The following is a 57,671-nucleotide window of genomic DNA, read 5'->3' on the forward strand; positions in this document are numbered from 1 at the left end:
GTGCTCCGGGCGGGCGGGCCGCCACGCTCGGTTGCCCAGGCGTCGTGGGCGCAGCGCGCGGCCGGGCTGGTCCGGCAGCGGTTCGCGGCCGCGTCCGCCGCGGCGCTGCCACCCGACCCGGCGGGCCTGCTGCCCGGTCTGGTGGTCGGGGACACCTCGGCGCTTCCGACGGGCATACGCGACGACTTCACCGTCGCCGGGCTGACCCACCTGACCGCCGTCTCCGGGGCCAACATCTCGATTCTGATCGGCGCGGTGCTGCTGGTCCTGCGGGCGCTCGCGCTGGGACCGCGGACCTGCGTGGCGGTCGCGGCGATTGCGTTGGTGGCCTTCGTGATCGTGGCCCGGCCGTCGCCGAGCGTGCTCCGGGCCGCGGTGATGGGGGCGGTGGGTCTGCTGGCCCTGGTCACCGGCAGGCGCAAGCAGGCGATGCCCGCGCTCGGCGCCGCGGTGATCGTGTTGCTCGCCGTGGCGCCGGCGCTGGCGGTGGACTTCGGGTTCGCGTTGTCGGTGGCGGCGACCGCGGCGCTGGTGCTGCTCGCGCCCGGCTGGGCGCAGGGGCTGCGGTCGCGCGGCTGGCCCCGCGCGGTCGCCGAGGCGGTGGCGGTGGCGTCCGCCGCGCACGTGGTCACCGCCCCGATCGTCGCCGCGATGTCCGGCACGGTGAGCACGGTCGCGGTCCTGGCGAACCTCGCGGCGGCGCCGGTGGTCGCGTTCGTGACGGTGGTCGGCGCGCTCGCCGCCCTCGGCGCGGCGGCCTGGCCGCCGCTCGGCGAACTGGTGGCGCACGCCGCCGGCCCCCCGCTGTGGTGGCTGCTGTGGGTGGCCCGCCGCGCCGCCGCCGTCCCGGGCGCGACGGTGTCGGTGCCCTCGGGACCGGTGGGCGCCGCCGTCGCGGCCGCGGCGATGCTCGCCCTGTGGGCGGCGGTGCGGGCGCGCCGGGTCCGGTGGCTGGTGGCCGCGGCGGTGCTGGGTCTGGCGGCCGTGTGGGTGCCGGTCCGGGTGGTGTGGCCGGGCTGGCCGGTCGGCGACTGGGTGCTGGTGGCGTGCGACGTCGGGCAGGGAGACGCCCTGGTGCTGGCGGCCGGCGGCGGCGCCGCGGTGGTGGTCGACGCCGGCCCCGACCCCGGCCCCGTCGCCGGGTGCCTGGACCGGCTCGGGGTGCGGGAGGTGGCGGCGGTGGTCCTCACCCACCTGCACGCCGATCATGTGGCCGGACTGCCCGGCGTGCTGCGGGGCCGCCGGGTGCAGGAGCTGGTGCTCGGACCGATGCGGTTGCCGGAGTACCGGTTCCGTCAGGTCCGCGACCAGGCCGCGTCGGCCGGGGTGCCGGTGCGGACGGCCCGGGCGGGGGAGCAGCTGCGGGTGGGACGGCTGACAATGTGGGTGCTCGGGCCGACCCTGCCCGCGCCGCGGGACCCGGCGGACGGCGCCGACGCGGCGAACGACCAGTCCCTGGTGCTGTCGGTGGACACCGACGTGGGCCTGGTCCTGCTCACCGGGGACGTCGAGGCGGACGGCCAGCGGGACCTGCTGCGGGACGGCGCGCCGGTGCGCGCGGACGTCCTCAAGCTGCCGCACCACGGTTCGCGCACCACCACGCCGGAGTTCCTGCGCGCCGTCGGGGCGCGTCTGGTGCTGGTCTCGGTGGGCGCCGGCAACACCTTCGGGCACCCCAATCCCGGGGTGCTCGAGGAGATCCGGCGCTCGGGCGCGACGGTGGCGCGGACCGACCTCAGCGGCGACCTCGCGGTGAGCCGCTCGGGCGGCGGGGCCACTGCCGTCAGCCACCGTCGGCGTGGGACCATCGTCCGGTGAGTCAGAGCACCCCGCCCGCGCAGCTGCACCTGGTCCTCGGAGACGAGGAACTGCTGGTCGAACGAGCCGTCGCCGCCATCGTCGCGGGGGTGCGGGCCGGCTCCGCCAACGGTGACGACCTGCCGGTGACCCGGCTGCGCGCCGGCGACACCAGCGGCCCCGAGCTGGCCGAGCTGCTCAGCCCGTCCCTGTTCGCCGAGGACCGGGTGATCGTGCTCGAGTCCGCGGCCGAGGCGGGCAAGGACGCGGTCGCCCTGGTGCTCGACGCGGCCGCCGCGCCGCCCGAGGGATTCGTGCTGGTCATCCTGCACTCCGGCGGCGGCCGGGCCAAGGCCATGGTCGGCGCGCTGCAGAAGTCCGGGGCGGTGACGCACGAGTGCGCGAAGCTCAAGGCCGGTGAGCGCACCGACTTCGTCCGTGGCGAGTTCCGCGCCGCGGGGGTGCGGGCGTCACCGGAGGTGATCGAGGTGGTGCTCGACGCCGTCGGCTCCGACCTCCGGGAGCTGGCCGCCGCGTGCTCGCAGCTCGCGTCGGACACCGGCGGCGTGATCGACGCCGCCGCGGTGCAGCGGTACTACTCCGGCAAGGCCGAGGTCTCGGGTTTCGACGTCGCCGAGCTGGCCGTCACCGGGGACCGGGCGGCGGCGATGGAGTCGCTGCGCTGGGCGATGCTGCGCGGCGTCCCGCACGTCCTGCTCGCCGACGCCCTCGCGGACGCGGTGCACACGGTCGCCCGGGTGGCCTCCGCCGGGCGCGGCGATCCGTTCCGGATGGCGTCCGAGCTCGGCATGCCGCCGTGGAAGATCAAGAAGGCGCAGGCCCAGGCCCGCGGCTGGCGACCCGAGACCATCGGGGCGGCGCTCGGCGTGGTCGCGCAGCTCAACGCGGACGTCAAGGGTGCGGCCGCGGACGCCGACTACGCGGTCGAGTACGCGGTGGCACGAATCGTGGAGTTGCACAACTAGATCCGGATCACCGTCGGCGGCGAAGGAAGCGAGACGACATGACGGAGAGCGCCCCTGACCCTGCGCTCGACCGAGCCCTGGCGCTGGTCCGGCCGGCCGACCTCGCCGCGGGTGCGCGCACGGACGAGGGCTTCCTGGACCTGATCGGCGACCGAAAGGCGCCGCGCCCGACGGCCGCGCAACACGCCATGAACAACGGCTTCGTCGCCGCAATCTACGAAAACCTCTGGCGTCCGGTGGGTGCGGCCGCGATGGGCGTGGGTGGCCTGTCCGGGGAGTCGGAGCGGGAGCGGGCCGCAGCCGACCTCGCGCTCGGCGGCGAGCAGCGCGTCCTCGACGTGGCGTGCGGGCCGGGGAACTTCACCCACTTCTTCGGGACGCAGCTCACCGGCGACGGGATCGCGGTGGGCCTCGACATCTCCCGGCCGATGCTCGCGCAGGCGGTCCGTCGTAACCGCGGAGAGCGGGTCGCCTACGTGCGCGGTGACGCCCGGCACCTGCCCTTCGACGACGGCACCTTCGACGCGGTGTGCTGCTACGCCGCGCTGTACCTGGTTCCGGAACCGCTGACGATCGTCAACGAACTGATCCGGGTGCTTGCGCCGGGAGGCCGGATCGCGGTGATGACGAGCTACGGGCGCGGACGCGAACCGGTGCGCTCGGCGCTGTCACTGGTCGCCGGGACCCTCGGCGTCCGGATGTTCGACCGTGACACGCTGCCGGCGATCTTCCACGCCGCCGGTCTAACCGGCGTGCGTCAGCAGTTCCACGGCCTCGCGCAGTTCCTCGGTGCAGCCAAGCCGTAGACCCTGCGCGGCGGCACCTGACTGTGAGCGGCCATACCACCGTGAGCTGTCACACCCGACGAAGAAGAGACGCGAAAAGCCGCCCGGTCGAGTGACCGGGCGGCTTTTCGAGCCGTAACGCGAGTTACGTCAGAGCTTGTTGGCGGCCAGCGCGAGGGCCGACTTCTTGTTGGCAGCCTGGTTGGCGTGGATGACGCCCTTGCTGGCAGCCTTGTCGAGCTTGCGGCTCACGCTGAGGAGGAGGGCGCCAGCCTTTTCCTTGTCACCGGCGGCCGCGGCCTCGCGGAAGGAACGGATCGCGGTACGCAGCGAAGACTTCACCGACTGGTTGCGCAGTCGCTGACGCTCGTTGGTACGGATCCGCTTCACCTGGGACTTGATGTTGGCCACGCGTAAAATCCTGTCGTCTTTGCTGGTTTCTGTCAAAGAAGCTTCGGGCGCACACGGGCGCCGAACTTCGAGATTACCAGGCATGGTTGTCTGATCCCAAACCGGCGCGCGAACGCTGGCCGCGCAGCTGCGGTCCGGGTCATGGTTACGGGTCTGGGTGTGTCGCACGGTGTTCGGTACCGGCGACGCAATGACACAGTACCCGCTCGACCGGACCGGGCCCGCATTGCGTGTTGCCTGGGTGTGTGCCGACACGCTAGTTGATCTTGTTGTTCCGGTCACATGCCTCGCGTAACGTCCGCCGAGAAGTCTTCTGGCACATCCCGACCTCACACTCGAAGCAAAGGTGGCACATGTCTCCTACAGCGCAGGAGTTCGTCGAGAAGGAACCGATCTCCGATGCGAAGAAGTACATCGCAGAAGGCATCGGCACATTTGTCCTGGTATTCGCCTCGGTCGGAACCGCGGTGGTGGCCGGCCCCAAGGTCGGCAACCTCGGCGTGGCGCTGGCTTTCGGTCTCACCCTGCTCTTCCTGGTCTACGCGATCGGCCCGATCTCCGGTTGCCACGTCAACCCGGCCGTCACCTTCGGGCACTTCCTGCTGGGACGCCTGAGCGCGGCGAAGGCCGGCCTCTACGTGGTCGCCCAGGTGCTCGGCGGTCTGGTTGCCGGCGTGGTGCTGTACTCGGTGGCCCAGAGCCTGCCGTCCTACGACCGTGAGTCGATGGGGCTCGGCGCCAACGGCTGGGGCGCGCACAGCCCGTCCGCCATCAAGGGCCCGCTCGGCGGGGTGCTCGAGAACGGCTACGGCATGGCCGCGATGATCATCGTCGAGGTCCTGCTCACCGCGTTGCTGGTGTTCGTGGTGCTGGCGTCCACCGACCAGATCTCGGACGTGCCGCTGGCCGGCATCTCCATCGGCTTCACCCTGGCGGTGATCCACCTGATGTCGATCCCGATCGACAACACCTCCGTCAACCCGGCGCGGAGCATCGCGGTCGCGCCGTACCAGGTCGGTGCGGTCCCGCAGTTGTGGGCGTTCATCGTCTTCCCGCTGGTCGGCGGCGCACTCGGGGCGCTGGCCTACCGTGGACTGTTCGGTCGCTACGACCGGCTGCAGTCCTGATCTGCTGATGTCCTGATCTGAGGACACTCTCCGGTCGGAGGGCATCGTGGCGCGGTCCGACCGCGCGGCGGTGCCCTCCGGCCGTTTCGGGACCAGGTTGTTCGAGACGGGTGGCCTTCAGCTCCAGCTGTAGTCGGAGCGCAGTCGCGCGGCGACCTTGTCGAAGCGCTTGCGGTCGAGGACGGCCCCCTCGCGGCGGATGCCGGACTCCGGGACGTCGAGCACCCGGTCCAGGCGAACCCAGCTGGGCCGCCCGTCCTCGTCCCACGGCCCGGCGCCCAGGCCCAGCCAGTTCCGCTCGTCGCCGCGGCCGGCGTTCGAGGACAGCATCAACCCCAGCAGGGTGCCGCCGTCGCGCCCGACCACCAGCACCGGGCGGTCCTTGCCCTGGCTGGCGTCCTCCTCGTAGGCGACCCACGTCCACACCACCTCGCCCGGGTCGGCGCGGCCGTCGAGATCGGGGGAGTACTCGACGCGTCGGGCGCGGTGCGCGGTCGGCACCGTCGTCGACGCCACCGGCCGCCCGGGTGTCACCGTCCGGGTCGGGTTGGTGCCCTTGGGTTTCCCGGCCTCGCCGCGTCCGCCCAGCAGACCCGACTTCTGCAGCTCGGCCAGCAGTCGGGGGCCGTGCTGTCGCGCCAGGTTGCCGAGTTGTGTGCCGATCGCCTTCCAGCTCTGTGCCATGGGGTTCAACCTAACCGTGCGCACGGACGCCCCTCGGTGCGGCCATGACGTGCCGGCGCCTGCCGCTGATTCGTGAGGAGTCCGCGGGTTTCGCGGGAGATTGTCCGTTCAGAAAGGAGATGTGGGTTTCCCACCAGGTCGGTTCGGAATCAGTGGGTCCGGGGGTTCCTCGGCAGGTGGCGGCGGGGCCGCGGACCGCCGCCATCCATCCCCAGCTTTCGAGCATGGGCACTGGGTAACGCCGGAAAGTCCAGCAGGTCACCATCCTTCGATGGTCGATCGAAGCCGGCTTTCGTTGCTGTGGAGTAGGAAGTTCTCGCGGTAGAGGCGAAGCCGGGCGCCGTCGTCGGCCGCTCCGGTAACGTCCGGCGGCAACCGCGGGGAGGATTCCGGCATGGATGACGGGACTGTCAGTCCGACGCTGCCACTGGCCTACGACATCGCCTTCACCGCCGTCGCAGTCGTGTGGATCGCGTTGACGACCGCGGCACTGGTCTCGGTGTCCCGCTCCGAACCTGATCGCGCCGGGTCGAGATACTGGTGGTGTGCGGTTGTCGTTGTGCTGCCCTTTCTCGGCGCCCTGGCCTGGTTCCTGTTCGGTGCTCCGCGACGCCAGGGCGCTCGGCGGTAGGACGCCCTGGGCACAGCACTTCCGGCCGCCAGTTCGGCGCGCACCACCTCGGCCGCGTCGACCGTGCTGCGCAGCGACGCCTCCACCTCCCCGCGGATCTTCAAGCCGCGGTCGGGGTTGACCCGGGGTCGTTGCACCGGCCTTCGGTGCCGCGCGCGGCGAGGCCGCAGTCGTCGAGCACCTCACCGAACTCGTCCCGGATTCTCGCCGGGTTCCCTCTCGCGCCCGCCTGCCGGGTCGGTGAGGCACGTGCCTCGCTTTGGGGGGTGTCCCTATGTTCTGTGTCAAGCGGTTGCGACAGCGGGCTTCGTTGGGAGAAGAGGGCTGAAGTCGGCGTTGCGGCTTGACGAGGAGTGCACCAGTCACCCCGACCATCACGAACAACACGGCGACGGCCATCGCCCATTGGTCGACGACTGAGGTTCCAAACAAGATGGAGGCGAGGGTGCCAATGGCGGCGAGAGAACGCGTTCGTGACCGCCAAGAACGAGAGAAAGCCCGGATGCATCGCGCGTCTGTCGAAGAACTCTAACGATCGAGCGGTGCTTCGAGCGCGACGTGGGGTTCCCAGCGATAGCACCACGTGGACAGCGGTCGGCCAGATTCGTTGAGCTCGGGGCCCACCCTGGCATAGACCTCGTTCGCGGAGGTGGTGATTGTTGGCGGCAGGGGGATCGAAACGTCCTTGGAGTCGCCATGTTGCGGTCCGCCGTAGAGCCACACCGTGACGACAGTTCGAGCGGAACGTGACTGATCACTCACAGGCTTGATTGTATTGGGGGTCCTGGATCTGCCCGGACAAACCCGGAAATGCTCGCCGGATAGACGCTACTTGCTGCGATAGGCGGGCTACTTCGCGCACTCGCTGAACGCCTACGGCCGCACGGGGGTGTCCCCATGTTCGTTGTCAGGCGGCTGCGGCGACCGGCGTCTGGTAGAAGGTCTTGTTCAGCTCGGCGACACCACCCCCCGGATCATTCGAGAGACAGGGGAGCGAAGTCATACCGGGCCTGGCGACCGTGGCCCCGCGGTGCGGGACTAGGAAGAAGGTAACGGGGGCTTCGGGGCTCCTCATGGTCCCGCCGGCGGACCGGTTGCATCGCGAGGACAGCCCTTCTGTACGCCCCATGAATTGGCTGTCACCGCAGTTCACGGGCGGTGCCGTGGATCGGTGAGGTCGCGCCCGGTACCGTACATGACCGATACAGGTGGCCTGTTATGCGGGAGATTCCCGAATTCTGGGACGCTGTCCGGTGAACCCCGCAAACGCAAGGGTAATTTTCAGCGATGTTCTCAAAAGTCTTGGTTGCCAATCGCGGCGAGATCGCGATCCGCGCCTTCCGCGCCAGCTACGAGCTCGGCGCCGGAACTGTCGCAGTTTTCCCGTACGAGGACCGCAACTCGGTCCACCGTCTGAAGGCCGACGAGAGCTATCAGATCGGTGAGCAGGGGCACCCCGTCCGGGCGTACCTCTCGATCGACGAGATCGTCGCCGCGGCGAAGAAGTCGGGGGCCGACGCGATCTACCCCGGCTACGGCTTCCTGTCCGAGAACCCGGACCTCGCCGCCGCCTGCGCCGCGGAGGGCATCACCTTCGTGGGTCCCTCGGCCGAGGTCCTCGAACTGACCGGCAACAAGGCGCGCGCGATCGCGGCGGCCAAGGCCGCGGGTCTGCCGGTGCTCAACTCGTCCGAGCCCTCCGCCGATGTGGAGGAGCTGCTGGCCGCAGCCGAGAGCATGCAGTTCCCGCTGTTCGTCAAGGCCGTCGCCGGCGGCGGTGGCCGCGGCATGCGGCGGGTGGCCGAGCCGGCCCAGCTGCGTGAGTCGATCGAGGCCGCGGCCCGTGAGGCCGAGTCGGCCTTCGGCGACGCCACCGTCTTCCTCGAGCAGGCCGTCGTCGACCCGAGGCACATCGAGGTACAGATCCTCGCGGACGGCCAGGGCAACGTCATCCACCTCTTCGAGCGCGACTGCTCGGTGCAGCGGCGTCACCAGAAGGTGATCGAGCTCGCGCCCGCCCCGAACCTGTCCGCCGAGCTGCGCGCGAAGATCTGCGCCGACGCGGTGGCGTTCGCCAAGGAGATCAACTACTCCTGCGCCGGCACCGTCGAGTTCCTGCTCGACACCCGCGGCAACCACGTCTTCATCGAGATGAACCCGCGAATCCAGGTGGAGCACACCGTCACCGAGGAGGTGACGGACGTGGACCTGGTGCAGGCGCAGCTGCGGATCGCCTCCGGCGAGACCCTGGAAGACCTTGGGCTGAGCCAGGATTCGATCAAGCTTCGCGGTGCCGCGCTGCAGCTGCGGATCACCACTGAGGACCCGGCCAACGGATTCCGCCCCGACACCGGCCGGATCACCGCGTACCGCACCCCCGGCGGCGCGGGTGTCCGGCTCGACGGCGGCGCGAACCTGGGTGCCGAGGTCGGCGCGTACTTCGACTCGATGCTCGTCAAGCTGACCTGTCGCGGCCGCGACCTGCCCGCGGCGGTGGCCCGGGCGCGGCGCGCGGTCACCGAATTCCGGATCCGTGGCGTCGCCACCAACATCCCGTTCCTGCAGGCCGTCCTCGACGACCCGGACTTCAGGGCCGGCAAGGTCACCACCTCGTTCATCGAGGAGCGGCCGCAACTGCTCACCTCACGGGCGTCGGCGGACCGCGGAACCAAGATCCTCAGCTACCTCGCCGACGTGACGGTGAACAAGCCGCACGGCGAGCGTCCGACGACGGTGTACGCACGAGACAAGCTGCCCGCGATCGACCTCTCGACGCCGCCGCCCGCCGGCTCCAAGCAGCGCCTGATGCAGCTCGGCCCCGCGGGCTTCGCGGCGGCGCTGCGGGCGCAGGACGCGCTGGCCGTCACCGACACCACCTTCCGGGACGCGCACCAGTCGCTGCTGGCCACCCGGGTGCGCACCGGTGGCCTGCTCGACGTCGCCGGGCACGTCGCCCGGATGACCCCCGAACTGCTCTCCGTCGAGGCCTGGGGCGGCGCGACCTACGACGTCGCGCTGCGGTTCCTGCACGAGGATCCCTGGGAGCGGCTCGCGGCCCTGCGTGAGGCGATGCCGAACATCTGCCTGCAGATGCTGCTGCGCGGGCGCAACACCGTCGGCTACACGCCGTACCCGGAGACCGTCACCCGCGCCTTCGTCCGGGAGGCCACCGACACCGGCGTCGACATCTTCCGGATCTTCGACGCGCTCAACAACGTCGACCAGATGCGCCCGGCGATCGAGGCGGTCCGCGAGACCGGCACCGCGGTCGCCGAGGTCGCGCTGAGCTACACCGGCGACCTGTCGAACCCGAACGAGAACCTCTACACCCTCGACTACTACCTGAAGCTGGCCGAGCAGATCGTCGACGCCGGCGCCCACGTGCTGGCGATCAAGGACATGGCCGGACTGCTGCGCGCGCCCGCCGCGGCAACCCTGGTCACGGCGCTGCGAAGCAACTTCGACCTCCCGGTGCACGTGCACACCCACGACACCCCGGGCGGCCAGCTGGCCACCTACCTCGCGGCCTGGCAGGCCGGGGCGGACGCCGTCGACGGTGCGAGTGCGGCGATGGCGGGCACCACCAGCCAGCCGTCCCTGTCCGCGATCGTCGCGGCCACGGCCCACTCGTCGCGCGACACCGGTCTGGACCTGCAGGCCGTCTGCGATCTCGAGCCGTACTGGGAGGCCCTGCGAAAGGTGTACGCGCCGTTCGAGTCCGGGCTGCCGTCCCCGACCGGACGGGTGTACACCCACGAGATCCCCGGCGGTCAGCTCTCGAACCTGCGCCAGCAGGCGATCGCGCTCGGCCTCGGCAACCAGTTCGAGGAGGTGGAGGCGAAGTACGCCGCCGCGGACCGGATGCTCGGCCGGCTGGTGAAGGTCACCCCGTCCTCGAAGGTGGTCGGCGACCTCGCCCTGCACCTCGTCGGGTCGGGCGTCTCGACCGAGGACTTCGCGGAGAACCCCGCCGCCTACGACATCCCGGACTCGGTGATCGGCTTCCTGCGGGGCGAGCTCGGCCAGCCCGCCGGCGGATGGCCGGAGCCGTTCCGCACCAAGGCCCTCGCCGGCCGCGGCAGCGCCAAGCCGGAGACCGAACTGACCGAGGTGGACAAGGCCGGCCTCGACGGCACCTCGGACGAGCGCCGCAGCACCCTCAACCGGTTGCTGTTCCCCGGCCCGGCGCGGGAGTTCATCGCCCACCGGGAGAAGTACGGCGACACCTCGCAGCTGTCGGCCAACCAGTTCTTCTACGGCCTGCGCCGCGGCGAGGAGCACCGAGTCCAGCTCACCCCGGGTGTGGAACTGCTGATCGGGCTGGAGGCGATCTCCGAGCCGGACGAGCGCGGCATGCGCACGGTGATGTGCATCCTCAACGGCCAGTTGCGTCCGGTGTCGGTGCGCGACCGGTCGATCGCCAGCGAGGTGCCGGTCGCCGAGAAGGCGGACCGCGGCAACCCGGGCCACGTGGCCGCGCCGTTCGCGGGCGCCGTCACCCTCGTCGTCGCGGAGGGCCAGCACGTGGCCGCGGGCGACACCATCGCCACCATCGAGGCGATGAAGATGGAGGCCGCCATCACCGCGCCCCGGGGCGGATCCGTCACCCGGCTCGCCGTGGCGCCGGTGGCGCAGGTGGAGGGCGGCGACCTGCTGGCCGTCATCACGATCGGTGGGGAGGACAGCCCGCAGTGACTCGGATTGTCGCCGGCACCGCCGGCGGGCGTCGGCTGAAGGTGCCCACCCAGGGCACCCGGCCGACGTCGGAACGGGTACGCGAGGCCCTGTTCAGCGCGCTGGCGGCGCGGATCGACCTCGACGGCGCCAGCGTGCTCGACCTGTACGCCGGCTCGGGGGCGCTCGGACTCGAGGCGCTCTCGCGCGGCGCCGGGCACGTGCTGCTGGTCGAGACCAACGCCAAGGCCGCCGCCGTGGTGCGCGAGAACATCACCGCGCTGGGCCTGCCCGGCGCGGTGGTGCGCACCGCGCCGGCGTCCGCCGTGGTCGCGGGCCCACCCGACCGCGAGTACGACGTGGTGTTCCTCGACCCGCCGTACGCGGTGGGGGAGGACGAGGTGGCCGCGGTCCTCGCCGGGCTGGCGTCCGGCGGCTGGGTCGGCGAGGGCTCGCTGGTGGTGTTCGAGCGCGGCGTCCGGGCCCCGGAGACGGTGTGGCCGTCCGGATTCGAGACGGAGCGGGTCCGCAAGTACGGCGACACCCGGGTCGAGATCGCCTGTTACGGTCTGCAGTCATGAGCAGTGCGGTCTGCCCCGGTTCCTTCGACCCCGTCACCAACGGTCACCTCGACGTGATCGGCCGTGTCGCGGCGCAATTCGACGAGGTCATCGTCACGGTGATGATCAACAAGAACAAGCAGGGCATGTTCAGCATCGACGAACGGCTCGAGATGATGCGGGAGGCCACCGCCTACCTGCCCAACGTGCGGGTGGACTCGTGGCACGGGCTGCTGGTGGACTACGCGAAGGCCAACGGCGCCGGGACGATCGTCAAGGGCCTGCGGGGCGCCAACGACTTCGACTACGAGCTGCAGATGGCGCAGATGAACCACAAGCTGACCGGCGTCGACACGCTGTTCATCGCGACCAACCCGGTCTACAGCTACCTGTCCAGCTCGTTGGTCAAGGAGGTCGCGGCCTTCGGCGGCGACGTCGCCGACATGCTGCCGGAGAAGGTGCACGAGCGGCTGCTGGCGCGGCTGGCGGAGCGTGCCGCGCAGCGGTAGGTCTTCGACACACCGGGCGTGGCGTCGCGTCTGGGGGCGCGGCTACGGCAGACTGGTAGCCGTCACTGTCGCCGTCGGGAATTGGGGTTAGGCGTGTACCGGGTATTCGAGGCGCTCGACGAGCTCGTCGCGATCGTGGAAGAGGCGCGTGGGGTGCCGATGACGGCGGGCTGCGTCGTCCCGCGCGGCGACATGCTCGAACTCCTCGACGACGTGCGCGACGCCATCCCCGGGGAGCTCGACGACGCGCAGGACGTGCTCGACCACCGCGACAAGCTGGTCGGCGACGCCCGGACCAATGCGGAACAGACGGTCTCGTCCGCCAACGAGGAGGCCCACACCACGCTGGCCGACGCCCGCGCCGACGCGGACCGGATCCTCGCCGACGCCAAGGCCAAGGCGGACCGGATGGTCGCCGAGGCGCAGGCGCACGCCGAGCAGCTCGTCGGCGACGCCCGCGAGGAGGCGGACCGGACCGTCGCCGACGGCCAGCACGAGTACGACACCCTGACCTCGCGGGCCGCCGCGGAGGCGGAACGGATGATCGAGTCCGGCCGGTCCTCGCAGGAGCGGTCCGTCGCGGACGGTCGCGCGGAGCAGGAGCGCCTGGTCTCGGACACCGAGGTGGTCAAGGCGGCGCACGCCGAGTCCGCCCGGGTGATCGACGCGGCGCACGCCGAGTCCGACCGGCTCCGCGGGGACTGCGACCTGTACGTCGACACCAAGCTGGCGGAGTTCGAGGAGTTCCTCACCGGCACCGTCCGCTCGGTGGGCCGGGGCCGTCAGCAGCTGCGGACCGGGACCGGCATCCCGACCTACGACGAGCCCGACGAGCGCCCTTCCGAGCGTCGCCGGTAGCCGCCCGGCCGGACACGATTTCCCCTGCAGGCGCCCCATCGCGTACCGTTGAGTGGTTGCCCATTCCGGTTGGTTAGACGACGAAAGAGTGTTGCGTGTCCTCCCACAGTTCCGGCTCGCCCCGTCTGCACGACGGCGGTTTCGTGTTGGACGTCCGCTCTCTCGGCCGTCGGCCGGGGTCGACGCGGACGTTGACCAGGTCGGTGCCCGCCAAGTCCCGGATCGGCCTCGACCTCGTCGCGGTCCCGGTCGGTGCCGAGGTGGAACTGGACGTGCGCCTCGAGGCCGTCTCCGAGGGCGTGCTGGTCACCGGCACCGTCCGGGCGGACACCGAAGGCGAGTGCTCGCGGTGCCTCGAGCCGTTCACCGGTGAGCTCGACATCTACCTCACGGAGCTGTTCGCCTACCCGAACAGCGCCACCGAGGAGACGACGGAAGAGGACGAGGTGTACCGGATCGTCGACGACCTCGTCGACTTGGAGCCGGCCATCGTCAACGCCGCCGGACTAGAACTTCCGCTGCAGCCATTGTGCAGCGAAGACTGCCAGGGTTTGTGCCCCGAATGTGGGGTCCGCCTGGCGATTGCAGAATCAGGGCATGGGCATGAGATACTGGATCCTCGCTGGGCTGCCCTCGCGGGGAAAGTCGACGCTGATGCAGCATCCCAGTCCAGCAAGAGTCGAGTGAACACCGAAGCCGAGGAGAAGTAGAAGTGGCTGTCCCCAAGCGCAGAATGTCGCGGTCCAACACCCGGTCGCGTCGCAGCCAGTGGAAGGCCACCGCGCCGACCCTCATCACGTGCGCAAACCGCAGCTGCGGTGAGAAGACCCTGCCGCACATCGCGTGCCCGGCCTGTGGAACCTACAAGGGTCGTCAGGTCACCGCTGCGGTCTAGTCGCGCAGTGACGAGCAGTACGAGCAAGAGTGCTCCCGCCGGCGGCGAGGAGGGGAAACATGCATCCCTCCTCGCCGCTCTTGGCGTTGTCCTGGAAGAACCGCTGCTGACGCTGTCGTTGACGCATCGCTCGTACGCGTACGAGAACGGTGGGTTGCCGACCAACGAACGGCTCGAGTTCCTCGGTGACTCGGTGTTGGGCCTGACCATCACCGAGAACCTCTACGTCTCCCACCCGGACAAGTCCGAGGGAGAGCTGGCGAAGATTCGCGCCAGCATTGTGAACATGCACGCACTCGCGGAGGTCGCGCGGGAGTTGGGCGACGGTGGCCTCGGCGCGCACCTGCTGCTCGGCAAGGGCGAGGAGATGACCGGTGGGCGGGACAAGCCCAGCATCCTCGCCGACGGAATGGAGTCGCTGCTCGGTGCGGTGCACCTGCAGCACGGCATCGACGTTGCGCGCAGCGTGGTGCTGAACCTGTTCGCCGGACTGCTCGAGCGGGCGCCGAAGCTCGGTGCCGGTCTCGACTGGAAGACCAGCCTGCAGGAGATCACGGCGGAGCGGGGACACGGAGTGCCCGCCTACGAGATCACCGCGACCGGACCCGATCACGACAAGGAGTTCACCGCCACCGTGATGATCGCGGGTGCGGCACTGGGCGTCGGGGTCGGCCGGTCCAAGAAGGAAGCCGAACAGAAGGCTGCCGCGCTCGCCTGGCAGGCCCTCTCTGACAGCGACCCCAAGCCCGGCGACGCGGGCACCGGCGACTAGCTCGTGCCCGAACTGCCCGAGGTCGAGGTGGTCCGGCGCGGGCTCGACACACACGTCGTCGGTTCCCGCATCGACGCCGTCGAGGTGCTGCACCCCCGCGCGGTCCGACGGCACCTGCTCGGCGGCGCCGACCTGTCCGCCCAACTCGCGGGCCTGTCGGTCGCCGCGGCGCGGCGTCGAGGCAAGTACCTCTGGCTCGAACTCGCGCCCGGCGACCTCGCCGTGGTGGTGCACCTCGGGATGAGCGGGCAGATGCTGGTGCAGCCGCCGGCCGCGCCCCGCGAGAAGCACCTGCGCATCCTGGCGGACCTGGACAGCGGGTCGCAGTTGCGGTTCGTGGACCAGCGCACCTTCGGCGGCTGGGCGTTGGCGCCGATCGTCGAGGTGGACGGGACGGCCCTGCCCGAACCGGTGGCCCACATCGCCCGCGACCCGCTGGACCCGTTGTTCGACGCGGAGTCGGTCGTTGCCGCGATCCGGGCGAAGGGATCCGAGATCAAACGGGTGATCCTGGACCAGACGTTGCTCTCCGGGGTGGGCAACATCTATGCCGACGAAGCGTTGTGGCGCAGCAGGATCCACGGCAATCGCCCCGCGGACCGGTTGACCCGTCCACAGTTGCGGCTGCTGCTGGACTCGGTCACCGAGGTGATGAGTGAGGCGCTGGCCCAGGGCGGCACCTCGTTCGACGCGTTGTACGTCAACGTCAACGGTGAGTCCGGCTACTTCGACCGGTCGCTGTCCGCCTACGGCCGCGAGGACCGGCCCTGCCCGCGGTGCGGTGCCCCGATCCGGCGCGAGAAGTTCATGAATCGGTCGTCGTACAGCTGCCCGAAGTGTCAGCCGCGACCGCGAGGGCGATAGCGGTCCTCGTCGAGTCTCCCGGAGGCGGTCCCGGCGTACCGTGAGGATCGGGGGCCGTGAGATGAGGGTGGCGATTGGATGCCGGCCGCCGTTCGGAGCCAAGTCGGGAACCTGCCGCTCGAGCTGACCAGTTTCGTCGGTCGTCGCCGCGAGGTGTCCGAGGTGAAGCGACTGTTCTCCCGCTCGCGTCTGGTGACGTTGACCGGGATCGGTGGCGTCGGAAAGACCCGGCTTGCCCTGCGTGTGGCCGAGGATTCCCGCCGTGCGTTCGAGGACGGGGTGTGGTTCGTCGAGCTCGGCGAACTGCAGGATCCGGAGCTGCTGGCGGACACCGTGGTGGCCGCGCTCGGGCTGCGGGAGCAGTCCGCCAACCCGCCGCGAGCCCTCTTGGAGGACTACCTCGTCGGCCGTCGTCTGCTGATGGTGCTGGACAACTGCGAGCACCTGGTCGGGGCGGTCGCGGTGCTGGCGGCAGCGCTGCTGACGACCTGCCCGGAGTTGTCCATTCTGACGACCAGCCGGGAGCCGCTCGGCGTCGGCGGTGAGGCCACCTTGCGGGTTCGGCCGCTGACGGTCCCGGACCCGGAACAGCCGTCGTCGTTGGAGGGCCTGCCTCGCTACGACGCGGTGACCCTGTTCGTCGAACGGGCGGGCACCGCGGTGCCCGGATTCGGCCTCACCGAGGAGAACCAGCTCACCGTGACCCGGATCTGTCAACGGCTCGACGGCCTGCCGTTGCCGATCGAACTCGCGGCGGCGCGGTTGCGGGCGATGTCCGTGCATCAGCTCCTGCAGCGGCTGACGGATCGGTTGCGGCTGCTGACCACGGGCAGTCGGGGTGCGCCACTGCGGCAGCAGACGCTGCGGCTGTCCATCGACTGGAGCCACGAACTGTGCACGCCGCGGGAGCGGGAGCTGTGGAGCCGCCTCGCGGTGTTCGCCGGCAGCTTCGAACTCGATGCGGCCGAAGGCATCTGCGCCGGGGACCAGGTGCCGGACGACCTCGTGGACGTCGTGGCTTCACTGGTCGACAAGTCGATCCTGATCCGTGAAGAGGCCGGGACCGTGGTGCGCTACCGCCTGCTGGAGACACTCCGCGACTACGGTCGCGAAAAGCTGCAGGAGACCGGCGACTACGCGGTCCGGCGCCGTCGGCACCGGGACTGGTACGAGCAGCTGGTGCGGCGCGCGAAGGACGAGTGGATCGGGCCCCGGCAGCTGGACTGGATCGCACGCCTCAAGCGGGAGCAACCGAACATGCGGGACGCGTTGATGTTCTGCCTCACCGAGCCCGGCGAAGGGGACAGCGGCCTGCGTATTGCCGTCGCGCTGTACCCCTTCTGGCTCTCCCGCGGTCTGCTCAGCGAGGGCAGGCACTGGTTGGACCGGGCGCTTGCCGATCGGGGCGGGCAACCGACCGCGACACGGGTGGAGGCGTTGTGCGACGACACCGTGCTGGCCGTGATGCAGGGCGACATCAGGGCGGGGCGCGCACTGACGGATCAGGGGCGTGCCATCGCCGAGCGGGTCGGGGACGAAACGACGACGGCGCTCGTCGACTCTGCCAGTGGGTATCTGGCCATCTTTGCCGGCGACCTGCCTCGTGCGGTGCTGTCCCTCGAGGCCGCGCTCGAGGTGTTCAGCGCCAGGGACGACCCGCTGCGACGTGTCGCGAGCCTGCTCGGTGTCGCGCTCGCCTCCGGGCTGCGCGGGGACACCCGGCGGGCGGTGGTCTGCCAGGAGGAGATCCTCGCGCTCACCGACTCTCGCGGTGAATCGATGTTCCGGGCCTACGCGCTGTGCTCACTCGGCCTGGCGGTGTGGCAGCAGGGTGATCCGGTCCGGGGGACCGAGCTGCTCGAGGAGGGGCTGCGGCTCACTCGCCTCATGGACGATTCGCTCACCGCCGCGACGTGTCTCGAGTCCCTGGCCTGGATCGCCGCCGAGCATCACGAGTCCGAGCGAGCCGCCGTGCTGATGGGTGCGGCCGAGTCGGTGGGGAGGGCGTCGGGAATCAAGACCGTCGTCATCCCCGGTCTGGTCGGCTACCAGAAGCGGCGCCGGACGCAGGCCCGTGCCGCGCTCGGGCCGCGGGGGTTCGCGGCCGCGCTGCGCCGCGGCCGCGAGCTCACATTCGACGACGCCGTGGCCTACGCCCTGGACGAGCACCCGCCGGCCGTGCCTCCGCCTGCGGCGGCAGTTCGACTCACGAAGCGAGAACAGCAGGTCTCCGAGCTGGTCGCACAGGGGCTGACCAACAAGGCGATCGCCGAGGCGCTGGTGATCTCGCAGCGCACGGCGCAGGGCCACGTGGAGCACGTTCTCGCCAAGCTCGGGTTCACCTCCCGCGCGCAGATCGCCGCCTGGTTCGTCGAGCAGGCCGGAGGGCCACGGACCTGACCGACCCGCCCGCGTAAAGATCGCATCAACGCGCCAGGTCACGGCGTCAGTGAGCCGTAAGGAAGTCCCCGACGGGTCGGTATCGGGAGCACTGTGCACTGTGGCCCGCCGATGGACGGCGGCAGTGAACTGTGTCGAAGAGGATGCGTGATGGCTGATCTGGCCTACGTGGTACTGATCGTCGGTGGCTTCAGCGCGTGCGCGCTGGTGCTGCGCGGACTGCAGGGCAGCGCCCTGAAGAGCGCCGGCCCGAAGAGCCGTGGTCTCGGGAGCAGGGGGAACCGTTGACCGCCGCCGGGACCCTCAGCGTGGTGCTGGTCGTTCTCGCGGCCGCGCTCGTGGTCTACCTGCTCGTCGCACTTCTCGATCCCGAGAGGTTCTGACACATGAATCCCGCACTCGCGGCGGGGCTGCAGATCGCGCTGGTACTCGCCGTACTCGCGATCTTGTACGTCCCCGTCGGTGACTACATGGCGAAGGTCTACACGACCGACACCGACCTGCGTTCCGGGGACCTTCGGGTGGAGAAGGTGCTCTACCGACTCTGCCGCATCAACGCGCGCACCGAACAGACCTGGTACGGCTACGCGGCCAGCCTGCTCGGCTTCTCCGCCGCCGGGGTCCTGTTCCTCTATCTGCTGCAACGCATCCAGGGGGTGCTGCCGCTCGGCGGCGAACTGTCCGGGGTGAGCCCGGCGGTCGCGTTCAACACCGCGGTCTCGTTCGTCACCAACACCAACTGGCAGTCGTACACGCCCGAGACCACGATGAGCCACCTCACCCAGGCACTCGGCCTGGCCGTGCAGAACTTCGTATCCGCGGCCGTGGGCATGGCCGTCGCGGTGGCGCTGATCCGCGGCTTCGTGCGGGTCTCCCGTGGCGGTGAGGTCGGCAACTTCTGGGTGGACCTGACCCGCGGCACGCTCCGGATCCTGCTGCCGTTCGCGTTCGTCATCGCGCTGATCCTGTTGAGCCAGGGCGTGATCCAGTCGTTCCACAGCGGGTTCTCATCCACCGGCCTCGACGGCAGCTCGGTCACCAACGCCCTCGCACCGGTGGCCTCCCAGGAGGCGATCAAGGAACTCGGCACCAACGGCGGCGGCATCCTCGCGGCCAACTCGGCGCACCCGTTCGAGAACCCGACACCGCTGTCCAACGTCGTGGAGATCATCGCGATCCTGCTGATCCCGGTCAGCCTGACCCGCACCTTCGGCACCATGGTCGGAAACCGGAAGCAGGGCCTGACCGTGCTCGCGGTGATGGGGGTCCTGTGGGGTTCGCTGCTCGCCGTCACCCTCGCCGCGGAGTCCGGTCAGCGCGGCGTCGCCGCCACAGCGGCCGGCGCCATGATGGAGGGCAAGGAGGTCCGATTCGGGATCCCCGGGTCCGTGCTGTTCGCGGTGAGCACCACCGGCACCTCGACGGGCGCCGTGAACGCGGCACACGACAGCTTCTCGCCGCTCGGTGGCGGAGCCCTGATCCTCAACATGCTGCTCGGCGAGATCGCGCCCGGCGGCGTCGGGACCGGCCTCTACGGCATCCTGGTCCTCGCGGTGGTCGCGGTGTTCGTGGGCGGGCTGCTCGTCGGACGGACTCCCGAGTTCCTCGGCAAGAAGCTCGGCAAACGGGAGATCACGCTGGCCGCACTGTCGGTGCTGGTGATGCCGGCGCTGGTGCTGATCGGCACCGGAATCACCGTGATCCTGTCCGCCACCACCGGATTCCTCGGCAACAGCGGCCCGACGGGCAGCCCCGGGTCCATCCACGGCTTCAGCGAGGTGCTCTACGCCTACGCCTCGGCCTCGAACAACAACGGCAGCGCCTTCGGCGGGCTGACCGTCACCAGCGACTGGTTCCAGGCCTCACTCGGCCTCTGCATGCTCTTCGGTCGGTTCCTGCCGATCGTCTTCGTGCTCGCCCTCGCCGGATCGCTGGCGTCGCAGAAGAAGTCGACACCCGGCGCCGGCACCCTGCCGACCGCCGGCCCGATGTTCGCCGGACTGCTCACCGGCACCGCGGTTCTCGTCGCGGCGCTGACCTTCTTCCCGGCCCTCGCGCTGGGCCCGATCGCGGAGGCACTGCAATGAGTGCGCACACCACCCTCGCCGACCCGCGCGACGCGGTCGCGGCACCCGACCCGGTCGACGACCACGGGCACGGCCCGCGGCCGGTCAAGGCCGGAATCTTCAGTCCCAGACAGTTGTGGACCGCCCTGCCGGGCGCCTGCCGCAAGCTCACCCCACGGCACCAGGCTCGCAACCCGGTGATGTTCGTCGTGTTCGTCGGATCGGTGGTCACCACGGTGATGGCGGCGGTGGATCCGTCGCTGTTCGCGTGGCTGGTCGCGGCATGGCTCTGGTTCACCGTGCTGTTCGCGAACCTCGCCGAGTCGGTGGCCGAGGGCCGCGGCAAGGCGCAGGCCGCCAGCCTGCGGAAGGTGAAGCAGGACACCGTCGCCCATCGGATCACCGACAGCGGGTCGGTCGAGTCGGTGCCCGGGACCGAACTGGTCGTCGGTGACCGCGTCGTGGTGGTGGCCGGCGAGGTGATCCCCGGCGACGGCGACGTCGTCGAGGGCATCGCGACCGTGGACGAGTCGGCCATCACCGGCGAGTCCGCGCCGGTCGTCCGGGAGTCCGGCGGCGACCGGTGTGCCGTCACCGGCGGCACCATCGTGCTCTCCGACCGGATCGTCGTCCAGGTCACCGCCGCACCCGGGCAGTCGTTCGTGGACCGGATGATCGCCCTCGTCGAGGGCGCCTCCCGGCAGAAGACGCCCAACGAGATCGCCCTGAACATCCTGCTCGCGTCGTTGACCGTGATCTTCCTGCTTGCCGTGGTCGCGGTGGGTCCGATGGGGCTCTACGCCGGCCAGGAACAGGACCCGGTCAAGCTGATCGCGCTGCTGGTCTGCCTGATCCCGACCACGATCGGCGCGCTGCTCTCCGCAATCGGCATCGCCGGCATGGACCGGCTGGTGCAGCGCAACGTCCTCGCCATGTCCGGCCGGGCGGTCGAGGCCGCAGGTGACATCGACACCCTGCTGATGGACAAGACCGGCACCATCACGTTCGGCAACCGGCAGGCGACCGCGCTGCACCCGGCGCCGGGAGTGAGTGCGACCGAGCTCGCCGCCGCGGCGCGGCTCTCCAGCCTGGCCGACGGCACCCCCGAGGGCCGCAGCATCGTCGAACTCGTTGCCCGCGACTTCGGTCTCGCCACCGAGCCGAGCGAGGCGGAGAAGGCCGCCGAGTTCGTGCCCTTCACCGCGCAGACACGGATGAGCGGCCTGGACATGGCGGGCGAGCGGATCCGCAAGGGCGCCACCGACTCGGTGCTCAACTGGGTCCGGGTCGCCGGCGGCGTGGCGGATCCGGCGGTCGGTGCCGCGGTCGACGAGATCGCGCACGGCGGCGGCACCCCGCTGGTGGTGGCGGTCGACGGTCGGGACGGCGCGCGGGTACTGGGCGTCATCGCGCTCTCCGACGTGGTCAAGCCGGGCATCGCCGAGCGGTTCGCCGAGCTGCGGGCCATGGGCATCCGCACCGTGATGATCACCGGCGACAACCCGTTGACCGCCAAGGCGATCGCGGCCGAGGCCGGCGTCGACGACTTCATGGCCGAGGCCACCCCGGAGGACAAGCTCGAGCTGATCCGGAAGGAACAGGAGGGTGGCCGGCTGGTCGCTATGACCGGGGACGGCACCAACGACGCCCCCGCGCTGGCGCAGGCGGACGTCGGCGTCGCGATGAACACCGGGACGTCGGCGGCCAAGGAGGCCGGCAACATGGTGGACCTGGACTCCGACCCCACCAAGCTGATCGAGGTGGTGGAGATCGGCAAGCAGTTGCTGATCACCCGCGGGGCGCTGACCACCTTCTCGCTGGCCAACGACCTGGCCAAGTACTTCGCGATCCTGCCCGCGCTGTTCAGCGGGATCTACCCGCAGCTCGACGCCCTGAACATCATGCGGCTGGCGACGCCGCAGTCCGCGATCGTGTCCGCGGTGATCTTCAACGCACTGGTGATCGTCGCGCTGATCCCGTTGGCGCTCAAGGGCGTCCGGTACCGGCCGTCCACGGCGTCGGCGCTGCTGGGACGGAACCTGCTGATCTACGGACTGGGCGGGATCGTCACGCCCTTCGTCGGCATCTGGCTGATCGACCTCGTTGTTCGACTTGTCCCCGGGATTGGGTGAGCTGTAATGCGATTCACTATCGGAATGCTCCGGCAGGTGTGGGCGGGACTGCTGGTGCTGCTGGCGCTGACCGCGTTCGTCGGGGTGCTGTACCCCGCGGCGGTGTGGGGCATCGGCCGGCTCGGCGCGGGGTCCGCAGAGGGCTCGGCGCTGCGCGACGCCAACGGCTGCGTCGTCGGCAGCTCACTGGTGGGCGTGGACCCGCAGGTGCCGGCCGGCGCCCCGGACCCGTTCTTCCACAACCGGGTGACCGGTTCGGTGGCCGACGAGGACGCCTTCGCGCCCGGCGACCCGGCGGCGGCCCTGCCGACCAACCAGGGCCCGAGCTCGGAGCTGCTGGCGTCGTTCGTCGACCAGCGTCGCGCGGAGATCGCCGCCCGCGAGTCGGTGCCGCCGTCGTCCGTCCCGGTCGACGCGGTGACGGGCTCCGGCTCCGGGATCGACCCGGACATCAGCCCCGAGTACGCGCAGCTGCAGGTACGCCGCGTGGCGGTGGTCAACGCGATGTCCGAGGACGCGGTTCGCCGGCTCGTCGACGAGCACACCGAGGGCCGCCAGTTCGGGGTGCTGGGGTCGCCGCGGGTCAACGTGCTCGAGCTGAACCTCGCGCTCGGTCTCACGGCACCTTCGTGCGGCGGGTCGCCGGCGGGTGGATGATGTCCGGGTGAGTGGCACGGAGCGCGGGGGCGAACGCGGGCGCGGGGAACTGCGTATCTACCTGGGCGCGGCGCCCGGCGTCGGCAAGACCTTTGCGATGCTGGGCGAGGCGCACCGGCGCCGGGAACGGGGCACCGATGTGGTCGCGGCCGTGGTGGAGACCCACGGCGTCGCAACGAGAAGCGTTGGCAGGATGTCGAACAGCTCCTCGCCGCCGGCATCGACGTGCTGACCACGCTGAACGTCCAGCACCTCGAGAGCCTGAACGACGTGGTCGAGCAGATCACCGGGGTCGTCCAGCAGGAGACGGTGCCGGACGAGGTGGTGCGCGCGGCCACCCAGGTCGAGCTCGTGGACATCACGCCGGAGGCGCTGCGCCGCAGGCTTTCCCACGGCAACATCTACGCCGCCGAGAAGGTCGACGCCGCGCTGAGCAACTACTTCCGGCGCGGCAACCTCACCGCACTGCGGGAGATTGCGCTGCTGTGGGTGGCCGACCAGGTCGACGCGGCGCTGGCGAAGTACCGGGCGGAGAACGAGATCACCGACACCTGGGAGGCCAGGGAGCGGGTGGTCGTGGCGGTGACCGGCGGACCCGAATCGGAGACGCTGGTGCGGCGCGCCAGCCGGATCGCGTCGCGGTCGAGTGCGGAGCTGATCGTCGTGCACGTGGTGCGCGGCGACGGCCTCGCCGGCGTGTCCGCGCCGGAGATGGGGAAGGTGCGCAAGCTCGCCGCGAGCATCGGCGCGAGCCTGCACAGCGTGGTCGGGGACGACGTCCCGTCGACGCTGCTCGAGTTCGCCCGGGCATCCAACGCCACCCAGCTGGTCCTGGGGACGTCGAGACGCTCGCGGTGGGCGCGGATCTTCGACGAGGGCATCGGCGCCGCCGTCGTGCAGCAGTCGGGTTCGATCGACGTGCACATGGTCACCCACGGCGAGTCGAGCAGGCCCCGCCGGTGGCTGCCGACCGGTTCGCCGCCGCGCCGGCTGCTCGCCTGGATCGCGGCGGTGCTGGTCCCGTCCGTGGCGGCGCTGATCATGTGGCTGGTCAACAACAGGTTCGACGTCGGCGGGGAGAGCGCGCTCTTCTTCATCGTGGTGCTGCTCGTCGCGTTGCTCGGCGGCGTGGCGCCGGCCGCGCTGTCCGCGCTGATCTCGGGCCTGCTGCTCAACTACTTCTTCACCCCGCCGGTGCGGAGCTTCACCATCGCCGAGCCGGACAACTTCATCACCACGGTCGTTCTCCTGGTGATCGCCGTCGCGGTGGCGGTGCTCGTCGACGCGGCGGCGGAACGGGCGCGGGAGGCGCGCCGTGCCTCGCAGGAAGCGGAGCTGCTGGCCCTGTTCGCCGGCTCGGTGCTCCGCGGTGCGGACCTGCAGGCCCTGCTGGAGAAGGTGAGCGAGACGTACGGACAGCGGTCCGTGAGCATGATCCGCCGCGGGTTCGGCGTGGTGAGCTCGGTGGGTGCGGAGGCGCCGTCGTCGGTTGAGGACGCGGACACCGTCTGCGAGGTGAACGACGGGGAATACGCACTGGCGCTGCGCGGCGACGAGCTGCACGCCCGCGATCGACGGGTGCTGCTCGCGGTCGCCAACCAGGCGGTCGGGTTGATCCGGCAGCGCGAGCTGGCCGAGGAGGCCAGTCAGGCGCAGGCGCTGGCCGAGGCCGACCGGCTGCGGCGCTCGCTGCTCTCCGCGGTCAGCCACGACCTGCGGACCCCGCTGGCCGCGGTCAAGGCCGCGGTGTCGAGCCTGCGCAGCGACGACGTGGAGTTCTCGCCCGAGGACACGGCCGAACTGCTGGCCACGGTGGAGGAGTCGACGGACCAGCTGACCAACCTGGTCGGCAACCTGCTCGACTCGTCGCGACTGGCGGCGGGGGTGATCCGGCCGACGCTGCGGCCGGTCTACCTCGAGGAGGTGGTGCACCGGGCGCTGGTCGGCGTCGGCGTCGGGACCCCCGGGTTCGGACGGGCCGGTCGCGACCGGGTGCAGGTCGACGTCGGCGGGAACGCGGTGCTTGCCGACAGCGGCCTGCTCGAACGAGTGCTGGCCAATCTGGTGGACAACGCGCTGCGGTACGCGCCCGACGGTGCGGTCCGGATCGCCGCGGCACCGGTCAAGGACCGGGTCCTCATCACGGTCGCGGACACCGGACCGGGCATCGCCAGGGGAGCGGAGGACCAGATCTTCGACTCCTTCCAGCGCCTCGGCGACCGGGACATGTCCACCGGCGTGGGGTTGGGGCTCGCGGTGGTTCGCGGCTTCGTCGAGGCGATGGGCGGCACGGTCAGCGCAACCGACACCCCGGGCGGCGGGTTGACGATGGTGGTGGACTTGGCAGGGATCGGGAAGGTGGCTGTGTGACAAGGGTGCTGGTGATCGACGACGAACCGCAGATCCTGCGGGCGTTGCGGATCAATCTGACCGTGCGCGGATACGAGGTGACGACCGCCGCGAACGGGGCCGCGGCGCTGCGGGCCGCGGCGGAGCGTCATCCCGAGGTGATCGTGCTGGACCTGGGGCTGCCGGACATGGACGGGATCGAGGTGCTGGCGGGCCTGCGCGGCTGGTCCACGGCACCGGTCATCGTGCTCTCCGCGCGGACCGACTCCGCGGACAAGGTCGCCGCCCTGGACGCGGGGGCGGACGACTACGTCACCAAGCCCTTCGGGATGGACGAGTTCCTGGCCCGGTTGCGCGCCGCGGTGCGACGGAACTCCGCCGCCGCCGACCCGGGCGAGCCCGTGGTGGCAACCGACTCCTTCACCGTCGACCTGGCGGCGAAGAAGGTGACGAAGGCCGGCGCGGAGGTGCATCTGACGCCCACCGAGTGGGGGATGCTCGAGATGCTGGTGCGTAACAGGGGAAAGCTGGTGGGGCAGAAGGAGTTGCTCCGCGAGGTCTGGGGGCCGTCGTACGCGACCGAGACCCACTACCTCCGGGTCTACCTCGCGCAGTTGCGGCGCAAGCTCGAGGACGACCCGTCCCGTCCGCGACACCTGATCACCGAGGCCGGGATGGGCTACCGGTTCCAGGAATGAGGTCCGACGGGGCCCGGCGATCCCCGGATCCGGTGAGCCGGCCCACAGGTTTCCGACTGGGGTGATTGTGGCCACCGCGCCGTTAGCGGTTCATTTGCGGCGACGCCGCCCGGTACGTCATGATCCTCGCTTGCACGGACCGTGCTGCCGCGACCCGAGAAGGATCACCATGGACAGGGCCACCGAGCTCGTCACCGACGTCAACGGCAGGTTCTGGTACCTGATCATCGCGCTGCTGGTCGGCCTGGGACTGTACTTCTCGTTCCGGACGCGGTTCGTCCAGGTCCGACTGCTGCGCGAGATGTTCCGCGTCATCACCGACAAGCCGGACGACCTCGCGGACGGCAAGCCCGGCATCTCGGCCTTCCGCGCGTTCTCCATCTCGGCGGCCTCCCGGGTCGGCACCGGGAACATCGCGGGCGTGGCCATCGCGATCAGCATCGGCGGGCCGGGCGCGGTCTTCTGGATGTGGGTGATGGCGATCGTCGGCGGCGCGACGTCGTTCGTCGAGTCCACGCTCGGGCAGCTGTACAAGGTGCCGGACAAGGACAGCTACCGCGGCGGGCCGGCCTACTACATGCAGTACGGCCTGGGCAAGCGGTGGATGGGCGTCATCTTCGCGGTGGTGATCACGGTGACCTACGGCTTCGTGTTCGTCGCCGTGCAGTCCAACTCGATCGCCGACGCCGTCTCCACCTCGGTCGGCACGGGCGGGGACTCGGTCAACGTGATCGTCGGGGTGGTCGTCGCGCTGCTCACCGCCGCGGTGATCTTCGGTGGGGTGCGCCGCATCTCGTCGGTCTCGCAGGTCGTCGTCCCGATCGTGGCCGGCGCCTACCTGCTGCTCGGCCTGACCGTGGTCCTGCTGAACATCGACCGGGTGCCGGAGATGCTGAACGTGATCGTGCAGAACGCCTTCGGACTCCAGGAAGCGGTCGGCGGCGGCATCGGCGTTGCGATCATGCAGGGGATCCGGCGCGGGCTCTTCTCCAACGAGGCCGGCATGGGCTCGGCGCCGAACGCCGGTGCGACGGCATCGGTCTCGCATCCGGTCAAGCAGGGCCTGGTGCAGAGCCTCGGGGTGTACTTCGACACCCTGCTGGTCTGCACCACCACCGCCTTCGTCATCCTGCTCGCCGACCCCGACTACGGCAGCGCGTCGGGTGCCTCGCTCACGCAGATCGCGCTCGCGGAACACCTGGGCACGTGGACGATCCACTTCCTGACGGTCGCGATCTTCTTCCTCGCCTTCACCTCGGTGATCGGCAACTACTACTACGGCGAGTCCAACATCGGATTCCTCACCCCGTCGACGAAGGCGCTGAACGGTTTCCGTGCGCTGGTGGTGCTCTGTGCCTTCGGCGGCGCCATCGGGTCGCTGCCGCTGGTCTGGAGCATCGCGGACCTGTCGATGGGCGTCATGGCGACGATCAACCTGATCGCGATCGCGCCGCTGTCGGTCATCGCGTTCCGGCTGATGAAGCACTACACGGACCAGCGCAGGCAGGGCCTCGATCCGGTCTTCCACCGTGGGGACATGCCCGACCTGGTCGGCGTCCAGGCCTGGACGGACACCCCGTCGTGGCCGGAGCACAGGGACGGGATGGCAGGATTGCGGCATGGCTGAACAGAATTCCCAGACCACGTCGGCCGGCACGGAGCTGTGGGTGGAGCGGACCGGAACCCGTCGCTACACCGGGCGCAGCTCTCGGGGCGCGGAGGTGCTGATCGGTTCGGAGAGCGTCGACGGCGTGTTCACGCCCGGCGAGCTCCTCAAGATCGCGCTGGCAGCGTGCACCGGGATGAGCTCGGACATGCCGCTCTCCCGGCGGCTCGGCGACAACTACGACGCCACCGTGCGGGTCTCGGGCGCCGCGGACCGCGAGAACGAGGTGTACCCGCGTCTGGACGAGGTGCTCGAGGTGGATCTGAGCGAACTCGACGCCGAGGCGCAGGAGCGTCTGCTCACCGTGGTGCTCAAGTCGGTGGACAAGGTTTGCACCGTTGGCCGCACCCTGAAAACCGGAACGGTGGTCAACCTAACGGTGGAAACCGATTCGTGATCAAATAGGCGCCATGATTCTGACCCGCGTTGCGATGGTCGGCGCCGTGGTCGCCGGCGCGCTCGTCGGTGCCCCGCTCGCCGGGGCCCAGCCGGTGCCCGTCCCGCCCGCCCCCGCCGTTCCCGCCCCCGTGCCTCCCGCCGCCGATCCCGCTGCGGCGCAGCCGTCTTCGGTTGCGCCCACACCCACGACCGAGCCGGCTCCCGCGCCCGTCGGCGCACCGGCTCCCGCGCCGGCCGCCACGGTCGTGCCCGCGACGACGACGGCTGCGCCCACGACGACGGCTGCGCCCACGACGACGGCTGCGCCCGCCGCCACGACGCAACCCGCGCCCGCTCCCACGGCGTGCGTGCCGTGGACGGTGAGCACCGTGGCCTCCGGATTCGGGATGCTCGAGAACCTGGCCTTCGACGGCCGCGGCAACATCCTGCTCTCGGAGGGCGCGCCCAGCGGCGGGGGAGCCCTGCGCACCCTGACGGCGAAGGGCGAGAAGGGCGACCTGGTCGAGGACGTGAACAGCCCCGGCGGCATCGTCGTCGACGGGTCGAGGGCGCTCTTCACCACCGGCAACAACGCGATGTCGGGCCTGATGGGTGCGACCAACGGAACCGTCGAGTCGGTGAACCTGGACACGGGCGAACGGACCACTCTCGCCAAGGGACTGACCATGCCCAACGGCCTGGCCCAGCTCGCCGACGGTGACCTGCTCACCACCACCGCGCTCGGCGACAGCGTCGGCATCACCCGGATCCCCGTGGGCGGCGGCGAGTCGAAGCGACTGTCCGTCGACCTCGGCAGCGTCAACGGCATCGCGGCCACCACCGACGGCAAGGTCGTCGTCGACACCTCCTTCGACGCCACCAGCGCCGTGCACGTCCTCGACGCCGCCGACCTGACTGCCGCGCCGCAGACCGTGAAGCTGCCCGGCGACGGCCGCACCAACATCGCCGACGACCTGGCCGTCGGCGAGGACGGCAGCGTGTACGTCGCGCTCAACGGCGCGGGCAAGGTTGTCCGCGTCGACCCGGTCAGCGGGAACCAGTGCGACATCGCCACGGGCATCACGATGCCGTCCTCGGTGCGCTTCGGCGCCGGCGACGGATGGGACCCGACGGCGTTGTACGCCACCAGTTTTGACGGCAAGGTGCGCAAGCTCGTGCCGCCGACCCGCTGACCGCCGGACACACCGCGATGCCCTCGACACCGCCCGCGCGCCTGACCGCTTGGGTTCACGGGTCGGTGCAGGGCGTCGGTTTCCGGTGGTGGACCAGGTCCCGGGCGCTCGAGTTCGGGCTGGTCGGCCACGCGACGAACCGTCCCGACGGGCGTGTCCTGGTGATCGCCGAGGGGCCGCGTGCGGACTGCGAGCGACTGCTCGGGCTGCTGCGGTCCGGCGCGACGCCGGGCCGGGTGGACCTGGTGGTCGAGAGCTGGTCGGACGCAGCGGGTGGGCTCGTCGGATTCGTCGAACGCTAGGGTCGGGTCGATGACGTCACACGGTGGGGAGGGCTCAGTGGGACCCGAGCGGGGAGAACCGGGGAATTCGGGACCGGAGGAGCAGCGGCCGGAAACCCAGGGCGCGACACCGGCCCGTCCGGGTGGACGGATCCGTCGGCAGGAACCCGGCGCGACGCAGCCGCGTCCGCCCACGGTCGGCGAGGCCCGAGCCCGGGAGAAGGCCCGCAAGGAGCGCGAGGAACTCGAACGCCAGGCCGCGGAGGCCGCGGCCTGGGACGAGCAGCGCCGCCGCACCCGCCGCAAGGCGATGATCGGCGGGGTGGCAGTGGTCGGCGTCGTCGGGCTGGTGGCGCTCGGCTACACCGCGCTGTCGTCGGACACGGTCACCGCGACCTGCGTCAACCCGGACACCGAGGTCGAGGTCCCGGAGGAGTACTGCACGAACGGCTCCCCGGGTGTGGGTGGCCTGTTCATCTTCGCCGGGTCCTCCTACCGCTACAACTACGGCGGCAAGGGCGGCGGCGTCGGCACCGTCGTCACCGGGGGGAGCACCGCCAAACCACAGGGAGCCACCGTCAAGACCAAGTCCGGCACCACAATTCAGCGAGGCGGCTTCGGCAGCAAGGTCTCCGGAAGCGGCGGGAGCTGAGATGCGCAGACTACGTGGCACCCCGCGACCGGGGTGGCAGGAGAAGGTGACCGCGCAGGGACTGGTCTACGGCACCCCCGCGCGGATGGCCGACGGCACCGACCGCCCGTACTGGGACGAGTCGGTGCACTACGAGTTCGAGATGGACGAGATCCTCGCGCTCGAGGCGGACGTCGAACTGCTGCACTCGATGTGCCTCAACGCCGTCGAGCACGTGATCCTCACCGAGCGGTACCACGAGTTCGGCCTGCCCGAGTGGTCCTGGGGGCCGATCGCCGAGTCCTGGCGTCGCGGTGACCCGCACGTCTACGGCCGATTCGACCTTCGCTACGACGGACGTCGGCCGGCCAAGCTGCTCGAGTACAACGCGGACACCCCGACCACACTGCTCGAGGCCTCGATCCTGCAGTGGCACTGGCTTACCGACACCCACCCCGGCGACGACCAGTGGAACTCGCTGCACGAGAAGCTGGTCGAGCGGTGGGCCGCGATCCGTGCCCAGTTGCCCAGCGCCGAGATGCATTTCTCGTGGTCCTCGGCCGACGCCAGCGGCGAGGACAACGTCACCGTCGCCTACATGCAGGAGTGTGCGGCGGAAGCCGGGCTCGACACCGTGGCCCTGGCGATCGAGGAGATCGGCTTCGACCCGGACCTGCACCGCTTCGTCGACCTCGAAGAGGCGCCGATCTCCACGCTGTTCAAGCTGTACCCCTGGGAGTGGGTGCTCGACGACGACTTCGGTAAGCGCGCAGTCGAACTCATGCCCGAGACCATGTGGATCGAACCGCTGTGGAAGACGTTGCTGAGCAACAAGGCCATCCTCGCGGTGCTCTGGGGGATGTACCCCGGGCACCCGAACCTGCTGCCCGCCTACCTCGACGATCCTCACGAACTCACCGAGTACGTCCGCAAGCCGAAGCTCGGCCGCGAGGGCGCCAACGTCTCGATCGTCGGCGCGGGCATGGACACCAGCACCGGCGGCATCTACGGCGAGGAGGGCTTCGTCTACCAGTTGCTCGATCCGCTACCGGAATTCGACGGCATGCGGCCGGCGCTCGGCGCCTGGATCGTCGGCGACGAGGCGGCAGGGCTGGGCATCCGGGAGACCTCCGGACTGGTCACCGACGACGGGGCGGCCTTCGTGCCGCACCGGATCCCGCAGCAGTGAACACACACTCACCGAACTTCATCGAACGGAGCACGACATGACTACGACCGTGGTGGCCCTGAGCGCCGACTACTGGTCCCAGCTGGGTCGGGGAGTGTCGGCCATCGTGCTGTACGCCATCGTCGGCCTGGTCCTGATGGTGCTGGGCTTCTACGCGATCGACTGGTCGACTCCGGGGCCGCTGCGCACCATGCTTCGGGAGGGCAAGCCGAACTCGGCGGTGGTGACGGCGTCCGGGATGGTGAGCATGGCGCTGATCGTGGTGCTGGCCATCTACGCCTCGTCCGGGAAGCTGGCGGAGGGACTGATCTACACGCTGGTGTTCGGCCTCGTCGGCATTGCGGCACAGGTGATCTCCGTGCGACTGGTGGAACTGGTCACCGGCATCGACATCGGCACCGTGCTGGCGGAGGAGCGCTTCACCCCCGAGGTGCTGGTGGTCGCGGCCGCCCACCTGGCGCTGGGTCTCGTGGTCGCGGTCGCGATCCTGTAACCAGGCACCACGTGCTCGTGCACGGTCACCGGGTCCAGGGACCCGGTGACCGCGCACGAGCGGCGCAGCGGCCTGGAGCGTGTCTCCTGACAGATCGCGCCCGGTCACCTCATGGGTTGACGGAGGACAGCCATTCACGCCTCCAACGGCTCGTGACACGGATGCCTTGCGTTCACCGATTCGTCGCCGAGTGATGGCATCGTTCGACCGCCCACCGAGGACGAGAGAAGGCGACAGAGATGCGCGAATCTATGCGACGCAGGCGTTTTACCTATCTAGGCGCACTCGCGCTGTCCGTGATCGCGGCATTCGCAATCGCGCAGCCGGCGGCCGCGGCGCCGCGGCAATCATCCCCACAAGATCTTTGGACCGTGCCGACCCGGCCGGCTTCCGACTTCACAATCCTCGTGGCCTACAGCTTCGGCAACCGGATCCTTGCCGGCGTGGATCCGACGCGAACGGTGGGTCAGCCAGGTCCGGTCAACGAGGCTCTGGCGGACGCCATCGTCGCGACTCGCGGAACTCGGACGGTGCCGATCTACGCGCAGACCGAAATCGCGTCCGTGCTGCGCGGCAAGTATGGGTTGACCGACGTCATCGAAATTGGTCCGGATCAGGCACCTGACGGCACGCTCGTCTATCTGTCGACCGATGGAGTCGCGAAGAAGGTCGCGTCGTTGCGCGGCCCACGCGCTGGCGATGATGTTGTCGGCGTCATCGCGTTCAGCGACCACCAGTGGCGTTCGGTCTATACGACTGTCGCGGCGGGGTTCCACGCTTACGGCCCGGGCGGGATAGCGATGCCCGCGACCTACGACCCGCTTTCCGGACAAGACTGGACCCGCAGCCGGGAAAGCTATCTGCCCCGCGACATTGCAGGGCGGGTCGCGTTGCTACCGCAGCTGGTCTCCGCGAGCTAGCTGGTGCGTGTCTGGATAGCGGCGGCTGGATCGGCGACACTGCTCGTCGTGTCACGTACCGAGTACCTGTCTGACGCCCAGTGGGCGTTGATCGAGCCGCTGCTGCCGTCAGTCGGCGAACAGGGCGGACGTCCGTTCCGCAGCAACCGCCGGGTGGTCGAGGGCATCGTCTACCGGTACCGGGTCGGTGTGCCGTGGCGTGACGTGCCAGTCGAACTACACGAACCTGCGGACCGCTACGACAAATTCGCGCTCACCTGTCGGGCCGGGGTGTTGTTGTCGGCGGTCTGCACGTGGCTCAGGTTCCTTGCCCGTTAGGAGACACGCCCTGGCGGTCCTCCGGGGCGGGCAGTCCGCGCGGGACGGTCTCGCCGTCGAAGAACGCGCGGTCCCGGCTCCGCCACCACCACATCAGCGGCAGTCCCAGCAGCATCGAGACGACGCCGAGGATGAACACGCCGCCGATCTGCCAGTGCGGGGCGAACGGCATGGTCCAGCTGGTCTCGCCGGCGTCGGAGGCGAACGAGGTGACGGCCGTCCAGGCCGCCGCGAACAGCAGCATCGCCCCGCCCAGGAGGGGGAACACCCCCCGCAGCAGCAGGTTTCGGGTGCTGCTGCGCAGGGTGCCGCGGTAGAGCCAGGCGCAGGCCAGTGCCGTCATCCCGTAGTAGAAGCCGACCGCGATGCCGATGGCGGAGACCGAGTCGAAGATCAGGTTGCCCGCCGAGACGAAGTTGAAGACCACGTACAGCGCCACCGAGGCCGCGCCCATCGCGAGCGTCGAGACGGTGGGGGTGAGGTACCGCGGATGCACCCGCGCGAAGGCGTCGGGCAGCGCCCGGAACACGCCCATCGACAGGGTGGTGCGGGCGGTCGGCAGGATCGTCGTCTGGGTGGAGGCGACCGCGGAGGTCAGGATCATCAGCAGCAGCACGTGGGTGAGCACCTGGCCGAGCAGGCCCTCGCCGAACACCGCGGTCCCGATCGCGGCGAAGAAGTCGTCGAAGTGTTCCGGGTTGGCCAGGCCGGTGCCTTCGGTCCCGACGCCGGCGAACGACTGCGCGGCCACCGTCACCAGCACGTAGAGCGAGACCAGCACCACCGTGGAGATGACCGCCGACCGGCCCGGGGTACGGCGGCTGTCGATGGTCTCCTCGTTGACCGAGACGACGGAGTCCCAGCCCCAGTAGATGAACACCATCAGCAGGATCGCGTTGACGAACGTGGAGAACGAGGAGATCTCGAACGGGTTGAACCAGCTCCACTCGGGGGTCAGGGCCGCCGCGCCTGCGTTGCCCAGCCACACCCGGACCAGGGCGACCACGGCGAAGATCACGAGCGCGACGAACTCGATCGTCAGCAACACCGACTGGACCCGCGCCGAGACGTCGATGCCGCGGAAACACAGGTAGGTCATCGCCACCATGAACGCCACGCCGAGCAGCAGCACCCACACGCTGGTGGCGTCCGCGCCGATGCCCTCGGCGCCGAGGAGCAGGAAGGTGTACTGCCCGGCGACCTGCGCGAGGCTGGCCATCACCAGGACGTCCGCGACCACGATCGCCCAGCCGGACATCCAGCCCCAGGCGGGGCCGAATGCGCGCGTCGCCCAGACGAAGGTGGTCCCGCAGTCCGGGTCGGCGGCGTTGAGCTCCTTGTAGCCGAAGGCGGCGAACAGGATCGGCACGAAGGCGAGCAGCGCGACCACGGGTGCTTGCAGCCCGACCGCCGCGACGACGAGGCCGAGGGTGGCCGCGATGCTGTACGCCGGACCGGCCGAGGCCACCCCGATCACCACGCTGGAGGTCAGGCTCAGGGCCCCCGCCCGGAGCCCCTTGGATTTGGTCGCCACGTCATCGATCACTCGGGGGAGGGTAGTGCAGCGCATGAGGGCACGCGTACCGCGTCCAGATGGGCGGGCAGAGGCTAGCGTCAACTTCGTACCCGACAGTTGAGGAGTAGCGATGAGCGCCGTCACGACGAACCAACCGCTTGGCACCCCCACCTGGATCGACCTCGGCATACCCGACCTCGATCGAGCGATGTCGTTCTACGGGGCGGTCTTCGGGTGGGAGTTCGACGTCGGGCCGGAAGAGACCGGGAGGTACACGATGTGCCTGTTGCGGGGCAAGAATGTTGCCGCGCTGATGCCGAATCCCGACGAGAGCGCGACCGAGTTCTGGTGGAGCGTCTACCTGGCCACCGACGACGTGGACGTCACGGTCGCTCGATCCACGGACGCGGGTGGTGTCGTGCTGGCGGAGCCGATGGATGTGATGGGCCAGGGCCGGATGGCGATCGTGCGGGACCCGTCCGGCGCACAGTTCGGGCTTTGGCAGGGGCAGGCGCACGTCGGCTGCGAGCTGGTGAACGAGCCGAACACGCTGCTGCGCAACGACCTGGTGACGCCGGACCCCGGCCCGGCACGTGACTTCTACGCCACGGTCTTCGACTTCACGCTGGACGGAAACGACGACCTGCCCGGCATGGACTTCACCTTCCTGCGCAGACCGGACGGGCACGAGATCGGCGGCATCATGGGTGACCCGGCCGCGCCCGCATCGGCCTGGGGCACGCTGTTCCAGGTTGCCGACACGGACGCGGCCGTCGCCGCGGCCCGAGCCGCCGGGGGTACCTCGAGCGACCCGACGGACATGCCGTACGGGCGGACCGCGGAGGTCACCGACCCGTTCGGTGCGAAGTTCACGGTCGGTTCCCCCCTGCCGGGTGCGCAGGGGTAGCGCCGTGTCCCGCCCCGMCGGGGTGCACGCCGAGGTGTGCGCCCCGTCGGGGCGATCAATTGGGGAGTCGGTCGGTGCGGTGCAGTAACGTCATTCGTCATGCATCTCAAGAGTCTGACGCTGAAGGGCTTCAAGTCCTTCGCCTCCGCGACGACTCTGCGATTCGAGCCGGGGATCACCTGCGTGGTGGGCCCCAACGGCTCCGGTAAGTCCAACGTCGTCGACGCGTTGACCTGGGTGATGGGGGAGCAGGGCGCCAAGGCGCTGCGCGGCGGAAAGATGGAGGACGTCATCTTTGCCGGCACCTCCGGCCGGGCCCCACTCGGCCGGGCCGAGGTGACGCTCACGATCGACAACTCCGACGGTGCGCTGCCCATCGAGTACTCCGAGGTGTCCATCACCCGGCGGATGTTCCGTGACGGTGCCGGCGAGTACGAGATCAACGGCACCTCCTGCCGGCTGATGGACGTGCAGGAACTGCTCAGCGACTCCGGCATCGGCCGCGAGATGCACGTCATCGTCGGGCAGGGCCGGCTCGCCGCGATCCTCGAGTCCCGCCCCGAGGACCGCCGGTCTTTCATCGAGGAGGCCGCGGGAGTCCTCAAGCACCGCAAGCGCAAGGAGAAGGCCGTCCGCAAGCTGGACGCCATGCAGGCCAACCTGGCCCGCCTCGGCGACCTCACCGCGGAACTGCGCCGACAGCTCAAGCCGCTGAGCCGGCAGGCCGAGGTCGCGCGCCGGGCCCAGACCGTCCAGGCCGACCTGCGCGACGCCCGGCTGCGGCTGGTCGCGGACGACCTGGTCACCCGCCGCGGCGAACTGGCCACCCAGGCCCAGGGCGAGGCGATGGCCCGCGCCCAGCAGGAGCACGTGCAGGCCGAACTCGAGGCGGCGTCCGCGGAACTCGGCGCCCACGAGCACGCCCTGGCACGGCTCACGCCGGGCGCCGAGGCCGCCGGTCAGACCTGGTTCCGGCTCTCGGCGCTGGCCGAACGCGTCAACGCGACCATTCGGATCGCCGCCGAACGCGCGCGGCACCTCGACAGCGCGCCCGCCGTCGGCCGCGGCCAGGACCCCGACCAGCTCGAGGCGCAGGCGGAGCGGGTGGCGGCGGAGGAGGCCGAACTGGTCGAGGCGCTCGAGATCGCCCGGGCCACCCTCGACGCGGCGCGCGAGCAGCTCGCCGAGTACGAGGAGGCGTCCGCGGCCGCCGAACGGGCCCACCTCGCCGCGGTCCGCGCGATTGCGGACCGGCGTGAGGGCCTCGCCCGGCTCTCCGGGCAGGTGGACACGCTGCGCACCAGGGGCGATTCCATCGACGCCGAGGTCGCGCGGCTCTCGGTGGCCATCGAGGACGCCCGCGCCCGCGGTGACGCCGCGCAGGCGGAGTTCGAGAGCGTGCAGGACCGGATCGGCGACCTCGACGCCGGCGAGTTCGGGCTCGACGCCCACAACGAGCGGGCCGTCGCCGCGCTGGCGGCCGCGACCGCTCGGGTCACCGAGCTGAAGGACGCCGAGCGTGCCGCCGGGCAGGAGGTGGTCTCGCTGCGGGCGCGGATCGAGGCCCTGTCGATCGGCCTGCAGCAGAAGGACGGCGCCGCGTGGCTGGTCGAGCACCGGTCCGGCGACGGGCTGATCGGGCCGCTGGCCGGGTTGCTGCGGATCCGGACCGGTTTCGAGGTGGCGATCGCCGCCGCGCTCGGTCCGGCGGCCGACGCCATCGCCGCGGGCTCCGTCGCCGACGCCCGGTCCGCGGTGGCGGCGCTCAAGCAGGCCGACGGCGGACGGGCCGCGCTGGTCGCCGGGGACGCCCCGGCGCCGGACCCGGTGGTCGCGGCGTTGCCGGTCGGCGCGCATCCCGCGCTGGACCTGGTGGAGCACCCGGACTCGATGCGCGGCGCGTTGAGCGCGTTGCTCGGCGCCGTGGCGGTGGTCGACGACCTGGCCGCTGCCGCGGATCTTGTTGCCGCGCAGCCGCATCTGAGTGCGGTCACACTCGACGGCGACCTGCTCGGGGCCGGGTGGATCACCGGCGGATCCGACCGGCGGCCCTCCACGCTCGAGGTGCAGTCCGCCATCGACGCGTCGACCGCGGCCCTGGCCGACGCCGAACGCCGGGCGGAGGAGCTGACGGCCGCGCTCGCCGGGGCGGAGGCCGAGCGGGCCGACCGGGCCGAGCACGCCGAGCAGGCACTGGCCGCGCTGAACGAGTCCGACGCGGCGATGTCTGCGATCTACGAGCAGCTCGGCCGGTTGGGGCAGGTGGCCCGCGCCGCGCACGCGGAGTCGGAGCGGCTCGCGGCCCAGCGCATCGCGGCGGAGGCCGGACGCGAGGAGTCGGTCGAGGCGCTGCGGGAACTCGAGGAGCGTCTCGCGCTCGCCCAGCGGGAGCAGTCCGCCCCCGGTGGCGCCGCGGCGGGGGACCCGAGCTCCGAGGACCGCGAGGCGGCGTCCGCCGCGCTGGCAGAGGTGCGGGCCGTGGAGGTGGAGGCCCGGCTGACGCTGCGCACGGCGGAGGAACGAGCCGAGTCGGTGCGGGGCAAGGCGGACTCGCTGCGTCGCGCGGCGCAGGCGGAGCGCGAGGCCCGGGCGCGGGCGGAGCGGGCGATGGCCGCCAGGCAGAATGCGGCGGCCGTCGCGGCGGCCGTGGCGGAGTCGGGGCAACGGGTGGCCGCGCACCTCGAGACGGTCGTCGCCGCCGCCGCGGGGCACCGCGACGAGCTGACCCGCCAACGCGCCGAGCGCAGTGGGCAACTCGAGACGGTGAAGGAACGGGTGCGTCAGTACACCGCCCAGATGACCGCACTGACCGACGCCGTGCACCGCGACGAGGTGGCTCGGGCGCAGGCCGCGCTGCGGATCGAACAGCTCGAGCAGACCATCGCCGAGCAGCACGGCATCGGCCTCGAGGATCTGGTCGCCGAGTACGGACCGGAGGTGCCGCTGCCGCCGTCGGCGCTCGAGGTCGCCGAGTACGAGCAGGCCCGCGAGCGGGGTGAGCAGGTGGTCGCGCCGGCGCCGATGCCGTACGACCGCGCCACCCAGGAGCGCCGGCTCAAGCTGGCGGAGAAGGACCTGGCCACCCTCGGCAAGGTCAACCCGCTGGCGCTCGAGGAGTTCGCCGCGCTCGAGGAGCGGTACAACTTCCTGTCCACCCAACTCGAGGACGTCAAGAACGCCCGCAAGGACCTGCTCGGGGTGGTGGCGGACGTGGACGCCCGGATCCTGCAGGTGTTCACCGAGGCGTACGCGGACGTGGAACGCGAGTTCGTCGGCGTGTTCGCGAAGCTGTTCCCCGGCGGCGAGGGCCGACTGGTGCTGACCAATCCGAGCGACATGCTCACCACCGGCATCGAGGTGGAGGCCCGCCCGCCCGGCAAGAAGGTCAAGCGGCTCTCGCTGCTCTCCGGCGGGGAGAAGTCGTTGACGGCGGTCGCGATGCTCGTGGCCATCTTCCGTGCCCGGCCGTCCCCGTTCTACGTGATGGACGAGGTGGAGGCCGCGCTCGACGACACCAACCTGCGCCGGCTGATCGGGCTGTTCGAGCAGCTGCGGGAGAAGTCGCAGCTGATCGTCATCACCCACCAGAAGCCGACCATGGAGGTCGCGGACGCGCTGTACGGGGTGAGCATGCGCGGCGACGGCATCACCCAGGTGATCTCCCAGCGGCTGCGGGGACAGAACCTCGCGGTGCCGGAACCGGTGGCGGAGTAGCCACATTGGACTCGTGCGAGCGTTCCGTTCGCTGCCCCTAAGCTTGGCGGGTGGCAAAACGAGGTTCCTATGCGAAAGGCATCGAGCGGCGCGAGCAGATTCTCGACGCCGCACTGCAGGTGATCGCCGAACGCGGCTACCGGGCGACGTCGGTCAGCGAACTGGCCGCCGCGGTCGGGCTGAGCCAGACGGGCATCCTGCACTACTTCGGCTCCAAGGAAGAGCTGTTCATCGCGGTGCTCCGCAAGCGTGACGAGTTGGCCGTCGCGGCTCCGCGCGGTCGGCACCCGGTGGAAGCGTTCGTCGACGTGATGCGAAAGAACGCCGAAGTGCCCGGTCTGGTCGAGCTCTACGCCTACATGTCCGTGGAGGCGTCCAACCCGCAACATCCCGCGCACCAGTTCATGCTCGACCGGTACCGCATTCTCACCGAACTGCTCGCGGGGGCTCTGCGCGCGATGCAGGATTCCGGGTCCCTCGCGCCCGACATCGACGTAACCTCTACGGCCACAGCGTTGGTGGCGCTCGCGGACGGATTGCAGGTGCGATGGCTGCTCGACCCGACGATCGACATGGCGGGGCAGATCGAGCAGTTCTGGAATCAGATCGCCGGCCGTACCGAGGCCTGACGAGTCCCGCGCCCTGCGCGAAGAGTCGGCCCGGAATCACACCCTTGTGATTGAACACTGAGCGGTATACGGTTTCTGAATTGTGACTGGTGTCACGGGCCGAACGGCCCTGGCGCTCCCGGCACGAAACGGGCGCAACGACCAAGGGGAGACAACTGTGGGGTTGAAGACTGGAATGAGGCGGCTTGTGGCGACCGTGGGGGTGCTGGCCGCGGTGACGGGTGTCGCATCGGGCGCGTCCGCATCGGCGGACCCTGCGCCCGGCCTCGAATACGTCAATCTCGGCGACAGCTTCAGCGCCGGATCCGGCGTCTCCCCGATCGCGCCCGGGACGCCACTCGAGTGCTGGCAGTCCGAGCAGAACTTCGCGCACATCGTGGCAGCGGAGCGTGGCTACCGGCTCACCGACGTCAGCTGCGGCGGCGCGAAGACGCAGGACTTCTACGAGGCGCAGTACGAGAGCACCCGGCCACAGTTGGAGGCGCTCACGCCCACGACCGAACTGGTCACCCTGATGATCGGCGGCAACAACAACAACACCTTCGCTGAGGCGATGGTCACCTGCATCGGCGCAATGGTGTCGAACCCCGGCGTGTTCGAGCCCTGCCGAGTGCAGGCCGGCGCCAGCCTGACCGATCCGATCGTCAACGAGACCTACCCCGCGCTGGTCACCGCGCTGCGGGACATCCACGCCAAGTCACCGCGCGCCCAGGTCGTCATCGCCGGCTACCCGTGGCTCGTGCCCGCGAGCGGCGGTTGCTCGCCCCAGATGCCGCTGGCCGAGGGCGATGTCAGCTACCTGCGTGAAATGCAAGCCTCACTGAACGACGCGGTCAAGCGCGCCGCCGCGGAGACCGACTCGACCTTCGTCGACATGTCGCAGGTCTCCGAGGGTCGCGACGGCTGCAAGTCACCCGCCGAGCGTCTGGTCGAGCCGATGCTCTTCGCCAACCAGCCGGTTCCGGTGCACCCGAACACCGCCGGTGAGCGTGCGCTCGCCGATCAGGTGCTGGCGGCGATCGGGCAGTAGTCTGCCCGGTCGGCGGTTCGCCCCGGCTCCCGGTTCCCTCGGACCGGAAGCCGGGGCGAATTCGCGTCGATCGTGTCTGCCTTCATAATCGGACATGATCTGCCAACCCGTGAGGAGCCCACTGTGAGCGAGACCGTCGCACCGTCACATCCGTTCGACGACGCCGTCGGATTGACCCTGGTCGGTGACGGGCATTTCACCGGGCACACGTCCACGGACTACGCCAACATGGTCGGCCCGTTCGGCGGCATCACCGCCGCGGCGCTCGTGCGGGCGGTGCAGCAGCACCCGGACCGGCTCGGCGACCCGCTGTCTTTGACGGTCAACTTCGCCGGACCCGTGGCCGAGGGCCCGTTCGAGATCTCCGCCCGGCCGGTGCGGACCAACCGGTCGACCCAGCACTGGGCGCTCGAGCTGACCCAGGACGGGGTCGTCGCGACCACCGCGACTGCGGTGTTCGGCACCCGCCGGGACACCTGGTCTTCCGACGAGATCACGATCCCGGCGGTTCCCGATCCGGATTCCGTTGCGCCCGACGCCTTCCCGGACTTCATCGCCTGGGCCCGCAACTACGAGATGCGGTTCGTCGAGGGCGGAATCCCGAAGCTGGAATCGGTCGAGCATCCGACCTCCACCTCCACGCTGTGGGTGCGCGACACCCCGGCCCGGCCGCTCGACTTCCCGGCGCTGACGGCCATGAGCGACGTCTTCTTCCCCCGGGTGTTCCTGCGCCGCGGGAAGTTCATGCCGGCCGGCACCGTCACGCTGACCGTGTACTTCCATGCCGACGCGGCCGCGCTCGCGGAGCAGGCGGATGCCGCGGTGCTCGGCTCGGCCCGCGCGCAACGGTTCGGCAAGGGCTACTTCGACCAGTCCGCGGAGCTGTGGGGACGAGACGGTGTGCTGCTGGCCACGGCGCACCAGCTCGTGTACTTCAAGGACTGACCTCACGGACGAAAAAGGGCGGTTGCCCGGGCCTGACCCCTCGGTCCATGCCCCGGCAACCGCCCGTCCGTCCGCCGGCTATCCGGCGCGCAGGAACCGTCCCGTCCGCTTGGTGCCGAGCACGGGCGTCGGCTGCCCGTCTCGGACGACGCATTCGCCGCCGACGAACACCGCCGACACCGCATCGTCGTTCCGGTTGACCATTCTGGAAAGCCCGTCGTACTCCGGGACCGGGCACTCGGCATAGGCGTCGAGTGAGGCGTCGAGATGCTCCGGGTCGAGCACCACCACGTCGGCCCGGTCACCCTCGCGCAGGTGTCCGGCGTCGAGCCCGTACCAGTCGGCGAGCTCGCCGGTGAGCCGGTGCACCGCCTGCTCCGTGGTCATGAACGGAGTCCCCGCCTGCTCGGCGTCGCGGACGCGACGCAGCAGGCGGAGGCCGAAGTTGTAGAACGCCATGTTGCGCAGGTGCGCGCCCGCGTCGGAGAAGCCCAGCTGCACACCGGGATCGGACGCGAACTTGTTGAGCACCTCGGGACGGTGGTTCGAGATCGTGGTGCGCCACCGAACCTTGGTGCCGTACTCGACCACCAGGTCGAGGAAGGCGTCCACCGGGTGCACCCCACCCCGCTCGACCCCGACCTGACCGAAGGTCTTGCCGATCACGGAATCGTCCGGGCACTCGACGATCTCGGCGTCGAAGAAGTCGCGATGCCAGACCCGCGGACCGTACTTCTTGTCGTAGTCCTTGCGGAACCGGCGGCGGTAGGCCTCGTCGGCCAGCAGCGCGCTGCGCGCCTCGAGCTGGTTGGACAGGTCCAGCGCCGCGGCCCCGGACCCGAACTCCTCGAACACCGGCAGGTCGATGCCGTCGGAGTAAACCTCGAACGGGACGGGCAGGTGCTGCCACCGGAAGTTGCCGCGCATCGCGTTGACCGCCCGCGCCATCGCCGGGAAGATCTGTGCCACAGCCGGAATCGCCTTCACGTCGGCGGCGGAGAGCAGGGAGACCTTCAACGGGCGCCGGAAGAGCCCGGTGCTGCTCAGGGCCAACGCGACCATGGTCTGCGGGCGGCCCACGTCGGGGCCGGCCTGCAACGCCCGGCCCCGTCGACGCAGGATTGCCGTCAGCCGGCGACGTTCCTTCCGTGTCGAGTACGTCGAGGGCAGGGTCCTGGACCGGCACACCTCGCCGTCGAGCTTGTCGAAGAGCAGTTCCTGCGAGGACATGCCGATGAAGCCCGCGTCGAGCGCCTCCTCGAGCTTGGCTGCCATCGCGTCGAGTTCGGCGGGGGTGGGCTTGACGTCCTTGCGGGTCGACCGGTCCAGGCCCATCTGCGCGGCCCGGATGTCCGAGTGGCCGATGAAGGAGGCCACGTTCGGGCCCAACGGCAGTGCCTCGATCGCCTCGACGTACTCGTGCGCCGAGGTCCACGTCTGGGACTCGGTGAGCGTGTCGACCACGTGCTTGCGCGGGATGGCCTCGACCCGGCCGAACAGGTCACCCGCGTCGGAGGGGCCGGCGTGGACGGCCGACAGCGAGCACGAGCCCAGGAAGATCGAGGTGACGCCGTGGCGCACCGACTCCTTCAGGCCCGGGCTGAGGATGACCTCGACGTCGTAGTGGGTGTGGATGTCGACCATGCCGGGCATCACCCACTTCCCGGCCGCGTCGAGAACCTGCGGGCAGTCCGCCTCGTCGAGCGGGTCGACCGAGACGACCGCCACCCGCCCGTCCCGGATGCCGAGGTTGCGGGTCACGGACTTGGCGCCGGTGCCGTCGAACCACCGGCCGTTCTTGATGATCACGTCGTAGCTCATGGCAGAGCCTTCCATTCTCGAACTTTGTCGATTGCCGACCGGGGGTCCATCAGACGGTCACCTTGGTGCGCATCGTCTTGCCGGTCGCGTTGCGCGGCAGCGGGACGGTGGTGATCCGCCACTGTGCCGGGACCTTGAAGTAGGCGAGGCGTTCGCCGGCGMACGCCCGCAGTTCCTCCTCCGTGACGGCGTCGTCGGACCGCGCGACAACCACCACGGCCACCTCCTGGCCGAGGTCGGCGTGGTCCACGCCGAGCACGACGCACTCGAGCACCTCGGGGTGCTCGTCGAGGCACTGCTCGATCTCCATCGGGTACACGTTCTCGCCGCCGCGCAGGATCAGGTCCGACCGTCGCCCGGTGAGCCGGACCATGCCGTTCTCGATCACGCCGAAGTCACCGGTGCGCAGCCAGCGGTCCTCGCTGATCGCCGCGGCGGTGGCCTCGGGGTTTTCCCAGTAGCCGAGCATCACGTAGGGGCTGCGCGCGCAGATCTCACCCTCCACCCCGTCGGCGACCTTCTCCCCGAACGGATCCCGGACCTCCACGGCGACCCCGATGATGGGTCGGCCGAGGGTGCCGGGGAAGTGCGCGAGGTCCAGGGGCGTGGCGACGGAGATCGCGGTGGCGCTCTCGGTCTGGCCGTAGCTGTCGACGAGCGAGTTGCGTGCGAACGGCACCTTCTCACGGAGCCGGTCCTGGAACGCCGCGGACGACGGCGCCGCCGACAGCGCGAACGCGGTGACGGAGGAGAGGTCGTAGCGCGAGAGGTCCTCGTGCTCGAGCAGGCGATTGGCCATCGTGGGGACGGCGGCCCAGTTGGTCACGCGTTCGCGCTCGACCAGCCGGAGCATCCGGTCCACGTCGAACGAGCCCTGGTAGATCACCACCGCGCCGCCCGTGGCGAGCCGCGGGACGGCCAGGTTGTGCAGGCTGGCGATGTGGAACAGCGGCGAGGTGAGCAGGTACCGCCGGTCGCTCGGGGCGTCGGAGTTCGGGTCGCCGCCGGTGAACGCGGCGGCGAGTGCGTCGCTGAACCGGTGGTAGTCGATGGTCGCGAGCACGTTCCGGTGCGAGTGCACGGCGCCCTTGGGGCGGCCGCTGGTCCCGCTGGTGTAGAGGATCACCGCCGGGTCGTCCTCGGCCACCTCGGTGGTCGGCAGCTCGGCGCCGGCGAACTCGGTGAACAGCCGGGGCAGGTCCTCCTCCATGGTGAGCACCGTGGTGTCCACGTCGAGGCCCGCGAGCACGGCGGCGCGCTTGGCGTCGGCGACCACGACGGTGGGCGTGGTGTGCCCGACGCCGTACTCGACCTCACGCGGCGCCCACCAGGCGTTGAATCCGACCGCGATCGCGCCGAGCGTCTGCGCCGCCCAGAAGGTGACGAGCCACTCGGGGGAGTTCGCGGCCAGGATGCCGATCCGGTCGCCCTTGCCGACGCCGTAGCGCTCCCGCAGGGCGGTGGCGAGCGCGGCCACCGCGGCCCCGTGCTGGGCGTAGCTCATCCGGGTGTCCTCAGTGACGAGGTAGTCGCGGTCGCCGTAGGCCAGCGAGTTCGCCAGCACGTCGCCGAGGGCACGGTCGCGGTTCTTCATGATCGGGATGTCGGCACCGAGCACGTTCTCTACGCCGAGTTCGAACCGCCCGCCCGGGCCGGTGAGGCCCGCCATCACGGAGGCGATGTATGCCTGGGGGTCAACAGAATTGGTCACCGGGAAACCTCTTTCCGTGCCGCGTGAACGGCCTCGTTGGTGGCGTGCAGGTAGGCGTCGCTGCGGTCGGAGCCGATCAGCCCCGGCGCCATCTTGTTCATTGTGTAGGCGAAGGTGAGCCGGTTGTCGAGGTCGTTGACGAGCATCGACCCGCCGAAGCCGGCCCACCAGCACACCCGGCCGTCGCGCACCAGCGGGGCGGTGTCCGGGTGGGGGAGACCGTAGCCGATGCCGAACCGCAGCGGGGTGAGGATGGCCAGGTCGATGCCGTCGGCCTGCTGCTCGAAGATCAGGTCGATGGTGGCCTGGGAGAGCAGTCGCGTGCCGTCCAGTTCGCCGCCGCAGGAGATCAGCGACTGCAGGCGGGCGACCGAGCGCGCGTTGCCGTGACCGTTCATGGCGCCGAGCTCCGCCTGCCGCCAGTCGGCGGTGTTGACCTTCTCCAGGTCGAGCCACGGGCTGGTCACCGACTTGACCAGGATGCTGTCCTGGTCGAGCGTGGACATGTCGAAGTCGATTGCCGGCGCCGGGATCATCGGGGCGATCCGGCCGAAGTGCTCGGGGCCGGTACCGATGTGGAAGTCGGCCCCCAGCGGCCCCGCCAGCTCCTCGGCGAAGAAGCGCCCCAGGCTGCGGCCGTCCACCCGCCGGATCACCTCGCCGACCAGGTGCCCGTAGTTCAGCGCCTGGTAGCCCGACGCGGTGCCCGGCTCCCACCAGGGCGCCTGCGTGGCCAGCCGGGCGCTGGCGGCCTCGGTGTCGTAGATGTCCTCGAGCTCGATCGGACGCTCCCAGCCGGACACCCCGGACGTGTGCGAGAGCAGGTGCCGAACCTCGATGTCCGCCTTGCCGTTTGCCGCGAACTCGGGCCAGTAGTGCGAGACCTTCTGGTAGACGTCGATCTCGCCGCGATCGACGAGGAGCAGCGCGGACAGCGCCGTCATCGTCTTGGTCAGCGAGAAGACGTTGACGATGGTGTCCTCGGCCCACGGCGTGGTCTGCTCATGGTCGGCGTAGCCGCCCCAGACGTCGACGACCGGCTGCCCGTCGACAGTCACGCAGACCGACGCGCCGAGCTCCTCACCCGACGCGAGCTGCTGTTCGAGTGCCTCGCGGACCGGCTCGAAGCCCTCCGCGCAGAATCCCTGTGTCAGTGCCATGTCCATCTCCTCTCTCACGCGTTCTGCATGGCGCGGGCCGGCACGGGCAGGGTGTTGCCGGCGGCCTGGGCGCGCTTGCCGCCGCTGACGATTTCCTTCTTCAGGTTGCGCACGTACGGGTCGAACTCGCACTGGATGGTGTGCCTGGGGGACTTGTAGTACGGCTTGAGGTAGTACTCCTCGTCGGCGGCGAGGACGGCGCCCATCTCGCTGGGGGCCGGCGGCAGGTACTTGCCCGCGAGGTAGGCGGCGACGAGCTTGCTCTGCTGCTCGGCAAAGTTCACCAGGGTCGGCATCGGCTGCGCGAGGCCCATGAAGAACAGGTTGTCGATGTCGGGCTTCATCATCCGCTTGAACAGCGGGAAGCGGTTCTCGCTGTCGGGCAACAGGTTCGGATCGGTGAAGAACGGGAAGCTGATGTGGTAACCGGTGGCGCAGACGATCACGTCGACGTCCAGGGTGCTGCCGTCGGTGAAGCGCACCTGCTTGCCCTCCAGCGCGGCGATGGCCGGCTTGAACGCGATGTCGCCCGAGCCTGCCTTGCCGAGGAACTCGCCGCTCGCGGACGGGTGCGCCTGGAAGGGCAGGTGGTCAGGCTTGGGCAGGCCGTAGCCCTCCATGGTGCCGAGGTTCTTGTCCAGGAAGCGTCGTTGCAGCGCCATGGCCAGCGGGCGGGGAATCCACGCCGGCATCGACATCTTGTCCCCGGCCACGCCCTTGAGGTACTTCGGCAGCACCCAGACGCCGCGACGGGCGGAGACGGTCAGGGTCTTGGCCAGGAAGCGCTGCGAGAGCTCGGAGGCGATGTCGAGGCCGGAGTTGCCCATTCCGACCACCACGACGTTCTTGCCGCGCATGTCGATCGGGTCGAACGGGTCGTTGTACTCGTGGCTGTGGATGAGCGTGCCGTCGAACTCGCCGGGGTAGTCCGGGGTCCGCGGGTCCCAGTGGTGGCCGTTGCACACGATCAGCGCGTCGTAGGTGCGCGCCTCGCCGGTGGACAGCGTGACCGTCCACAGGCCGTCGTCGCCCCGCTCCGCCCGCTCGACGGAGGTGTTGAACGTGATCTTCTCCCGCAGGCCGAAGTGGTCGACGTAGTCCTTGAAGTACTGGAACAGCTGCGAGTGGTGCGGGAAGTCGGGCCACTCGGCGGGCACCGGGAAGTCCTCAAAGGCCAGTCGCCACTTCGAGGTGTCGATGTGCAGGCTCTGGTAGCAGGCCGACATGCCGTTCGGGTTCTTGAAGTACCAGTTCCCGCCGACCTCGTCGGAGGCCTCGAAGCAGTCGAACGGGATGCCGAACTCCTGAAGGCGCTTGGCGGTGGTAATTCCTGAGGGACCGGCGCCGATGATGCAGACGCGAGGCAAATTCGGGGAGTGCATGGCTTCTCTTTCTGCCGGGGTCGGTGGCCGCGGTCTCATCTCTTCCCGGCCGTCGCGCTGTGGCGCCGGTGGAATCGCGACTGTGACTGCTGCGGTATGTACGACTCGTTGTGACCTACGACATAGAATATCTTTGACTGACGGACTGTCAAGTGAATGACGTAAAGTTGATTTTCTGGCGGTACGGCGACTGGCCGAGCCGCGGGTAATCTTCGATTGGTGGTGGATGCAGTGAGCAATGCGACAGGTACCGGCAGTCGGCGCGGCACGCTGCGAGCCGAGCAGAAGCGCGCAACCCGCGCCCGGCTGGTGGAGTCGGCGCGCGCGCTCTTCGCGGCCCGGGGCTACTCGGCGGTGACGGTCGACGACATCGCCGCCGACGTCGGATGCAGCCGGGCGACCTTCTACCTGCACTTCTCGGGCAAGGTGGAGATCCTGCTGGAGTTGGCCCAGGAGGGTCTGGCACCGAGCGCGCTGGCCTTCTATCAAGACCTCGACCGGGTACTCGAGACGGGATCGCGCGCCGAGTTCGCGGACTGGATCACCCGGGCCATCGAGTGGTTCCACAAGTACAAGGAGATGCTCCCGGCCTGGGACGAGGCGACGGCGCTCGAGCCCGAGTTCCGTGCGATCGCCCGGGACGGAATCCTCGCCCTCCCGAATTCGATGACGAGTTACCTCGCGCGCTGGCCGGAGGGTGAGCGCGACGAGGCCCGCCTGCGCATAGAACTCCTCGTGACGCAGCTCGAACGGTTCTTCACCCGGTGGGCGATGTTGGGCACGATCGACGTCTCCGCCGAGCGCGCCACCGAGGTGCTGACGGACATCTGGTTCCCCGCGTTGTCGGCGCCCGCCGCTCGGTAGACGACGGTCCGTGCCGGTCGCCGATCCGCCGGGGAGTTGCCGAACCCGGGTCGGCCGCGGCTTCGTGCCGCTGCGCTCCGCCTGACAGGATGGGGCGGTGACTACCGGAGCTTGGATTGCAATCGCGGCGGTACTGGCCGTTCTCATCGTGGCCCTCGTCGTGGGCGGTGTGCTGTACCGGCGTCGTCGGGTCAGCCTGCTGCCGCCGCCGTCGACGCCCGAACTGGGGGAGACCAAGGACCGCTCCGGCGGGTACAAGACTGCGGGCGGGATCAGCTTCAGTCAGGGGGCCACGGCCACCGCGCCGCCGAAGCCCGCGCCGGCACCCAAACCGACTCCCGAGGCCAAGCCCGCCCCCGAGGCCAAGCCCGCCCCCGAGGCCAAGCCCGCCCCCGAGGCCGCGCCCACCGTGGTGCCGGTAGCCGCCCCGGAGCCCGAGGTCGTTCCCGAGAGGACCGCACCCGCGGTCGAGGCGGCGCCGGAGGCGACCACACCCGCAGTCGAGGCGGCGCCGGAGGCACCCGCACTCGAGGCGCCCGCGCCGGAGACTGTCGAGCCCGAGGTTGTCGAGGCACCGGCGCCGACGCCGGAGGCTGCACCCGAGGCCGTGACTCCCGCGCCCGAGGTTGTCGCGCCCGAGGTCGGGGTGGAGGCGCCCACGGCCCCCGTTCTCGAGGAGATCGAACCCACCGCGGGCCGGCTCGACCGGCTGCGCGGCCGGCTCTCGCGCTCGCAGTCCGCGGTCGGCAAGAGCCTGCTGGGCCTGCTCGGCGGCGGCGACCTCGACGAGGACTCGTGGGAGGAGATCGAGGACACGCTGCTGATCGCGGACCTCGGCAGCGCCACCACCGAGCAGATCGTGACCCGACTGCGTGCCGAACTGGCCGCGGGCAGCGTCAAGACCGAGGCCGACGCCCGCGCCCTGCTGCGCACCGTCCTGATCGAGGCTCTGCACCCCGAGTTCGACCGTTCGATCAAGGCGCTTCCGCACGACGCGACGCCCGGTGTGCTGCTGGTGGTCGGCGTCAACGGCACCGGCAAGACCACCAGTACCGGCAAGCTCGCGCGCGTCCTGGTCGCCGACGGGCGCCGGGTGCTGCTCGGCGCCGCCGACACCTTCCGCGCTGCCGCCGCCGACCAGTTGCAGACCTGGGCGGAGCGGGTTGGCGCCGAGGTTGTGCGTGGCCCCGAGGGCGGTGACCCCGCCGCGATCGCCTTCGACGCGGTGACCAAGGGCATCGAGACCGGCGTGGACGTGGTGATCGTGGACACCGCCGGCCGCCTGCACACCAAGACCGGGCTGATGGACGAACTCGGCAAGGTGAAGCGGGTTGTGGAGAAGCGTGCCGTCGTGGACGAGGTGCTGTTGGTGCTCGACGCCACCGTCGGCCAGAACGGCCTGGTGCAGGCGCGGGTGTTCGCGGAGGTCGTGGACATCACCGGTGTGGTGCTGACCAAGCTCGACGGCACCGCCAAGGGTGGCATCGTCTTCCAGGTGCAGCGGGAGCTGGGCGTGCCCGTCAAGCTCGTCGGCCTGGGCGAGGGTGCGGACGATCTGGCGCCGTTCGAGCCGGCCGCGTTCGTGGACGCACTGCTCGGCTGAGTGGGCTTGTCGACCTGACTGCCCGGCCCCGCACCTGCGGGGCCGGGCAGTCTCTTCCTGCGGGTTTTCCATTTAGCGTAACGATTACGCAACAAACTTCCGCAATGAATAACAGTGATATTTCAGTCCTGTCTACTTGCGACGTCCGACGTGACCTGCGCCACATTTGGCCGGGCCGGTCGGGCTCACGCAACCGGAGAGGACAACGTGCGTACGAGCGCTGCAGTATCGAGGATCGGCCGTCGGATCGTCACCACTGCCGCCGCCACGGCGATGTGCGCGGGCGTGCTGGCGCCGGCGCTGGCCGCGCCCGCACAGGCCGACCCCCTCGGTGCCGCCAAGGGGCGGCTCGCCGAGGCCGTCGCGTCGGCCCACGGCGGTCCGGTGGTCTACCAGTTCGGTCCCGACTTCCGGCTCCCGATGGTCACCGCGGACGGCCGCGCGTACGACATGGCCACCGACAGCCGACTGGTCGTCATCCCCGGTGCCTCGCACTCCCGGCTGGTCTCGCAGCTGCTGTCCGACTCGAGCGGGCGATGCGAGGGCAACCCCAACGCGGTCACCGGCGACGGCACCCGGCAGAACGCCGAGCTCTACGGCCCGGTCGACGCCTGGCAACGGATGGGCTCGCCCGCCATCGCGATCAACGCCAACTTCTTCGACGTGCGGGCCCAGGGGGCCGGCGACAACTGGTCGAAGAGCGGTTGCAGCTCTCCGATGGGCGCCTACTACGACGCGCACCCCGACACCCACAGCGCCGCGTCCATCTTCGACCTGGGCAGCCGCTACTACGTCGGCAAGGAAGGCCTCAGCGACGGAGCCGGAAAGGTCTGGTCGCCGCTGTCGACCTTCGTCATCGGTGACAGCTTCCTGGGCATGCCGACCGACGCGAACTTCGACATCCGCGACGCCGATTCGGTTCACAACAACGGCGCCGCGGAGCAGTTGGTGAACCAGCTCGAGTTCAGCGGCAAGTCCTTCGTCGCCTTCGGCGGCCTCAAGCTGCGCGCCCCCGGCCAGGAATTCCAGTTCGTCGACAGCCCGGTCCGCAAGGCCGCACGCACCGCGATCGGTTACAACACCGCCCGCGACGAGCTGTACGTCTTCCAGGGAGGCAGCAACGAGAGTGACGGATTCAGCATCGGCAACGTCCAGGACCTCTTCCGTGCCCTCGGCTCGGACAAGGCCGTGGTGCTCGACGGCGGCGGCTCGTCCGCGATGGTGCTCAGCAAGAACGCCGGGCTCACCTGGGCGGGCCAGGGCATCAACGCCGGGATCGCGCCGGCCGGTGCCTGCGCGGAGGTCCCCGGGGCGTACTGCTCGGACGGCGAGGGTCGCCGGGTGCCCGGTTGGCTGGGCCTGCGCACGGCACCCTGAAACCTGGTTGCAACACGTTTCGGGGATGCGTTCACGTGAGTGAAACACCGCGGCGGCACAGGCGAAACACCAGCTGAGCACTCTTCTCCCTAGGTCGACAGCCGCACCGGCGAGACGACAGAAGAGGAGGCTCAACGTGGAATTTCCCACAATCGGGGCACCGGACACCGGCGACACCGCATGGATGCTGATCAGCGCCGCGCTCGTGTTGTTGATGACCCCGGGACTCGCGTTCTTCTACGGCGGCATGGTTCGCGCCAAGAGTGTGCTGAACATGATCATGATGAGCATCGGCGCCATGGGCGTGGTGGGCATCCTCTGGGTCCTGTACGGCTACTCGATGGCCTTCGGGGAGGACACGGGTCACCTGTTCGGTGACCCGTTCCAGTACTTCGGCCTCAAGGGCCTGTTCGGTGGTTCGTACCTGGGTGATGCGAGTACCGGTGCCGCGGCGGCCATCCCGCTGGTCGGCACCATCCCGGCGACGGTGTTCGTCGCCTTCCAGGCGATGTTCGCGATCATCACGGTGGCGCTGATCTCCGGCGCCGTGGCGGACCGGTTGCGGTTCGGCCCGTGGTTGCTCTTCGCCGGCCTGTGGGCGACGGTCGTCTACTTCCCGGTCTCGCACTGGGTGTTCGCGTTCGACGGTGTCACCGCCGAGAACGGCGGCTGGATCGCGAACCAGCTCAAGGCAATCGACTTCGCCGGCGGTACCGCCGTGCACATCAACGCCGGCGTCGCGGGCCTGGTGCTGGCGATCGTCCTCGGCAAGCGCCGCGGCTGGCCGGCCACCCCGTTCCGCCCGCACAACCTGCCGTTCGTGATGCTCGGCGCGGCGCTGCTGTGGTTCGGCTGGTTCGGCTTCAACGCGGGATCGGCGGTGGGGTCCAACGGAATTGCGGGCGCCACCTTCATCACGACCGTCGTCGCCACCTGTGCCGCGATGCTGGCCTGGCTGCTCGTCGAGCGCCTGCGTGACGGCCACGCCACCACCCTGGGCGGCGCGTCCGGCATCGTTGCCGGACTGGTCGCGATCACCCCGGCCTGCTCGTCGGTGAACGTGCTCGGGGCCCTGTTCGTCGGTGTCGTCGCCGGCGCCCTCTGCGCCCTCGCGGTCGGCCTCAAGTTCCGGTTCGGCTTCGACGACTCGCTCGACGTCGTCGGCGTCCACCTGGTGGGCGGACTCGTCGGCACCCTGCTGGTCGGTCTGGTCGCAACGACAGAGGCGCCCGCCGGCGTCGACGGCCTGTTCTATGGTGGGGGTTTCGACCAGTTGTGGCGTCAGGCAGTCGGCGCGGGCGCTGTTCTGCTGTACTCGCTGGTGGCCACCACCATCGTTGCTCTCGTCGTGAAGTACACGATCGGCCTGCGGGTCAGCGACGATGCGGAGGCCCTCGGCGTGGACGAGACAGAGCACGCAGAGAACGCATACGACTTCGCCGCGATGGCGGGCAGTTCGGTACCGGGGCGTGTGAGCGTCAGAGAGGCATGAGAGACATGAAGCTGATTACTGCGATCGTCAAGCCGTTCACCCTCGAGGACGTGAAGGCCGGTTTGGAGCAGGCCGGTGTGCTGGGCATGACCGTGAGCGAGGTCCAGGGGTACGGCCGCCAGAAGGGCCACACCGAGGTGTACCGGGGTGCCGAGTACTCGGTCGACTTCGTGCCGAAGGTCCGGGTCGAGGTGGTCGTGGACGACTCGGCCGTCGACAAGGTCGTCGAGGTGATCGTCGAGGCGGCGCGCACCGGGAAGATCGGCGACGGCAAGGTCTGGGTCTCTCCGGTCGAATCGGTGATCCGAGTCCGGACGGGCGAGAGGGGCGCGGATGCGCTCTGACCCCACAGGGTCCCGAAAGGGTGGCCCCGATCCCGCTGCATCGTCGGCGGGGTCGGGGCCACCCCCGTCTGGGGGCACCGCCGCCGCCGACGACCTGGCCAGGGCCCGGAAGAAGTTGCTGGACGGCGGTTCTCGGACTCGACGGCTGGACGCCGTCACGCTGCGGCTGGCGCTGGTGGACCTGCACGAGCTCTGGCTCACGACCAAGGGTGCCGAGCTGGGCATCCTGCCGGACTCCGGGTTCGCGCTGGTCGCGGTCGGCGGGCTCGGCCGGCGCGAGCTGCTGCCGTACTCGGACCTCGACCTGGTGCTCCTGCACGACGACATGGACCCGCGAATCGTCGCGGACGTGGCGGACCGGCTCTGGTACCCGTTGTGGGACGCGCACATCAAGCTCGACCACAGCGTGCGCACGGTGCCGCAGGCGCTGCAGGTGGCGGCGGCCGACGTGACCGCGGCGCTCGGGCTGCTCGAGGCCCGGCACATCGCGGGCGACGCCGAGCTCAGCGGCGGGCTGATCGTGGACGTGCGACGGCAGTGGCGCGCGTCGATCCGTTCCCGGTTCGACGAACTGATCGAGCTGACCGAGGCGAGGTGGGCGCGCAGCGGCGAGATCGCGCACCGCGCCGAACCCGACGTGAAGAACGGGCGGGGCGGGCTCCGCGACGTCCAACTGCTCAGCGCGCTGGCGATCGCGCAGCTCACCGACGCGGCGACGGGCCTGGGCCCGGACACTCCCGGCGGGGGGCTGGCGCTGGCCCACGACCGGCTGCTCGACGTGCGCACCGAACTGCACCGGGTGGCGGGCCGTGCCCGGGACCAGCTGCGGGCCCAGGACGCGGACGAGATCGGCGCCGCGCTGGGGATCGGCGACCGCTTCGACCTGGCCCGGATGCTCAGCGACGCGGCTCGCACCGTCAGCTACTCGGTGGAGGTGGGGCTGCGCACCGCCGCGAACACCCTTCCGCGCCGGGGTCTCTCACGGTTGCGGCGGGTGCCGGTGCGGCGCCCGCTCGACGAGGGTGTGGTCGAGCACGCGGGTGAGGTGGTCCTGGCCCGGGACGCGAAGCCGACGAAGGATCCGGGGCTGATCCTGCGGGTCGCCGCGGCGGCCGCGCAGACCGGGATGCCGATCTCCGCGTCGACGCTGAACCGGCTCTCCGACAGCGCGCCGGAGCTACGCGAACCGTGGCCGCGGGAGGCGCTCGGGGACCTGCTCGTGGTGCTCGGCTCCGGCCGGCGCGCGGTCGCGGTGATCGAGGCGCTCGATCGCACCGGGCTGTGGGGCCGGCTGCTGCCCGAATGGGGGGCGGTGCGGGACCTGCCGCCGCGCGATGCCGTGCACACCTGGACCGTGGACCGGCACCTGGTGGAGACGGCGTGCTACGCCAGCGCGCTCACCACCCGGGTCTCGCGGCCCGACCTGCTGGTGCTCGGGGCGGTGCTGCACGACATCGGCAAGGGGCGCGGCGGCGACCACAGCGTGGTCGGCGCCGACCTGGCCACCGCCATCGGAAACCGGCTGGGGCTGTGGCCGGCGGACGTCGCGACGCTCAGCGCGATGGTCCGTCACCACCTGCTGCTGCCGCACACCGCGACCCGCCGTGACCTCGACGACCCGGCGACCGTGCAGACGGTGGTGGACGCGCTCGGCGGTGACCCGGTGCTGCTCGACTTGCTGGGCGCACTCGCGGAGGCGGACTCGCTGGCCACCGGCCCGGGGGTGTGGGGGGAGTGGAAGTCGTCGCTGATCGGCGAGCTGGTCCGGCGGTGCCGGATGCTGATGGCGGGCGACGAACTGCCCGCGCCGCCGCCGATCGACCCGGCGCACGCTGAACTGGCCATCGCCGGCGGAGTTCACGTCCTACTCGATCCCGCGCCCGGTGCACACACCTACACGGTGACGGTCGTCGCGCCCGACACGCCGGGCCTGCTCTCGGATGCGGCGGGGGTGCTGGCGTTGCACTCGCTGCGGGTGCTCTCGGCCGCGGTGGGCAGTCACGGCGACGCGGCGGTGAACACGTTTGTCGTGGCACCGCGGTTCGGGGCGCCGCCGCAGGCCGGTCTGCTGCGGCAGGAACTGATCCGGGCCGGAGCTGGGGAGCTGGACCTCGTCGCGATGCTCGAGGACAAGGAACGGCAGGCCCAGGCCGAGCAGGCCCTGGACCGCGGCGCCGACGCGGTTCCGGTGCTGTTCGCGCAGGCCCCGCCGCGGATCCTCTGGGCGGAGGCGGGGGACGGCCAGGTCATCGTCGAGCTGCGGGCGGAGGACCGGCTCGGGCTGCTGTGCCGGCTGGCCAGCGTGCTCGAACACAGCGGTGCCGACGTGCGGTGGGCGCGGGTGTCGACGCTGGGTGCGTCGGTGCTCGACGTCTTCTGCCTGGACCTCGGCGGCCGCGACTCACGGGCGGTGCGACAGGAGTTGGAGTCGGCGCTGCTCGCGGTGGTGCCGCCGCAGCCGCCGCAGAAGGACGGCGGGGACGTGGCCGCAGGGGCGAACAGCTAGGCTGAGTGCACAGTCTGCGTCGAGGGTCTCGCCGGCAACGGCATGCGTTTCCGGCGAGCCCGCCCGGCGTTTCACGTCCCGCAACAGCCAGGAGCCCGATCGGTGTTCGAATCCCTTTCCGACAGGTTGACCGGTACCCTCAAGGACCTCCGGGGCAAGGGGCGTCTGTCGGGCGCCGACATCGATGCGACCTGCCGGGAGATCCGGCTCGCCCTGCTCGACGCCGACGTCGCGCTTCCGGTAGTCCGGTCGTTCATCGCGAAGATCAAGGAACGCGCCAAGGGCGCCGAGGTCTCCGGTGCGCTGAACCCGGCACAGCAGGTCGTCAAGATCGTCAACGAGGAGCTCGTCGGGATCCTCGGCGGCGAGACCCGGCGGATCCAGTTCGCGAAGAACCCGCCGACCGTCATCATGCTGGCCGGCCTGCAGGGCTCCGGTAAGACCACGCTGGCGGGCAAGCTCGCGAAGTGGCTGACCGGGCAGGGGCACACGCCGCTGCTGGTGGCCTGCGACCTGCAGCGTCCGGGCGCGGTCAGCCAGCTGAAGATCGTCGGCGAGCGGGCCGGCGCGGCGGTCTTCGCGCCGCACCCGGGCACCTCGATCGGCGGCGGCGACAACGAGCTGGGCCAGTCGGCGGCCGACCCTGTGGAGGTGGCCCGCCAGGGCATCGCCGAGGCCCGGGCCAAGCAGCACGACGTGGTCATCGTCGACACCGCCGGACGGCTCGGCATCGACGAGGAACTGATGGGCCAGGCCGCGGGCATCCGCGACGCCGTGCAGCCCGACGAGATCCTGTTCGTGCTCGACGCGATGACCGGTCAGGACGCCGTGCACACCGCGGAGGCGTTCCAGGCCGGCGTCGGGTTCACCGGTGTGGTGCTCACCAAGCTGGACGGCGACGCCCGCGGTGGCGCCGCGCTCAGCGTCCGGGAGATCACCGGCCGGCCGATCATGTTCGCGTCGACCGGCGAGAAGCTCGAGGACTTCGACGTCTTCCACCCGGACCGGATGGCCAGCCGGATCCTCGGCATGGGCGACGTGCTCAGTCTCATCGAGCAGGCCGAGCAGGTCTTCGACGCCAAGCAGGCCGAGGCCGCCGCGCACAAGATCGGCTCCGGCCAGCTCACCCTCGAGGACTTCCTCGAGCAGATGATGGCCGTGCGCAAGATGGGCCCGATCGGCAACCTGCTGGGCATGCTGCCGGGCGCCGGCCAGATGAAGGACGCGCTCGCCAACGTCGACGAGAAGCAACTCGACCGGGTGCAGGCGATCATCCGCGGCATGACCCCGGCCGAGCGCGAGGACCCCAAGATCATCAACGCCTCCCGCCGGCTGCGCATCGCCAACGGTTCCGGCGTCAAGGTCTCCGACGTCAACCAGCTGGTGGACCGGTTCTTCGAGGCCCGCAAGATGATGTCCGCGATGGCCGGCCGGATGGGCATGCCCGGTGCCCGGGCGAACCAGCGCAGCAAGAAGGGCAAGAAGGGCAAGAAGGGCGGCAAGGGCCCGACTCAGCCGAAGATCCGCGGCGGTTTCCCCGGGATGCCTGCGGGCATGCCCGGTGGCTTCCCCGGCCTGCCCGCGGGAATGGACCTGTCCAAGATGCCGCCCGGGCTCGACGAGCTGCCGCCGGGCCTCGACGGCTTCGACCTCTCAAAGCTGAAGCTGCCGAAGAACTAGCCGTGGCACTGCGGTTGGCGGGTCTGGGGCTGCCCGACGAGCAGCCCGTCGAACTGTGGGTCGACG

At 70.3% G+C, this 57,671-nt stretch carries 50 protein-coding genes and 1 pseudogene (1 of these 51 running past the window's edge); 43 read left to right on the forward strand and 8 right to left on the reverse strand.

Features of this window, described 5'->3' with window-relative positions:
- The 3 genes from AC1DWC_RS14180 to AC1DWC_RS14190 form a co-directional block, all read left to right on the forward strand.
- Nucleotides 1–1,818 (forward strand): ComEC/Rec2 family competence protein (locus tag AC1DWC_RS14180; protein ID WP_477908958.1); only part of this gene is annotated, 1,818 nt, incomplete at its 5' end.
- Nucleotides 1,815–2,783 (forward strand): DNA polymerase III subunit delta, encoded by a 969-nt coding sequence (gene holA / locus AC1DWC_RS14185; RefSeq protein WP_477908960.1) that lies wholly within the window; start codon nucleotides 1,815–1,817, stop codon nucleotides 2,781–2,783. The genes AC1DWC_RS14180 and holA, both read left to right, overlap by 4 nt.
- A gap of 38 nt (nucleotides 2,784–2,821) precedes the next feature.
- The gene (locus tag AC1DWC_RS14190) at nucleotides 2,822–3,589 is read left to right on the forward strand and encodes a class I SAM-dependent methyltransferase (RefSeq protein ID WP_477908962.1); all 768 of its coding nucleotides are present in this window, start codon (nucleotides 2,822–2,824) and stop codon (nucleotides 3,587–3,589) included.
- Nucleotides 3,590–3,718: 129 nt separating this feature from the next.
- On the opposite strand, the gene rpsT is transcribed toward AC1DWC_RS14190, so the two are convergent.
- On the reverse strand, nucleotides 3,719–3,979 hold the full coding sequence (gene rpsT, locus AC1DWC_RS14195) for a 30S ribosomal protein S20 (protein ID WP_072844981.1): 261 nt from the start codon (nucleotides 3,977–3,979) through the stop codon (nucleotides 3,719–3,721).
- 353 nt (nucleotides 3,980–4,332) lie between these two features.
- Here rpsT and AC1DWC_RS14200 point away from each other — a divergent pair, with 353 nt between their 5' ends.
- Nucleotides 4,333–5,106, forward strand: a complete 774-nt coding sequence (locus AC1DWC_RS14200) for an aquaporin (RefSeq protein ID WP_477908964.1) — start codon at nucleotides 4,333–4,335, stop codon at nucleotides 5,104–5,106.
- Between the two features lie 117 nt (nucleotides 5,107–5,223).
- Here the strand turns inward: AC1DWC_RS14200 and AC1DWC_RS14205 are convergent, their stop codons facing one another.
- On the reverse strand, nucleotides 5,224–5,790 hold the full coding sequence (locus AC1DWC_RS14205) for a type II toxin-antitoxin system PemK/MazF family toxin (RefSeq protein WP_477908966.1): 567 nt from the start codon (nucleotides 5,788–5,790) through the stop codon (nucleotides 5,224–5,226).
- A gap of 394 nt (nucleotides 5,791–6,184) precedes the next feature.
- Between AC1DWC_RS14205 and AC1DWC_RS14210 the strand changes: the two genes are divergently transcribed.
- A complete protein-coding gene (locus AC1DWC_RS14210; protein WP_477908968.1) occupies nucleotides 6,185–6,421 on the forward strand; it encodes a PLDc N-terminal domain-containing protein in 237 nt (78 codons plus the stop codon).
- A gap of 528 nt (nucleotides 6,422–6,949) precedes the next feature.
- Here AC1DWC_RS14210 and AC1DWC_RS14215 read toward each other — a convergent pair.
- Complete coding sequence (locus AC1DWC_RS14215) at nucleotides 6,950–7,183, reverse strand: hypothetical protein (protein WP_477908970.1); 234 nt, start codon at nucleotides 7,181–7,183, stop codon at nucleotides 6,950–6,952.
- Between the two features lie 525 nt (nucleotides 7,184–7,708).
- Between AC1DWC_RS14215 and AC1DWC_RS14220 the strand changes: the two genes are divergently transcribed.
- The 25 genes and pseudogenes from AC1DWC_RS14220 (at nucleotide 7,709) to AC1DWC_RS14340 (ending at nucleotide 32,924) form a co-directional block, all read left to right on the forward strand.
- The gene (locus tag AC1DWC_RS14220; RefSeq protein ID WP_477908972.1) at nucleotides 7,709–11,116 is read left to right on the forward strand and encodes a pyruvate carboxylase; all 3,408 of its coding nucleotides are present in this window, start codon (nucleotides 7,709–7,711) and stop codon (nucleotides 11,114–11,116) included.
- Nucleotides 11,113–11,676 (forward strand): 16S rRNA (guanine(966)-N(2))-methyltransferase RsmD, encoded by a 564-nt coding sequence (gene rsmD / locus AC1DWC_RS14225; RefSeq protein WP_072844985.1) that lies wholly within the window; start codon nucleotides 11,113–11,115, stop codon nucleotides 11,674–11,676. The genes AC1DWC_RS14220 and rsmD overlap by 4 nt, the downstream gene beginning before the upstream one ends.
- Nucleotides 11,673–12,164: a pantetheine-phosphate adenylyltransferase gene (gene coaD / locus AC1DWC_RS14230; protein WP_477908974.1), complete on the forward strand. Its 492-nt coding sequence runs from the start codon at nucleotides 11,673–11,675 to the stop codon at nucleotides 12,162–12,164. Before rsmD ends, coaD begins: the two co-directional genes overlap by 4 nt.
- 93 nt (nucleotides 12,165–12,257) lie before the next feature.
- A complete protein-coding gene (locus AC1DWC_RS14235) occupies nucleotides 12,258–13,022 on the forward strand; it encodes a DivIVA domain-containing protein (protein WP_072844987.1) in 765 nt (254 codons plus the stop codon).
- 95 nt (nucleotides 13,023–13,117) lie between these two features.
- A complete protein-coding gene (locus tag AC1DWC_RS14240) occupies nucleotides 13,118–13,732 on the forward strand; it encodes a YceD family protein (RefSeq protein ID WP_072844988.1) in 615 nt (204 codons plus the stop codon).
- 2 nt (nucleotides 13,733–13,734) lie between these two features.
- A complete protein-coding gene (gene rpmF / locus AC1DWC_RS14245) occupies nucleotides 13,735–13,917 on the forward strand; it encodes a 50S ribosomal protein L32 (protein ID WP_072844989.1) in 183 nt (60 codons plus the stop codon).
- Between the two features lie 7 nt (nucleotides 13,918–13,924).
- The gene (rnc, locus tag AC1DWC_RS14250; RefSeq protein WP_072844990.1) at nucleotides 13,925–14,689 is read left to right on the forward strand and encodes a ribonuclease III; all 765 of its coding nucleotides are present in this window, start codon (nucleotides 13,925–13,927) and stop codon (nucleotides 14,687–14,689) included.
- Between the two features lie 3 nt (nucleotides 14,690–14,692).
- Entirely contained in the window at nucleotides 14,693–15,553 is an 861-nt protein-coding gene (gene mutM / locus AC1DWC_RS14255) for a bifunctional DNA-formamidopyrimidine glycosylase/DNA-(apurinic or apyrimidinic site) lyase (RefSeq protein WP_477908977.1), read from the forward strand.
- Between the two features lie 78 nt (nucleotides 15,554–15,631).
- Nucleotides 15,632–17,953 (forward strand): ATP-binding protein, encoded by a 2,322-nt coding sequence (locus AC1DWC_RS14260; protein ID WP_477908979.1) that lies wholly within the window; start codon nucleotides 15,632–15,634, stop codon nucleotides 17,951–17,953.
- A 150-nt stretch (nucleotides 17,954–18,103) separates the two neighbouring features.
- Nucleotides 18,104–18,241, forward strand: coding sequence for a hypothetical protein (locus AC1DWC_RS14265; protein WP_477838110.1), 138 nt, complete (start codon nucleotides 18,104–18,106; stop codon nucleotides 18,239–18,241).
- On the forward strand, nucleotides 18,238–18,336 hold the full coding sequence (gene kdpF, locus AC1DWC_RS14270) for a K(+)-transporting ATPase subunit F (protein WP_477838109.1): 99 nt from the start codon (nucleotides 18,238–18,240) through the stop codon (nucleotides 18,334–18,336). Before AC1DWC_RS14265 ends, kdpF begins: the two co-directional genes overlap by 4 nt.
- Nucleotides 18,337–18,339: 3 nt before the next feature.
- Entirely contained in the window at nucleotides 18,340–20,040 is a 1,701-nt protein-coding gene (gene kdpA, locus AC1DWC_RS14275; protein ID WP_477908981.1) for a potassium-transporting ATPase subunit KdpA, read from the forward strand.
- Nucleotides 20,037–22,151, forward strand: a complete 2,115-nt coding sequence (kdpB, locus tag AC1DWC_RS14280) for a potassium-transporting ATPase subunit KdpB (RefSeq protein WP_477908983.1) — start codon at nucleotides 20,037–20,039, stop codon at nucleotides 22,149–22,151. The genes kdpA and kdpB overlap by 4 nt, the downstream gene beginning before the upstream one ends.
- A gap of 6 nt (nucleotides 22,152–22,157) precedes the next feature.
- On the forward strand, nucleotides 22,158–22,808 hold the full coding sequence (locus AC1DWC_RS14285; RefSeq protein ID WP_477908985.1) for a potassium-transporting ATPase subunit C: 651 nt from the start codon (nucleotides 22,158–22,160) through the stop codon (nucleotides 22,806–22,808).
- A gap of 7 nt (nucleotides 22,809–22,815) precedes the next feature.
- Nucleotides 22,816–25,178 (forward strand): annotated as a pseudogene (locus AC1DWC_RS14290) (DUF4118 domain-containing protein).
- Nucleotides 25,175–25,855: a response regulator gene (locus tag AC1DWC_RS14295; protein ID WP_477838104.1), complete on the forward strand. Its 681-nt coding sequence runs from the start codon at nucleotides 25,175–25,177 to the stop codon at nucleotides 25,853–25,855. Before AC1DWC_RS14290 ends, AC1DWC_RS14295 begins: the two are co-directional and overlap by 4 nt.
- A 169-nt stretch (nucleotides 25,856–26,024) precedes the next feature.
- A complete protein-coding gene (locus AC1DWC_RS14300; RefSeq protein ID WP_477908987.1) occupies nucleotides 26,025–27,482 on the forward strand; it encodes an alanine/glycine:cation symporter family protein in 1,458 nt (485 codons plus the stop codon).
- Nucleotides 27,475–27,918, forward strand: coding sequence for an OsmC family protein (locus AC1DWC_RS14305; protein WP_477908989.1), 444 nt, complete (start codon nucleotides 27,475–27,477; stop codon nucleotides 27,916–27,918). Before AC1DWC_RS14300 ends, AC1DWC_RS14305 begins: the two co-directional genes overlap by 8 nt.
- A 13-nt stretch (nucleotides 27,919–27,931) precedes the next feature.
- Nucleotides 27,932–29,092, forward strand: coding sequence for an SMP-30/gluconolactonase/LRE family protein (locus AC1DWC_RS14310; RefSeq protein ID WP_477908991.1), 1,161 nt, complete (start codon nucleotides 27,932–27,934; stop codon nucleotides 29,090–29,092).
- 17 nt (nucleotides 29,093–29,109) lie between these two features.
- Complete coding sequence (locus tag AC1DWC_RS14315) at nucleotides 29,110–29,394, forward strand: acylphosphatase (RefSeq protein ID WP_477908993.1); 285 nt, start codon at nucleotides 29,110–29,112, stop codon at nucleotides 29,392–29,394.
- A gap of 130 nt (nucleotides 29,395–29,524) precedes the next feature.
- Nucleotides 29,525–30,025, forward strand: a complete 501-nt coding sequence (locus AC1DWC_RS14320; protein WP_477909064.1) for a hypothetical protein — start codon at nucleotides 29,525–29,527, stop codon at nucleotides 30,023–30,025.
- 1 nt (nucleotide 30,026) lies between these two features.
- Complete coding sequence (locus tag AC1DWC_RS14325; RefSeq protein ID WP_477838100.1) at nucleotides 30,027–31,193, forward strand: glutathionylspermidine synthase family protein; 1,167 nt, start codon at nucleotides 30,027–30,029, stop codon at nucleotides 31,191–31,193.
- Nucleotides 31,194–31,230: 37 nt separating this feature from the next.
- Nucleotides 31,231–31,686 (forward strand): DUF350 domain-containing protein, encoded by a 456-nt coding sequence (locus AC1DWC_RS14330; RefSeq protein WP_072846934.1) that lies wholly within the window; start codon nucleotides 31,231–31,233, stop codon nucleotides 31,684–31,686.
- A 239-nt stretch (nucleotides 31,687–31,925) separates the two neighbouring features.
- The gene (locus AC1DWC_RS14335) at nucleotides 31,926–32,606 is read left to right on the forward strand and encodes a hypothetical protein (RefSeq protein ID WP_477908995.1); all 681 of its coding nucleotides are present in this window, start codon (nucleotides 31,926–31,928) and stop codon (nucleotides 32,604–32,606) included.
- A gap of 48 nt (nucleotides 32,607–32,654) precedes the next feature.
- Complete coding sequence (locus tag AC1DWC_RS14340; RefSeq protein ID WP_477908997.1) at nucleotides 32,655–32,924, forward strand: transposase; 270 nt, start codon at nucleotides 32,655–32,657, stop codon at nucleotides 32,922–32,924.
- On the opposite strand, the gene AC1DWC_RS14345 is transcribed toward AC1DWC_RS14340, so the two are convergent.
- Nucleotides 32,905–34,470: an APC family permease gene (locus tag AC1DWC_RS14345; protein ID WP_477908999.1), complete on the reverse strand. Its 1,566-nt coding sequence runs from the start codon at nucleotides 34,468–34,470 to the stop codon at nucleotides 32,905–32,907. The genes AC1DWC_RS14340 and AC1DWC_RS14345 overlap by 20 nt on opposite strands.
- 100 nt (nucleotides 34,471–34,570) lie before the next feature.
- Between AC1DWC_RS14345 and AC1DWC_RS14350 the strand changes: the two genes are divergently transcribed.
- The 5 genes from AC1DWC_RS14350 (at nucleotide 34,571) to AC1DWC_RS14370 (ending at nucleotide 41,665) form a co-directional block, all read left to right on the forward strand.
- Nucleotides 34,571–35,347 (forward strand): VOC family protein, encoded by a 777-nt coding sequence (locus AC1DWC_RS14350; RefSeq protein WP_477909001.1) that lies wholly within the window; start codon nucleotides 34,571–34,573, stop codon nucleotides 35,345–35,347.
- A 99-nt stretch (nucleotides 35,348–35,446) separates the two neighbouring features.
- Nucleotides 35,447–39,061 (forward strand): chromosome segregation protein SMC, encoded by a 3,615-nt coding sequence (gene smc, locus AC1DWC_RS14355; RefSeq protein ID WP_477909003.1) that lies wholly within the window; start codon nucleotides 35,447–35,449, stop codon nucleotides 39,059–39,061.
- 50 nt (nucleotides 39,062–39,111) lie between these two features.
- Nucleotides 39,112–39,690, forward strand: coding sequence for a TetR/AcrR family transcriptional regulator (locus tag AC1DWC_RS14360; RefSeq protein WP_477909005.1), 579 nt, complete (start codon nucleotides 39,112–39,114; stop codon nucleotides 39,688–39,690).
- 187 nt (nucleotides 39,691–39,877) lie between these two features.
- Nucleotides 39,878–40,720, forward strand: a complete 843-nt coding sequence (locus tag AC1DWC_RS14365; protein ID WP_477909007.1) for an SGNH/GDSL hydrolase family protein — start codon at nucleotides 39,878–39,880, stop codon at nucleotides 40,718–40,720.
- Nucleotides 40,721–40,843: 123 nt separating this feature from the next.
- On the forward strand, nucleotides 40,844–41,665 hold the full coding sequence (locus AC1DWC_RS14370; RefSeq protein ID WP_477909009.1) for an acyl-CoA thioesterase: 822 nt from the start codon (nucleotides 40,844–40,846) through the stop codon (nucleotides 41,663–41,665).
- Between the two features lie 78 nt (nucleotides 41,666–41,743).
- Here AC1DWC_RS14370 and AC1DWC_RS14375 read toward each other — a convergent pair whose 3' ends face one another.
- From AC1DWC_RS14375 to AC1DWC_RS14390, 4 genes are read right to left on the reverse strand one after another with little or no spacing between them, the layout of a single operon-like run.
- A complete protein-coding gene (locus AC1DWC_RS14375; protein ID WP_477909011.1) occupies nucleotides 41,744–43,486 on the reverse strand; it encodes an N-acyl-D-amino-acid deacylase family protein in 1,743 nt (580 codons plus the stop codon).
- 49 nt (nucleotides 43,487–43,535) lie between these two features.
- Nucleotides 43,536–45,197 (reverse strand): steroid-24-oyl-CoA synthetase, encoded by a 1,662-nt coding sequence (gene casG / locus AC1DWC_RS14380; RefSeq protein ID WP_477909013.1) that lies wholly within the window; start codon nucleotides 45,195–45,197, stop codon nucleotides 43,536–43,538.
- Nucleotides 45,194–46,357 carry a serine hydrolase domain-containing protein gene (locus AC1DWC_RS14385; RefSeq protein WP_477909015.1) on the reverse strand — a complete coding sequence of 388 codons (1,164 nt, stop codon included), beginning with the start codon at nucleotides 46,355–46,357 and terminating at the stop codon, nucleotides 45,194–45,196. The genes casG and AC1DWC_RS14385 overlap by 4 nt, the downstream gene beginning before the upstream one ends.
- A 14-nt stretch (nucleotides 46,358–46,371) precedes the next feature.
- Complete coding sequence (locus tag AC1DWC_RS14390) at nucleotides 46,372–47,739, reverse strand: flavin-containing monooxygenase (RefSeq protein WP_477909017.1); 1,368 nt, start codon at nucleotides 47,737–47,739, stop codon at nucleotides 46,372–46,374.
- A 231-nt stretch (nucleotides 47,740–47,970) separates the two neighbouring features.
- Between AC1DWC_RS14390 and AC1DWC_RS14395 the strand changes: the two genes are divergently transcribed.
- From AC1DWC_RS14395 to AC1DWC_RS14430, 8 genes are all read left to right on the forward strand, one after another.
- Nucleotides 47,971–48,603: a TetR/AcrR family transcriptional regulator gene (locus tag AC1DWC_RS14395; protein ID WP_477909019.1), complete on the forward strand. Its 633-nt coding sequence runs from the start codon at nucleotides 47,971–47,973 to the stop codon at nucleotides 48,601–48,603.
- A 97-nt stretch (nucleotides 48,604–48,700) separates the two neighbouring features.
- Nucleotides 48,701–50,206, forward strand: a complete 1,506-nt coding sequence (gene ftsY, locus AC1DWC_RS14400) for a signal recognition particle-docking protein FtsY (protein ID WP_477909021.1) — start codon at nucleotides 48,701–48,703, stop codon at nucleotides 50,204–50,206.
- 207 nt (nucleotides 50,207–50,413) lie between these two features.
- A complete protein-coding gene (locus tag AC1DWC_RS14405) occupies nucleotides 50,414–51,583 on the forward strand; it encodes a phosphodiester glycosidase family protein (RefSeq protein WP_477909023.1) in 1,170 nt (389 codons plus the stop codon).
- A 184-nt stretch (nucleotides 51,584–51,767) separates the two neighbouring features.
- Nucleotides 51,768–53,075: an ammonium transporter gene (locus tag AC1DWC_RS14410; RefSeq protein WP_477909066.1), complete on the forward strand. Its 1,308-nt coding sequence runs from the start codon at nucleotides 51,768–51,770 to the stop codon at nucleotides 53,073–53,075.
- 5 nt (nucleotides 53,076–53,080) lie between these two features.
- Complete coding sequence (locus tag AC1DWC_RS14415; RefSeq protein ID WP_072846949.1) at nucleotides 53,081–53,419, forward strand: P-II family nitrogen regulator; 339 nt, start codon at nucleotides 53,081–53,083, stop codon at nucleotides 53,417–53,419.
- On the forward strand, nucleotides 53,409–55,925 hold the full coding sequence (locus AC1DWC_RS14420; protein ID WP_477909025.1) for a [protein-PII] uridylyltransferase: 2,517 nt from the start codon (nucleotides 53,409–53,411) through the stop codon (nucleotides 55,923–55,925). Before AC1DWC_RS14415 ends, AC1DWC_RS14420 begins: the two co-directional genes overlap by 11 nt.
- A gap of 102 nt (nucleotides 55,926–56,027) precedes the next feature.
- Nucleotides 56,028–57,605: a signal recognition particle protein gene (gene ffh, locus AC1DWC_RS14425; protein WP_477909027.1), complete on the forward strand. Its 1,578-nt coding sequence runs from the start codon at nucleotides 56,028–56,030 to the stop codon at nucleotides 57,603–57,605.
- Nucleotides 57,606–57,607: 2 nt separating this feature from the next.
- Nucleotides 57,608–57,671, forward strand: the 5' portion of a protein-coding gene (locus AC1DWC_RS14430) for an amidohydrolase family protein (RefSeq protein ID WP_477909029.1). It continues 1,028 nt past the right edge of the window; the window shows 64 of its 1,092 coding nt (coding positions 1–64); the start codon lies at nucleotides 57,608–57,610; its stop codon lies beyond the right edge, outside the window.

The organism is Rhodococcus sp. P4_C10, assembly GCF_056402135.1.

What these genes read in the sequence shown, in the direction of transcription:
- AC1DWC_RS14420 (WP_477909025.1), top strand. Translation starts at nt 53,409, where the DNA reads ATGCGCTCTGACCCCACAGGGTCCCGAAAGGGTGGCCCCGATCCCGCT.
- AC1DWC_RS14210 (WP_477908968.1), top strand. Translation starts at nt 6,185, where the DNA reads ATGGATGACGGGACTGTCAGTCCGACGCTGCCACTGGCCTACGACATC.
- AC1DWC_RS14205 (WP_477908966.1), bottom strand. Translation starts at nt 5,790, where the DNA reads ATGGCACAGAGCTGGAAGGCGATCGGCACACAACTCGGCAACCTGGCG.
- AC1DWC_RS14390 (WP_477909017.1), bottom strand. Translation starts at nt 47,739, where the DNA reads ATGCACTCCCCGAATTTGCCTCGCGTCTGCATCATCGGCGCCGGTCCC.
- AC1DWC_RS14325 (WP_477838100.1), top strand. Translation starts at nt 30,027, where the DNA reads ATGCGCAGACTACGTGGCACCCCGCGACCGGGGTGGCAGGAGAAGGTG.
- coaD (WP_477908974.1), top strand. Translation starts at nt 11,673, where the DNA reads ATGAGCAGTGCGGTCTGCCCCGGTTCCTTCGACCCCGTCACCAACGGT.
- AC1DWC_RS14385 (WP_477909015.1), bottom strand. Translation starts at nt 46,357, where the DNA reads ATGGCACTGACACAGGGATTCTGCGCGGAGGGCTTCGAGCCGGTCCGC.
- AC1DWC_RS14415 (WP_072846949.1), top strand. Translation starts at nt 53,081, where the DNA reads ATGAAGCTGATTACTGCGATCGTCAAGCCGTTCACCCTCGAGGACGTG.
- AC1DWC_RS14190 (WP_477908962.1), top strand. Translation starts at nt 2,822, where the DNA reads ATGACGGAGAGCGCCCCTGACCCTGCGCTCGACCGAGCCCTGGCGCTG.
- AC1DWC_RS14200 (WP_477908964.1), top strand. Translation starts at nt 4,333, where the DNA reads ATGTCTCCTACAGCGCAGGAGTTCGTCGAGAAGGAACCGATCTCCGAT.
- AC1DWC_RS14350 (WP_477909001.1), top strand. Translation starts at nt 34,571, where the DNA reads ATGAGCGCCGTCACGACGAACCAACCGCTTGGCACCCCCACCTGGATC.
- kdpB (WP_477908983.1), top strand. Translation starts at nt 20,037, where the DNA reads ATGAGTGCGCACACCACCCTCGCCGACCCGCGCGACGCGGTCGCGGCA.
- AC1DWC_RS14315 (WP_477908993.1), top strand. Translation starts at nt 29,110, where the DNA reads ATGCCCTCGACACCGCCCGCGCGCCTGACCGCTTGGGTTCACGGGTCG.
- AC1DWC_RS14285 (WP_477908985.1), top strand. Translation starts at nt 22,158, where the DNA reads ATGCGATTCACTATCGGAATGCTCCGGCAGGTGTGGGCGGGACTGCTG.
- smc (WP_477909003.1), top strand. Translation starts at nt 35,447, where the DNA reads ATGCATCTCAAGAGTCTGACGCTGAAGGGCTTCAAGTCCTTCGCCTCC.
- AC1DWC_RS14305 (WP_477908989.1), top strand. Translation starts at nt 27,475, where the DNA reads ATGGCTGAACAGAATTCCCAGACCACGTCGGCCGGCACGGAGCTGTGG.
- AC1DWC_RS14265 (WP_477838110.1), top strand. Translation starts at nt 18,104, where the DNA reads ATGGCTGATCTGGCCTACGTGGTACTGATCGTCGGTGGCTTCAGCGCG.
- AC1DWC_RS14330 (WP_072846934.1), top strand. Translation starts at nt 31,231, where the DNA reads ATGACTACGACCGTGGTGGCCCTGAGCGCCGACTACTGGTCCCAGCTG.
- kdpA (WP_477908981.1), top strand. Translation starts at nt 18,340, where the DNA reads ATGAATCCCGCACTCGCGGCGGGGCTGCAGATCGCGCTGGTACTCGCC.
- AC1DWC_RS14410 (WP_477909066.1), top strand. Translation starts at nt 51,768, where the DNA reads ATGCTGATCAGCGCCGCGCTCGTGTTGTTGATGACCCCGGGACTCGCG.
- AC1DWC_RS14260 (WP_477908979.1), top strand. Translation starts at nt 15,632, where the DNA reads ATGCCGGCCGCCGTTCGGAGCCAAGTCGGGAACCTGCCGCTCGAGCTG.
- AC1DWC_RS14375 (WP_477909011.1), bottom strand. Translation starts at nt 43,486, where the DNA reads ATGAGCTACGACGTGATCATCAAGAACGGCCGGTGGTTCGACGGCACC.
- AC1DWC_RS14300 (WP_477908987.1), top strand. Translation starts at nt 26,025, where the DNA reads ATGGACAGGGCCACCGAGCTCGTCACCGACGTCAACGGCAGGTTCTGG.
- AC1DWC_RS14220 (WP_477908972.1), top strand. Translation starts at nt 7,709, where the DNA reads ATGTTCTCAAAAGTCTTGGTTGCCAATCGCGGCGAGATCGCGATCCGC.
- AC1DWC_RS14310 (WP_477908991.1), top strand. Translation starts at nt 27,932, where the DNA reads ATGATTCTGACCCGCGTTGCGATGGTCGGCGCCGTGGTCGCCGGCGCG.
- AC1DWC_RS14335 (WP_477908995.1), top strand. Translation starts at nt 31,926, where the DNA reads ATGCGCGAATCTATGCGACGCAGGCGTTTTACCTATCTAGGCGCACTC.